Origin of the sequence: Streptomyces sp. CC224B (genome assembly GCF_030010595.1) — a bacterium.
Taxonomy (GTDB): Bacteria; Actinomycetota; Actinomycetes; order Streptomycetales; family Streptomycetaceae; genus Streptomyces; species Streptomyces longispororuber.
On record NZ_JASCXL010000073.1, the window covers coordinates 1 to 46,946 of the forward strand.

At 72.3% G+C, this 46,946-nt stretch carries 58 protein-coding genes; 42 read left to right on the forward strand and 16 right to left on the reverse strand.

All coding sequences use genetic code 11. The features are described from left to right. The 3 genes from QK440_RS26545 to QK440_RS26555 form a co-directional block, all read left to right on the forward strand. The coding region (locus QK440_RS26545; protein WP_282795740.1) for a DNA translocase FtsK at positions 1-474 on the forward strand (474 nt) is incomplete at its 5' end. 64 nt (positions 475-538) lie between these two features. After that, positions 539-1,021, forward strand: coding sequence for a hypothetical protein (locus QK440_RS26550; RefSeq protein WP_282795741.1), 483 nt, complete (start codon positions 539-541; stop codon positions 1,019-1,021). A 226-nt stretch (positions 1,022-1,247) separates the two neighbouring features. Then, the gene (locus tag QK440_RS26555) at positions 1,248-1,850 is read left to right on the forward strand and encodes a restriction endonuclease (protein WP_282795742.1); all 603 of its coding nucleotides are present in this window, start codon (positions 1,248-1,250) and stop codon (positions 1,848-1,850) included. Between the two features lie 226 nt (positions 1,851-2,076). On the opposite strand, the gene QK440_RS26560 is transcribed toward QK440_RS26555, so the two are convergent. Next, the gene (locus tag QK440_RS26560; protein WP_282795743.1) at positions 2,077-3,132 is read right to left on the reverse strand and encodes a PhlD; all 1,056 of its coding nucleotides are present in this window, start codon (positions 3,130-3,132) and stop codon (positions 2,077-2,079) included. A gap of 218 nt (positions 3,133-3,350) precedes the next feature. Beyond that, positions 3,351-4,025 carry a hypothetical protein gene (locus QK440_RS26565; RefSeq protein ID WP_282795744.1) on the reverse strand — a complete coding sequence of 225 codons (675 nt, stop codon included), beginning with the start codon at positions 4,023-4,025 and terminating at the stop codon, positions 3,351-3,353. Between the two features lie 437 nt (positions 4,026-4,462). On the opposite strand from QK440_RS26565, the gene QK440_RS26570 reads away from it, so the two are divergent. Together QK440_RS26570 and QK440_RS26575 are read left to right on the forward strand one after the other, a co-directional pair. Next, positions 4,463-5,152 carry a hypothetical protein gene (locus tag QK440_RS26570; RefSeq protein ID WP_282795745.1) on the forward strand — a complete coding sequence of 230 codons (690 nt, stop codon included), beginning with the start codon at positions 4,463-4,465 and terminating at the stop codon, positions 5,150-5,152. Beyond that, positions 5,153-6,343, forward strand: a complete 1,191-nt coding sequence (locus QK440_RS26575) for an MAB_1171c family putative transporter (protein ID WP_282795746.1) — start codon at positions 5,153-5,155, stop codon at positions 6,341-6,343. On the opposite strand, the gene QK440_RS26580 is transcribed toward QK440_RS26575, so the two are convergent. Both QK440_RS26580 and QK440_RS26585 read right to left on the reverse strand, forming a co-directional pair. Beyond that, positions 6,264-7,175 carry a helix-turn-helix transcriptional regulator gene (locus QK440_RS26580; protein ID WP_282795747.1) on the reverse strand — a complete coding sequence of 304 codons (912 nt, stop codon included), beginning with the start codon at positions 7,173-7,175 and terminating at the stop codon, positions 6,264-6,266. The genes QK440_RS26575 and QK440_RS26580 overlap by 80 nt on opposite strands. Positions 7,176-8,156: 981 nt before the next feature. After that, complete coding sequence (locus QK440_RS26585; protein WP_282795748.1) at positions 8,157-8,678, reverse strand: hypothetical protein; 522 nt, start codon at positions 8,676-8,678, stop codon at positions 8,157-8,159. Between the two features lie 263 nt (positions 8,679-8,941). Between QK440_RS26585 and QK440_RS26590 the strand changes: the two genes are divergently transcribed. From QK440_RS26590 to QK440_RS26625, 8 genes are all read left to right on the forward strand, one after another. Then, on the forward strand, positions 8,942-10,204 hold the full coding sequence (locus QK440_RS26590; protein WP_282795749.1) for a DNA methyltransferase: 1,263 nt from the start codon (positions 8,942-8,944) through the stop codon (positions 10,202-10,204). A gap of 32 nt (positions 10,205-10,236) precedes the next feature. Continuing rightward, positions 10,237-10,698, forward strand: coding sequence for a hypothetical protein (locus QK440_RS26595; RefSeq protein ID WP_282795750.1), 462 nt, complete (start codon positions 10,237-10,239; stop codon positions 10,696-10,698). Continuing rightward, positions 10,698-10,907, forward strand: coding sequence for a hypothetical protein (locus tag QK440_RS26600; protein WP_282795751.1), 210 nt, complete (start codon positions 10,698-10,700; stop codon positions 10,905-10,907). Before QK440_RS26595 ends, QK440_RS26600 begins: the two co-directional genes overlap by 1 nt. Beyond that, positions 10,904-11,437 (forward strand): ParB N-terminal domain-containing protein, encoded by a 534-nt coding sequence (locus QK440_RS26605; protein ID WP_282795752.1) that lies wholly within the window; start codon positions 10,904-10,906, stop codon positions 11,435-11,437. The genes QK440_RS26600 and QK440_RS26605 overlap by 4 nt, the downstream gene beginning before the upstream one ends. Then, positions 11,434-12,489, forward strand: coding sequence for a DNA cytosine methyltransferase (locus QK440_RS26610; protein ID WP_282795753.1), 1,056 nt, complete (start codon positions 11,434-11,436; stop codon positions 12,487-12,489). The genes QK440_RS26605 and QK440_RS26610 overlap by 4 nt, the downstream gene beginning before the upstream one ends. Before the next feature lie 83 nt (positions 12,490-12,572). Further along, positions 12,573-12,911: a hypothetical protein gene (locus QK440_RS26615; RefSeq protein ID WP_282795754.1), complete on the forward strand. Its 339-nt coding sequence runs from the start codon at positions 12,573-12,575 to the stop codon at positions 12,909-12,911. A gap of 35 nt (positions 12,912-12,946) precedes the next feature. Further along, complete coding sequence (locus QK440_RS26620; RefSeq protein WP_282795755.1) at positions 12,947-13,135, forward strand: hypothetical protein; 189 nt, start codon at positions 12,947-12,949, stop codon at positions 13,133-13,135. 74 nt (positions 13,136-13,209) lie between these two features. Further along, the gene (locus QK440_RS26625) at positions 13,210-13,626 is read left to right on the forward strand and encodes a hypothetical protein (RefSeq protein ID WP_282795756.1); all 417 of its coding nucleotides are present in this window, start codon (positions 13,210-13,212) and stop codon (positions 13,624-13,626) included. 72 nt (positions 13,627-13,698) lie between these two features. On the opposite strand, the gene QK440_RS26630 is transcribed toward QK440_RS26625, so the two are convergent. After that, positions 13,699-14,034, reverse strand: a complete 336-nt coding sequence (locus QK440_RS26630) for a hypothetical protein (protein WP_282795757.1) — start codon at positions 14,032-14,034, stop codon at positions 13,699-13,701. A 180-nt stretch (positions 14,035-14,214) separates the two neighbouring features. On the opposite strand from QK440_RS26630, the gene QK440_RS26635 reads away from it, so the two are divergent. Next, complete coding sequence (locus QK440_RS26635; RefSeq protein ID WP_282795758.1) at positions 14,215-15,777, forward strand: terminase family protein; 1,563 nt, start codon at positions 14,215-14,217, stop codon at positions 15,775-15,777. Between the two features lie 41 nt (positions 15,778-15,818). Here the strand turns inward: QK440_RS26635 and QK440_RS26640 are convergent, their stop codons facing one another. From QK440_RS26640 to QK440_RS26670, 7 genes are all read right to left on the reverse strand, one after another. Then, on the reverse strand, positions 15,819-16,043 hold the full coding sequence (locus tag QK440_RS26640) for a hypothetical protein (RefSeq protein ID WP_282795759.1): 225 nt from the start codon (positions 16,041-16,043) through the stop codon (positions 15,819-15,821). A 156-nt stretch (positions 16,044-16,199) separates the two neighbouring features. Beyond that, positions 16,200-16,538 carry a hypothetical protein gene (locus tag QK440_RS26645; protein ID WP_282795760.1) on the reverse strand — a complete coding sequence of 113 codons (339 nt, stop codon included), beginning with the start codon at positions 16,536-16,538 and terminating at the stop codon, positions 16,200-16,202. 199 nt (positions 16,539-16,737) lie between these two features. Further along, positions 16,738-17,343 (reverse strand): hypothetical protein, encoded by a 606-nt coding sequence (locus QK440_RS26650; protein WP_282795761.1) that lies wholly within the window; start codon positions 17,341-17,343, stop codon positions 16,738-16,740. A gap of 146 nt (positions 17,344-17,489) precedes the next feature. Then, positions 17,490-17,705, reverse strand: coding sequence for a DUF4314 domain-containing protein (locus tag QK440_RS26655; protein WP_282795762.1), 216 nt, complete (start codon positions 17,703-17,705; stop codon positions 17,490-17,492). 84 nt (positions 17,706-17,789) lie between these two features. After that, positions 17,790-17,996 (reverse strand): hypothetical protein, encoded by a 207-nt coding sequence (locus tag QK440_RS26660; protein WP_282795763.1) that lies wholly within the window; start codon positions 17,994-17,996, stop codon positions 17,790-17,792. A 188-nt stretch (positions 17,997-18,184) separates the two neighbouring features. Then, a complete protein-coding gene (locus QK440_RS26665) occupies positions 18,185-18,409 on the reverse strand; it encodes a MarR family transcriptional regulator (RefSeq protein ID WP_282795764.1) in 225 nt (74 codons plus the stop codon). Between the two features lie 83 nt (positions 18,410-18,492). Further along, positions 18,493-18,699, reverse strand: a complete 207-nt coding sequence (locus QK440_RS26670) for a hypothetical protein (RefSeq protein WP_282795765.1) — start codon at positions 18,697-18,699, stop codon at positions 18,493-18,495. A 189-nt stretch (positions 18,700-18,888) separates the two neighbouring features. Between QK440_RS26670 and QK440_RS26675 the strand changes: the two genes are divergently transcribed. Together QK440_RS26675 and QK440_RS26680 are read left to right on the forward strand one after the other, a co-directional pair. Next, a complete protein-coding gene (locus tag QK440_RS26675; RefSeq protein WP_282795766.1) occupies positions 18,889-19,278 on the forward strand; it encodes a hypothetical protein in 390 nt (129 codons plus the stop codon). Between the two features lie 268 nt (positions 19,279-19,546). Further along, entirely contained in the window at positions 19,547-20,212 is a 666-nt protein-coding gene (locus QK440_RS26680) for a hypothetical protein (RefSeq protein ID WP_282795767.1), read from the forward strand. A 58-nt stretch (positions 20,213-20,270) separates the two neighbouring features. On the opposite strand, the gene QK440_RS26685 is transcribed toward QK440_RS26680, so the two are convergent. Both QK440_RS26685 and QK440_RS26690 read right to left on the reverse strand, forming a co-directional pair. Then, the gene (locus tag QK440_RS26685; protein WP_282795768.1) at positions 20,271-20,516 is read right to left on the reverse strand and encodes a hypothetical protein; all 246 of its coding nucleotides are present in this window, start codon (positions 20,514-20,516) and stop codon (positions 20,271-20,273) included. A 240-nt stretch (positions 20,517-20,756) separates the two neighbouring features. Continuing rightward, complete coding sequence (locus QK440_RS26690; RefSeq protein WP_282795769.1) at positions 20,757-21,260, reverse strand: hypothetical protein; 504 nt, start codon at positions 21,258-21,260, stop codon at positions 20,757-20,759. Between the two features lie 268 nt (positions 21,261-21,528). Here QK440_RS26690 and QK440_RS26695 point away from each other — a divergent pair, with 268 nt between their 5' ends. The 26 genes from QK440_RS26695 (at position 21,529) to QK440_RS26820 (ending at position 45,651) form a co-directional block, all read left to right on the forward strand. Then, on the forward strand, positions 21,529-23,349 hold the full coding sequence (locus QK440_RS26695; protein ID WP_282795770.1) for a hypothetical protein: 1,821 nt from the start codon (positions 21,529-21,531) through the stop codon (positions 23,347-23,349). 98 nt (positions 23,350-23,447) lie between these two features. Beyond that, entirely contained in the window at positions 23,448-24,221 is a 774-nt protein-coding gene (locus QK440_RS26700) for a hypothetical protein (protein WP_282795771.1), read from the forward strand. A gap of 114 nt (positions 24,222-24,335) precedes the next feature. Beyond that, positions 24,336-24,743 (forward strand): head decoration protein, encoded by a 408-nt coding sequence (locus QK440_RS26705; RefSeq protein WP_282795772.1) that lies wholly within the window; start codon positions 24,336-24,338, stop codon positions 24,741-24,743. A 16-nt stretch (positions 24,744-24,759) separates the two neighbouring features. Then, entirely contained in the window at positions 24,760-25,821 is a 1,062-nt protein-coding gene (locus tag QK440_RS26710) for a major capsid protein (RefSeq protein ID WP_282795773.1), read from the forward strand. 2 nt (positions 25,822-25,823) lie between these two features. Beyond that, complete coding sequence (locus QK440_RS26715; protein WP_282795774.1) at positions 25,824-26,108, forward strand: hypothetical protein; 285 nt, start codon at positions 25,824-25,826, stop codon at positions 26,106-26,108. Between the two features lie 89 nt (positions 26,109-26,197). Beyond that, the gene (locus QK440_RS26720; RefSeq protein WP_282795775.1) at positions 26,198-26,521 is read left to right on the forward strand and encodes a hypothetical protein; all 324 of its coding nucleotides are present in this window, start codon (positions 26,198-26,200) and stop codon (positions 26,519-26,521) included. Next, positions 26,518-27,363 (forward strand): hypothetical protein, encoded by an 846-nt coding sequence (locus tag QK440_RS26725; protein ID WP_282795776.1) that lies wholly within the window; start codon positions 26,518-26,520, stop codon positions 27,361-27,363. The genes QK440_RS26720 and QK440_RS26725 overlap by 4 nt, the downstream gene beginning before the upstream one ends. Next, positions 27,360-27,614, forward strand: a complete 255-nt coding sequence (locus QK440_RS26730; protein WP_282795777.1) for a hypothetical protein — start codon at positions 27,360-27,362, stop codon at positions 27,612-27,614. The genes QK440_RS26725 and QK440_RS26730 overlap by 4 nt, the downstream gene beginning before the upstream one ends. Beyond that, positions 27,605-27,826 (forward strand): hypothetical protein, encoded by a 222-nt coding sequence (locus tag QK440_RS26735; RefSeq protein WP_282795778.1) that lies wholly within the window; start codon positions 27,605-27,607, stop codon positions 27,824-27,826. Before QK440_RS26730 ends, QK440_RS26735 begins: the two co-directional genes overlap by 10 nt. 43 nt (positions 27,827-27,869) lie before the next feature. Continuing rightward, the gene (locus QK440_RS26740; RefSeq protein ID WP_282795779.1) at positions 27,870-28,250 is read left to right on the forward strand and encodes a hypothetical protein; all 381 of its coding nucleotides are present in this window, start codon (positions 27,870-27,872) and stop codon (positions 28,248-28,250) included. After that, the gene (locus QK440_RS26745; RefSeq protein WP_282795780.1) at positions 28,247-28,672 is read left to right on the forward strand and encodes a DUF6093 family protein; all 426 of its coding nucleotides are present in this window, start codon (positions 28,247-28,249) and stop codon (positions 28,670-28,672) included. The genes QK440_RS26740 and QK440_RS26745 overlap by 4 nt, the downstream gene beginning before the upstream one ends. Continuing rightward, positions 28,669-29,073: a hypothetical protein gene (locus tag QK440_RS26750; RefSeq protein ID WP_282795781.1), complete on the forward strand. Its 405-nt coding sequence runs from the start codon at positions 28,669-28,671 to the stop codon at positions 29,071-29,073. The genes QK440_RS26745 and QK440_RS26750 overlap by 4 nt, the downstream gene beginning before the upstream one ends. After that, positions 29,070-29,618 carry a hypothetical protein gene (locus QK440_RS26755; protein ID WP_282795782.1) on the forward strand — a complete coding sequence of 183 codons (549 nt, stop codon included), beginning with the start codon at positions 29,070-29,072 and terminating at the stop codon, positions 29,616-29,618. The genes QK440_RS26750 and QK440_RS26755 overlap by 4 nt, the downstream gene beginning before the upstream one ends. A gap of 92 nt (positions 29,619-29,710) precedes the next feature. Further along, on the forward strand, positions 29,711-30,238 hold the full coding sequence (locus QK440_RS26760) for a hypothetical protein (protein ID WP_282795783.1): 528 nt from the start codon (positions 29,711-29,713) through the stop codon (positions 30,236-30,238). Next, positions 30,235-30,804: a hypothetical protein gene (locus QK440_RS26765; protein ID WP_282795784.1), complete on the forward strand. Its 570-nt coding sequence runs from the start codon at positions 30,235-30,237 to the stop codon at positions 30,802-30,804. The genes QK440_RS26760 and QK440_RS26765 overlap by 4 nt, the downstream gene beginning before the upstream one ends. A 372-nt stretch (positions 30,805-31,176) precedes the next feature. Beyond that, the gene (locus QK440_RS26770) at positions 31,177-35,649 is read left to right on the forward strand and encodes a hypothetical protein (protein ID WP_282795785.1); all 4,473 of its coding nucleotides are present in this window, start codon (positions 31,177-31,179) and stop codon (positions 35,647-35,649) included. Further along, positions 35,646-36,539, forward strand: a complete 894-nt coding sequence (locus tag QK440_RS26775; protein WP_282795786.1) for a hypothetical protein — start codon at positions 35,646-35,648, stop codon at positions 36,537-36,539. Before QK440_RS26770 ends, QK440_RS26775 begins: the two co-directional genes overlap by 4 nt. A gap of 15 nt (positions 36,540-36,554) precedes the next feature. Further along, on the forward strand, positions 36,555-37,484 hold the full coding sequence (locus QK440_RS26780) for a hypothetical protein (RefSeq protein WP_282795787.1): 930 nt from the start codon (positions 36,555-36,557) through the stop codon (positions 37,482-37,484). A 3-nt stretch (positions 37,485-37,487) separates the two neighbouring features. After that, the gene (locus QK440_RS26785; protein ID WP_282795788.1) at positions 37,488-38,576 is read left to right on the forward strand and encodes a hypothetical protein; all 1,089 of its coding nucleotides are present in this window, start codon (positions 37,488-37,490) and stop codon (positions 38,574-38,576) included. A gap of 2 nt (positions 38,577-38,578) precedes the next feature. After that, positions 38,579-40,855 carry a hypothetical protein gene (locus QK440_RS26790; protein ID WP_282795789.1) on the forward strand — a complete coding sequence of 759 codons (2,277 nt, stop codon included), beginning with the start codon at positions 38,579-38,581 and terminating at the stop codon, positions 40,853-40,855. Between the two features lie 21 nt (positions 40,856-40,876). Then, a complete protein-coding gene (locus QK440_RS26795; protein WP_282795790.1) occupies positions 40,877-42,175 on the forward strand; it encodes a glycoside hydrolase family 6 protein in 1,299 nt (432 codons plus the stop codon). A 232-nt stretch (positions 42,176-42,407) separates the two neighbouring features. Beyond that, complete coding sequence (locus tag QK440_RS26800) at positions 42,408-43,226, forward strand: hypothetical protein (protein ID WP_282795791.1); 819 nt, start codon at positions 42,408-42,410, stop codon at positions 43,224-43,226. An 11-nt stretch (positions 43,227-43,237) separates the two neighbouring features. Beyond that, positions 43,238-44,446: a peptidoglycan-binding domain-containing protein gene (locus QK440_RS26805; RefSeq protein WP_282795792.1), complete on the forward strand. Its 1,209-nt coding sequence runs from the start codon at positions 43,238-43,240 to the stop codon at positions 44,444-44,446. A 22-nt stretch (positions 44,447-44,468) separates the two neighbouring features. Then, the gene (locus tag QK440_RS26810) at positions 44,469-44,726 is read left to right on the forward strand and encodes a hypothetical protein (RefSeq protein ID WP_282795793.1); all 258 of its coding nucleotides are present in this window, start codon (positions 44,469-44,471) and stop codon (positions 44,724-44,726) included. Positions 44,727-44,749: 23 nt separating this feature from the next. Continuing rightward, complete coding sequence (locus QK440_RS26815) at positions 44,750-44,995, forward strand: hypothetical protein (RefSeq protein ID WP_282795794.1); 246 nt, start codon at positions 44,750-44,752, stop codon at positions 44,993-44,995. Between the two features lie 26 nt (positions 44,996-45,021). Next, positions 45,022-45,651 (forward strand): poly-gamma-glutamate hydrolase family protein, encoded by a 630-nt coding sequence (locus tag QK440_RS26820; RefSeq protein WP_282795795.1) that lies wholly within the window; start codon positions 45,022-45,024, stop codon positions 45,649-45,651. Positions 45,652-45,667: 16 nt separating this feature from the next. On the opposite strand, the gene QK440_RS26825 is transcribed toward QK440_RS26820, so the two are convergent. Both QK440_RS26825 and QK440_RS26830 read right to left on the reverse strand, forming a co-directional pair. Then, positions 45,668-45,880: a hypothetical protein gene (locus tag QK440_RS26825; protein ID WP_282795796.1), complete on the reverse strand. Its 213-nt coding sequence runs from the start codon at positions 45,878-45,880 to the stop codon at positions 45,668-45,670. A 50-nt stretch (positions 45,881-45,930) separates the two neighbouring features. Further along, positions 45,931-46,605, reverse strand: a complete 675-nt coding sequence (locus QK440_RS26830) for a GntR family transcriptional regulator (RefSeq protein WP_282795797.1) — start codon at positions 46,603-46,605, stop codon at positions 45,931-45,933. Positions 46,606-46,946 lie beyond the last annotated feature (341 nt).

Genomic DNA, 46,946 nt, shown 5'->3' on the forward strand with positions numbered 1-46,946 from the left:
GACAGCCGCGTCATCCTCGACCAGCCCGGCGCCGAGAAGCTCATCGGCAAGGGCGACGGGCTCTTCCTGCCGATGGGCGCCAACACCCCTGTCCGCCTGCAGGGTGCCTTCGTCACCGAGCACGAGATCGCGGCCGTCGTGCGCCACTGCAAGGACCAGATGACACCGGTCTTCCGCGACGACGTCACCGTGGGCAGCAAGCAGAAGAAGGAGATCGGCGCTGACATCGGCGACGACCTCGAGCTGCTGTGCCAGGCGGCCGAACTGGTCGTCTCCACCCAGTTCGGGTCCACGTCGATGCTCCAGCGCAAGCTCCGCGTCGGCTTCGCCAAGGCCTGCCAGCTCATGGACACGCTGCACAACAGGGGTCTGATCGGCCCCAGCGAGGGCTCCAAGGCCCGCGAGGTCCTGGTCAAGCCGGACGAACTCGACGACTTCCTGACCCGGCTCCGCGACGCCACGGCGGGGGAGTGACCGGCGCGATCCTCCCCTTCCGCACCCCGCCAGACCCACCACCGCCCCCAAGGGAGAGCTTCCGATGCACCCCCAGCACCACCACGACGTCACGGACCGGCTGATCGCCGAGCCCGCCTTCCCGCCCGGCCACCCCGACGCGCCGCCCGCGCCCGTGACGCAGGCCCCGGCCGGCATGGTCTGGGCACTGGCACCCAACGGCCAGCGGGTCCTGGCCTACCTGCCGCCCGCCGAGCACACCGCGCCCGACCCGGCCGGCCCCGCGCGCAAGGACCACTGGCCCGCGCGGTTGCTGGCCGGTGGAGGCGCGACCTCGGCCGTGCTCGGCGTGATCGGCCACTACGGGCCGGGCCTGAACGAGGCGGGGCAGGCCGCCCAGAACGCCGGCATCGGCGTCGCGGCGACCGCGGCCGGAGTGGGCCTGCTGTTCCTGATGGTCAAGGGCGGGCTCTCCCGGCAGTCCGGCACCAACGTCAACGTCAGCGTGAACGTCTCCAGCTCCTCCTCCAGCAGTTCCTCCTCACGCTCGCGCGGCGGACGCCGGTGACCCGGCCCCCGGCCGCAGCGGGCCGCCGACCACGGCCCCCACGGCCCCACCGCGGCCGGCACAGACCGGTCCTGTTCCGAGTCCGATCCGCCCACCACCCCGAAGGAGCCTGATGGCCACGACCTCGCGCGGCCCCCGCTTACCCGGGCGCCGCCCTCGCCGCCGCGGAGCGGTCCGCAAGACCCGCCGCCCCGCCCCTGCCCGCCGCGGCTCATGGTTCGCCCCCGTGCGGCACCCCCGCCCGCGGCGCCGCACGAGCCGGGGCGACCGGCTCGCCTGGTGCGCCGGGATCCTGGCCGCGGTCAGCCTGTACGTGCAGGCGAACCCCTGGGTCGGCTGGGCGCTGCTCGCCGTACTGATCACCGCTGTCGCGGCCGTGGTGCTCGCGGTCCGCGTGCGCGGGCGGCGGCACCGGCGCCTGATCCACGGGGTGCGCACCCTGCGGGAGTTCCAGGAGATGTCGCCGGCGGACTTCGAGCAGGCGATAGCCGAGCTGTGCCGGCGCGACGGCTGCAGCAACGTCCGGGTGGTCGGCGGGTCCGGCGACCTCGGCGCCGATGTCCTGGCCACCACGCCGCTGGGCAAGGCACTGGTCATCCAGTGCAAGCGCTACGCCCAGGGCAACTTGGTCGGCAGTCCGGAGACGCAGAAGGTCGGGGGCACCGCCCGGCCCGTGCACGACGCCGACGAGGTCGCCATCGTCACCACCAGCGGCTTCACGGCCGAGGCACAGCGCTACGCGGCGATGCCGTCGGTGCGCATCCACCTGCTGGGCGGCGAGCAGCTCATCCGCTGGCAGGCCGACGGATGGCAGCCGCCCTGGCTGTGAAAGCAAGCCCGGCACGCGGTGCAGCTGCCACCGCCTGACCGGCCCCGCCACCGAGGGCCCGTGACCATCAGGTCGCGGGCCCTCAGCCGTGCCCACGAGCCGACCAGCTCCGGCAGGACATCAGGGACCGCCCCGCTAGATGGCGTGCCACCCACACCGCGGGGTGCCCGGGTGGCTCTCCGCTAGGGCCGGGATGGGCCGTGCCTGCCCCAACGGCCGGAGCACCTCATGCTGTCGGACGATGCCAGAGTCCTCGCACGGCCGCTCCGGTGAGGCCGGGGCCGACGCTCATCAGCAGCGTGCGGCTTCCGTGGCGCGGGTCGCTGGCAGCGGTGCGGTCGAGGATGTCGAGAACGGCGAGTCCGCCGAGGTTGCCGCGGGTGCGCATGCTTTCCCAGGAGTGTGACAGCAGTTCGGGTGCACACCCAAGGACCGTCTCGGCGTTCTCCAGGACCCGCGGGCCGCCGGAATGCACGACGGCGACTTCAGGGGCCCAGGTGGAGTCGTCCTTTCTGAGCCATTCCCACAAGGGCTCCTTGAGGTGGTTGATTCCGTCCGGGGCCCGGGAGGTGGAGTCAAAGTGCATTCCCTCCGCCTCGATCTCCAGGCTGTAGTAGTCCATCGTGCCGGGTACGACGTACTGCCAGCCGTCCTGGATTTCGAGGCAGGCGCCGTGCGGATCGCTCGACACGATGCAGGCGCCAGAGCCGTCGCCGAAGAGCAGGCGGTAGAGGATGCCGGTCGTGGTGTTCTTGTCGCTGCGGTACACCGTGCTGAGCGCTTCGCTGATGAGGACCAGCACACGGAGCCCGGGCATGGCCTCCACAAGGCGGGCCGCCCAGGCCAGGGTATGAGCGCCGGCCACGCACCCGAGCTGGGTGGCCGGCATGCGCAGGACGTCCTCGCGCAGTCCGACGGTGTTGACGACGTGGACGTCCAGCCCGGGCGTCGCGGGCGTGGTGCTGTGGCTGGTGATAACGCAGTCGATGTCGCGGGGATTGAGGCCGGCGCGTTCGATGGCCGTCCGTGCCGCCTTTTCCCCGAGCCGGTACATGGACACGCGTGCCTCTTTGTTGCGCTCGGCGACCGTTCCTGCTTTTGAGACCTCGCCCAGCGGTGCCACGAAGCGCCGCTGGTCGACCCTTAGGCTCCTGGCCAGGCGTTCAACGGCGGGACGCAGCCGGTGTCCCTCCGGCATCGCCTTGAGGATGTCGTGGACAGTTTCCAGAGTCGATATCTCGTATTCGGGAAAGGCGAGTGCCGGGAGGGTGACGTAGGGCACGTGGCTCTCCGTTCTCCACACGTGATGTGGTCTGAGACTTGGCTGACACCTGGACCCTCCTCGCGGTGGTCGCGCTGGCCGGAGTTTCAAGTCCCCATGGGGACGGGGCCGTTGCGGGAGTTGCCGGATGGTCATGCATGAGTAAAGGCGTAGCCTAGTGGCGCAGATCGCACCCGGGAGCGGATTGTGGTCTGGAGCACAGGAGCGCGCGCACCCGTTCAGTCCAGAGGCGTCCACTTCAGGAAGACGACTCGTGCTTGCGGACTCCCCATGGGGGTGCCGGCGGCGGCGTTCATCACGCCGAGCTGGCGCAGTGTGCCGTGCCGCATCAGGCGCCGTGTCCCGTCAGGGTGGATGTAGGAGTCGAGGGTCCGTCGGTAGAGGTCCCCGAGCTCGGCGTCGGCGAGGACCTCGCGCTCGATCTCGCGCAGCCCCGGGTGATCGGGTTCTTCGCTGAGTGCCGACGTCAGCTGGGAGAGCGCGACCGGCCCCCAGCTCTCCGCCCAGTCGGGCATCGCCGCGCGGCTGCGTTCCTCGGGCGCGAGAGAGAGCATCCACCTCATGACGTTCTTGGGCATGGGGCCGAAGAGCTCGTCCGCCGCCTGATTGCACTCCAAAACATTCCAGCCAAAATCCGAGATGTACGCGGCTTGTTCTTGGCCGTGGATCACCCAGCTCCAGTTCTTGTGGATGGCCAGTCCGGAGCGGGGATCCAAGGGTTTGGGCGCCTTGCGGCCGTTGATGGCGAGGTACAGATCCTGCCACTGGTGCTCCTGCAGCTCCAGAATCTCGCCCACCGCGCGCAGCAGCTCGTCAGGAGGGTTCGCGATGAGACCGCGCTCGAGGCGGGCGTAGATGTCCTGGCCTGCGCCGTAGCCCAGCAGGAGGGACATCTCCGCCTGTGAGAGGTGGCGCACTCGGCGCCCCCGTCGGGCCATTCCCGCGGCGTGCCGCAGCGCAGCCACCTGAGGGTAGTCGGCGGCATCCGTGCGCTGGCGCGCTCTGGTCAGTATCTGGCCGGCACGACTTGTATCCATGAGCCCCTCCCATTGACCACTCATAGCGACAATCCAAGCGCACGAAAGTCAAACTTTCAATCATGCGAGATTGTTTTCCCTTTCGCATATGCCAGCACCCGGTCACAATCGCTGGACCGTACGGCCACCGCGCGCCTGGCCAGAGGGGTGCCAGCGGCACCGACTCGGCGGGAGGGATGCTCTCACGCTCAACCGCGTGCCGCATACACCGACATGCCGGTGTAACTGCACGTCACCGCGAGGGGGCGTCTGGCGCCGCGCGGAACGGCAACGGCCAGACAGGTGCAGGAGGCATGAGGGAGATCACTGCCAGCGGCCCGCCGAAGGGTCTACGCGTGCAGCACCCACGACGCGACGAGAGGGCAACGATGCGGAGCATCCATCTCCGGGGGCAGGACCAGCCAGTCCAGCCCGCCAGGAGGACCAGTTCGCTGCGGCAGGCCGCCCGCACCCTCCTGGATGCCCGCAGCGAGCGACGCGCGGAGCGGGCCCTTGAGCGCCGCCTTCGACGGCAGCTCCGCGAACTGGATGTCCAGCCGCCGCTGACCATCGCCGGCCTGTGCAGGGCCGTGGAGCGCAAGCGCGAGCGCCCCATCCTGCTGCGGCCCTGCCCGATGCCTGTCTCCGGCCCGCAGGGACTGTGGGTCGAAACTCCTCATGCCGACCTGATCCTGTATCAGGAGCACACGAGCTTCCTGCACCAGCGGCACATCATCCTGCACGAAGTGATGGGGCACATCTGCGGAGAGCACAAGGGAAAGCTGAGTCCCGTTTCGTTGGGGATGTTCCCGCCTGGCACGGTGCAGCGGGTGATGGCGCGCTGCACCTACGACACCGCCGAGGAGTGCGAAGCCGAACGGGCGGCGACGATCGTCACCGCGTGGGCGTGCGTTCTGGACGAGGTCGCCCCGAAGGGTGCCCCCGACCCGAAGCTGCGCCGCGTCCACTCAGCACTCGGTGATCACCACGGATGGTGGGCATAGATGTACCTCACGGTGTTCTTCATCGTCCTCGCGGCGGCCGGCTGGAAGATCTACCAACTGGCGCGCGCCCCGCGGAACCAGGGCTTGCGCTGGCTCACCCTGACCCTGGTGTGTGCCACGGGTGTCTACCCCCTGGTCATGCCGACGTGGCGCATCAGCGTCGACACCTTGGTCGGCATCGGCACGGCGAAGGTCCTCGCGGACATCCTGTTCATGGCCATGACGTTCAGCTTGATGATCTTCTGCCTCTTCTCCGCCGACGGGGGCGTGGCGGCCCGCCGCCGGGCCCGTACGGAGGGCATGGCCTTCGTGGTCGTCGTCGCCGCCATCGTGGGCACCACCGTCCCCTTGCGGGATCACGCGTCGCTCTACGGTGGCGGGGAAGCCCGCATGCCGGTCCTCCTGGTCGCGGCCTACATCGCCGCGGGGATATACCTGATCTACACGCTGTCCGTGTCGTGCCGCAGGACGTGGCACTACGCGCGCATGTCCCACGGCGCCGAGGCGGCGGGGCTCTGGGTAGCCACCGCCGGCATCGCCGGCATGGTGGCCTTCGCTACCCTCAGCACAGGGCTGGACTGCAACCTCTTCACCCAGCGCCCCGTCGGCGCCGAACTCGGCCGCGCCTCGGCCGTGGTGCTGATGACGTCCATCCCCCTCTTCGTCATCGGTGTCACCTGGCCCGGCGCGCGCAGCCGGTACGCGGCCTGTCGCCTGTGGCTGTTCCACCGGCGCGCCTACCGCGAGCTGGAGCCCCTGTGGCGGCTGTTGTCCAGCGCCTTCCCCGAGACCGTGCTGCCGGACACTGGCTGGGGTCGCCGGAACGTACACCGGAACTACGCCCGGCGGGTCATCGAATGCCGCGACGGCCTGGTCCGGGTCAGCCCGCACCTGCTCGGGCCCGGGCAGGCACTGCCCACGCTGACGTCGTGTCCGCAAAGCCTCGCTGTGCGCTTGATCGACGTGGTGAAGGCTGTTCGCCGTGGGGAGTGCAGCCCGCACCACGACACCCCCGTCACGCTCCTGCCGGACAGCGACTACGCCACGGAGGTAGGACAGCTCCTCGCTGTGTCCAACGCCCTGTCGGGCACAGCCGCCATGCCCTCGTGGTTCACCCGGGCCCGCAGGGGCGGCCTGCTTCCGCTGCCGACTGCCTGGCAGCAGGGCCTCGGTCCTGGTCCCAGTCTGTGAGCTCAGCGTGCTGTAGCTGCTCGACGAAATCGTTCACCAGGTGCAAGAGCTTGGGCGGCAGACCGTCGGGCCCCATGCCGCGGGCGGCGATACCCGTGATCTGGCCCCCGCGCATGAGGTTGAGCGTCCGGGCGGCCTCGACGAGGGTCTTCACGGTTGACTGCGCGGCCGCGGGCTGGAAGTAGTCGCCGGCAACGCCGAGGGTCTCGGCGAGGCCGCTGAGGACGACGGGGGGCACGTCCGCTTCCGTCATCGACCCCTCGCGCAGCTTCGTCACCTCGCCGGGAGTGATCACTGCACGGCCGACGGCTTCGTTGACGCCGTGGGCGATGTCCGCATCCTGCGGTCGCTGCTGGTCGTCCGGGTACAGGCGCGCGAGGGTTCCTTCGATCTTCTCGGCGAGGGTGGCCGGCAGAACACCGAAGGAACGCTCCTCCGCGGCCCGTAGTTCGTCCTCACCGACGCCGTAGGCCGCTGCCAGCGCGGTGATCAAGGCCGGTGACAGCCTGCGCACTCCGCGCTCGGCCTCGCCCACGGCGCCCTTGGCGCCGAGCTGCTTGTCGATCTCGTACTGAGCGAACCCGGCGTCGCACCTGAGGTCGGCCAGGTCGGGGTCGCCGTGCCGGGGGAAGAGGGTGTCGATATCGACCTGCACGGCCCTGGCGAGGGCCGGTAGGCGTTCGGGGTCGGGACCGCCGCCGCGGGCGCCCTCCCACGTGTTGACTGCGGTGCGGGAGGCCCCCACCGCTTTGCCGAAGTCGCCCTGGCTTCGGTAGCCAGCCCTCAAGCGTGCTTCTCGCAGGCGCAGGCCATCGAAGTGGCGTTGAGGCATCACAGACTCCAGTACGGCTGACTGTCACGGCCCCCGCATCGTAGCCAGTGAGTACCCGCTGTGGGGACAGCTGGTGTCAATTTCGCATGGGCCCGATGGTGTCCCGTGGCCCTGTGCGCCTCATTGTGGGGGTGCTCCTGAGTGCGGCGTGTCACGCTCTGATCAGGCCATTAACGGAACTTGCGGCGTAGTCACTTGAACGCAGTGTGACGTTGCCTTAGTGTCAATTTCGCCCGGTGCGGCGGATGCCGATGCCGTCGCCGTGCCCAATCGCGGAGCATTCCTGATGCGCTGGGCCCGGTCATTTGCGGCCTCGACAACCTCAGACCGGAGCCAGCGCCACCCGACTGTTGGAGACGAGGATGAGTGTCGCACCATCAGATGCAACAGCGCGAGGTCTGCGCCGACCTCGGTATCCGATCGTGCCTCGCACGTCGGTGGCGCGGGACCCGGCGGGCCCGGCCGTCGACGGAGCCCGGCGTGCCCGTTCCTCCCGTGCCGTGTCCTCTTCGCCCTCTGAACGGCTCATCTCCGTCGTGCCCCTGTCCAGCCCCACCCTCGCCAGCGCGGAGGCTGCGGGCATCCTGGACTCCCCGCCCGACATCGGCGCGCTCATCGCGCGTCTGCGGGCCTGATGCCCCTGCCCTCCTCGAAGCGGCCCTGTGCGTCCTCGAGCAGGCCGTCGGCGTTGATGCCGCAGGCGCCGTGGTGCTCGGGACGGAACTGGCCTTCCCTGTCTCCCGGCCCGAGGCGTATGCGATTCATGGCACCCGCCCGAGCGGGCGCGCGTTGACGCACACCAGACTCTGTCTGACCATCGAGCGCTGAGGGGCCCGGCGGGAACACCTGTTCCCTTCTCTCATCCCCCCGTGCCGAGAAGACCGCCGGGCCCTCGCCACACGTCCGCCCCAGGTGGCCCCCGAGCGGGTACGGACCGGCCCCGGTGGCGCCTTACGGGGGCGCCGCCGGGGCCGACGGCGGTTACGGAACCCAGCGCTGCGCGGCCAGAGCGAACCGCTCCTCTTCCGCCTCCTGGCGGAACATCTCCGCGGCCGACTCGAGCATCCCGTCCGCGTCCAGGTCATGGACCGTCACCAAGGCCTGGCGCAGCGCCGTGAGGAACTCGCCGAAGGGCCGTCCGGGGCCAAGGCGTCGCCAGGCCTCCGCCCGTGTCGACTCCTCGCGGTGCTCGGGACCGGTGACCGCGTCCAGCAGCAACTCGGGAGTCACCACACCGTCGGCCGCGTGGAACACGTTGGCCAGCAGGTCCCCGATCACCTCCTCGGCGATCTCCCGGTCCTCGGCCAGCACTCCGCAGCACCCGCTGACGAGGTGACTGTCGTCGAACCGCCCGCCCACCTCACAGGCGCTCAGCGCCATCGCGATGTCCTCGAGCGCCGTCGGCTCCTTGCCCAGTGCGGCCCGGTTGCGGCTGTAGTACCCCAGCGCGGCCTCGCCCCACACGGCCCGCTCGCGGTTGCTGGTCTCGCCCTCGCCCACCATGGTTCTCCTCCGAGATCCGTCGCGTCATCGATGCCGCCCCGGCCCGCGGCTACCGGGGCGGCACGCCATTCATCACTCCGCTCCCCGCCTGGACGCAACCCCCCGATAACCCGCCCTTGCTGGGCAGATGCCGGCGCCCGCCCTGCCGTGCGTGCCGGCACCACGAGCGGGCCCGCGCGCACGGTGGCACCGGCGACGCCCGCCCGGCGCGCTGCCGGCGTGCGAGAAAATGGATCACGGCACTGGGGGTGTACGGAGCCGACATGGGCACTGAAACGCCCACCAGTGTGACCTTCATCGCCACCCGCGACATCCCCTTCGAGCAGCTCGACCGCTTTCCCGGCAACGCACGCCGCGGCGACGTCGACGCGATCCGGGCCTCCATCCGCCGCCACGGCCAGTACCGCTCCCTGGTCGTACGGGCCACCGGCGGGGACCGGTACGTGATCCTGGCCGGCAACCACACCCACGACGCCCTGAAGGCCGAAGGCCACGCCGCCGCCCGCTGCGAGATCATCGAGTGCGACGACGACCAGGCCCGCCGCATCAACCTCGCCGACAACAAGCTCGCGGAGCTCGGCACGTACGACACCGAGGCGCTCGCCGAGCTCATCACCTACCTCGACGGCGACCTCGAAGGCACCGGCTACAGCGACGCCGACGTCAGCGAACTGCTCGGCACCGACACCGAGGACGAGCCGCTCACCGACGTCGACGACATCCCGGACGTGCCGGCCGAGCCCCGCTCCAAGCCCGGCGACGTGTGGATCCTGGGCCGCCACCGGCTGCTGGTCGGCGACTCCACCGACGTCGCCGCCGTCGAGGCGATGCTCGACGGCGACCGCTGCGATGCGATGTGGACCGACCCGCCCTACGGCGTCGACTACGTCGGCAAGACGAAGAACGCCCTGACCATCCAGAACGACGGCGCGACCGATCTGCCGGAACTCCTCGCCGGAGCCTTCGCGGTGGCGACCGCGGCCCTCAAGCCCGGCGCCCCGGTCTACGTCGCGCACGCCGACACCGCCCGCATCGTGTTCGAGACCGCGATGGTCGAGGCCGGCTGGCACGTACGACAGAACCTGATCTGGGCCAAGGACACGATGGTGCTCGGCCGCTCGGACTACCACTACCGGCACGAGCCGATCCTGTACGGGTTCACCGACGCCCCCGCCGGGTCCGGCCGCCTCGGCCGCGGAGGCGACCGCTGGTGGGGCGACAACGCGCAGACCACGGTCTTCGAGGTGCCCAAGCCCGCCCGCAATACCGAGCACCCCACCTCCAAGCCCGTCGACCTCATCGTCCCGGCGCTGCACAACTCCTGCCCCGCCGAGGGCCTGGTCTACGAGCCGTTCGGCGGCTCCGGCTCCACGCTCATCGCCGCCCAGGCCACCGGGCGTGCCGCGCGGGTGGTGGAGCTGGATCCCCGCTACGCCGACGTCATCGTCCGGCGCTGGGTGGAGTTCACGGGGAAGGACGCAGTCCTGCGGGAGAGCGGGCAGTCGTGGACGGAGCTGGCCTCTTGAAGTTCCTGAAGTTGGGTCGGAGGTGCTGAGCTGTGCCCGCGTCCAAGGCGCAACGCGCCTCCACGTCCAAGCGGCGCGCGCAGGCGATCGCGCTGCGCCTGGCTGGCATGGACTACCAGACCATCGCCGACCGGCTCGACTATTCCTCGCGCGGCGCCGCTTCCAAGGACGTCCACCGCGCCTTGGAGGAGAACCTGGAGGCCGAGTCGGCGGCCGCGCAGACCCTGCGCGAACTGGAAGTGCAGCGCCTGGACCGCATGCAGGCCGCGGCCTGGGCCAAGGCGGCCAAGGGCGACCTGAAGGCCATCGAGACCGTCTTGCGGGTCATCGACCGGCGCTGCCGACTGCTGGGCCTGGACAAGCCCGCCCGCGCCGAGATCACTGGTGCCGACGGCGGCCCGCTGCAGGTGGAGACCGTCGACCTCGCCGAACTCGAAGCGCTGATCACCCTGGTCGGCGAGCCGCCCGCCGAGCCGGGCCCGGGGACGTCCTGATGCCGGCGCACCCCGCGGCGTACGGGCGCCTTGCCGCACAGCTGCGCCTGACCCCCGACCCCGACCTCCGCGACCAGCTCCTGGACACCTGGCTCGACTACCGCGACCTCGCCACTGAGTGGGACGCGCGCCAGTGGGGTCTGCAGCCCGACGACTGGGCCGCGCGCATCATCGCCGCAGCCTGCAGCGAAGGAGTCGCATCCTCATGACCCAACCCGCCCTGCCCGGCGTTACCTACACCGCGACTCGCGACGTCCCCCTCGACGAGCTGACCCGCTACCCGGGCAACCCGCGCCGCGGGGACGTCGAGGCGCTGCGCGCCTCCGTACGTCGCCACGGGCAATACCGGTCCCTGGTCGTCCGGGACACCGGCACGCAGCTCGTGGTCCTGGCCGGCAACCACACCCGCGACGCTCTGAAGGCCGAGGGCGCGGCCACGGCCCGCTGCGAGATCATCGAGTGCGACGACGACCAGGCCCGCCGCATCAACCTCGCGGACAACAAACTGGCTGAACTCGGACACTACGACGAGGAAGACCTCGCGGCCATGCTTGTGGGACTCGACGGCGACCTCGAGGGCACCGGCTGGAGCGCCAGCGAGGTCGCCCGGCTGGTCTCGGCCGAGCTGCCTGCGGGATTCCCCGCCTACGACGAGAGCATCGCCGAGGGCCTGCTCAACCCGGCCATCCACACCTGCCCGAACTGCGGGCACACCTTCACCGGCGGCGAGGCCGCGTGAGCGCGCCCATCGTCAACACCCGCCTGGCGTACGGGCAGCTGCTGGCCGAGATGTGGTCCGCGCACCTGGCCCCGGCCGCCGCCGACGCGCCGACCGTGGTGTCTGCCTTCGCCGGGGCCGGCGGCTCCAGCCTGGGCTACTCCATGGCCGGATTCCGGGAGCTGCTGGCCGTGGAGTGGGACGACCACGCCGCGGCGACCTTCGCGCGCAACTTCAGCCATGTCCCCGTCCACCACGGCGACATCAGCAGCTACGATCCGGCCCGCCTCGGGCTGGCGCCAGGCGAACTGGACGTGTTCGACGGCTCGCCGCCGTGCCAGGGGTTCTCCGTGGTCGGCCAGCGGCAGGTGGACGATCCGCGCAATCAGTTGTTCCGCGAGTACGTGCGGCTCCTGGAGCACTGGCAGCCCAAGGCGTTCGTCATGGAGAACGTCGCGGGCATGGTGCGGGGCAAGATGCGGACGCTGTTCGCAGAGATCCTGCAGACCCTCAAGCGGGCCCGCCCCGGCTACCGGGTCGTCGCCCGCCTGATGGACGCTTCCTACTTTCAGGTCCCGCAACACCGACAGCGCATGATCTTCATCGGGGTCCGGGCCGACCTCGGCACGCGCCCGGTGCACCCGGCGCCGATCGCCCGGCCCATCACCGTGCGCGAGGCGCTCGCCGACCTCACCGACCCCGGCCCCTTCCAGCGCCCCTCGGGCAAGGCCGCACTGGTGGCCCCGCTGATCGGCCCCGGCCAGAACGGCGGCGAGACCCTGCTCGCACGGGGCGGGAAGAAGGCGTACTTCAGCCTGGAGCGCCTGGCCTGGGACCGGCCCTCCTACACGCTGATCAAGGAGATCAGCGCGTCCCGCAACGGCCTGCTGCACCCCGAGGAGGACCGGCTGCTGGGCATCCGGGAGCTGGCCCGTCTGCAGTCCTTTCCCGACGCCTTCGACTGGGGTGACAGCCCCGTCGACCTGGTGTGGGCGCGGCTGGGCAATTCGGTCCCGCCGCTGCTGATGCGGGCCATCGCGCAGACCCTGCGAGAGCGGGTCCTGGAGCCGTGAACTGCGCCAACCCGCTTCCATCTTTACAGCGTCGCGTTGTTTAGTAGTGCTGTGCACGGAGACCGAACGGAAAGGGGAACGGCGTGAGTTACAACCGCGACAACGTCACCTGGCAGAGCGCGAACGGCACCTGGAACATCGGGTTCTGGAGGTTCGAGTACACCGGCGACGGCACGGACGAGGACTTCGATGCCGAGTGGGATGTCGAGTACAGCCACGACGGCTTCTGGTTCCTCTCCACCGGCCACGCTACGCCGGAAGCCGCGATGGACGCCTACTGCCAGGAGGAGCCCAACCCGGGCATGACGCTGCTCATCCCCCAGGACGACCCCCAGGCGGCCGACGACATCGCGCGCTACGAAGCGCTGGCGGCCGACTTCAAGGCCAAGCACGGCAGCAGCGCCTACTGCCTCAACGCCTGACCGACCTCACGCGCCCACCAGAGAGGAAGCGGACCATGCAGACGTACGACGTGCTCTGGAGATTCAAGGACGACCGGCAGCCGTACAGCACACGGGTCAGCGCCGACGGCCCTGCCGCGGCGGCGGACCAGGTCCAGGAGCGGAATTGGACCCCCCGCCACAACGGCGACGCGTGCGACATCCTGCGGGTCACCCCGCTGCCTCAGCAGCCGCAGAACCCGTAGGGGCGCCGAGCGAACGCCCCTGAGACGGGGCACCACACCGCCTCCGGGCGGTGTGTCTCATGGAGGACACCCGCATGGCCGACACCCCGTACTGGAGCGATGCCGACCGCCGGGCGGAGACCGTCCGCCTGCGCCTGTCCGGCAAGGACTTCCAGGAGATCGCCGACGAACTCGACCTGCCCGGCCGCGCCGCGGCGGCCGCCCTGTTCGCCGACGCACTGAACGACGCCGACCACCTCGAGCCGGACGTGCGCCACCAGGCCGAGCGCCACAGCCTCGACGAGCTGCAGGACGCGATCTGGCAGACCGCCGTCGACGGCAGCCTCGACGCGATTGAGACGGTGCTGCGCCTGAGCGAGCGCCGCAGCCGGCTCCTTGGGCTCAACGCCCCGGCTCGGCTCGAGGCCGTCCTGGCCCCACTTGATCCGGCCGCCGTGACCAGCTCCGAACTCGAGGAACTCCTCGCCCTCGGCGACGAGCCTTTGCTGTGAGGCCTCGTCCGGCCCGGAACCGGGTGGGGCCTACGCCTCGGCCCGGCCGGGCCGAGGCGGGCGGGGCGCGCGCTAGACGGCCCTGGCGTGGAGGAGGGCTACTCCCGCCGGGGTGACCTTCCAGGTCCAGGCCGCGCTCTTCGCGCAGGCGCTGACGGCGGCGTTGAGGTCCCCGTCGTATCGGTCCAGGCTGATCCGCCCCTCGTCCTCGGCGTCCCGGAGGGCCTCGGTGTGGGTGGCCCCGACCCCGGCTATCCACTCGTCGCGGTAGCTGCGGAAGGTTCCGGCCAGGGTCTCGCGACGCCAGGCGCGCGTCTCCGTGTCGAGCCGGGCTGCCGGACCGAAGTCCCCGGCGATGTCCGCGGTGGCGAGCTGGGCGCTGATCCGGGCGCGGCGGGTGCTGGGCATGGTGGTGGCTCCTCTGTCGGGTTCCTGCGGCCTCCGTGCACCCCAACTATACAACGTGACGTTGTAAGGATGGAAGCCGTGCGCGGCCGAGACCGGGGGAGAGGAGCCCGGCGCCCACGGCGGCGACCCTCCGATGTGAGAGATCATGTACAGGGTGCGCGGGGGTGCACGGAGCCCCTGATGACGCAGGCGCAGGACCGGGAGCAGCGCCTCCTGACCCGCTACCGCACCCTTCCGCGCGAGCGGCGCCTCGCCATCGCGCGAAACGCCTCTGCCGACCTGCGCATCCGCCTGGCTCACCTCGAGCGCGAGATGGCCATGGACCGCTCGCCCGGAGCGCTGGCGGCCCTGCTCACCGGCGGCCGCGAGATGCAGGCCCGCCACCTGGACCTCATCGACAACGCGTTCATCCGCATCGCCCGCGGCGAGCGCGTGCGGCTGCTGCTCAACATGCCCCCGCGGCACGGCAAGTCGCAGCGCGCCGCCCGGTGGGCGCCCCTGTGGTACCTGCGCCGCAACCCAACCCACCGGCTGATGATCGCCTCCTACTCCGCGGTGCTCGCCGAGGGCCACGGCCGGTGGCTGCGCGACTCGATCAACGAGCACGGCGACCAGCTCGGCATCGCCCTGCGCTACGGCTCCAAGGCGGCCGGCCGCTTCGACCTCAGCGGAGGGCCCGGCGGCCTGGTGACCGCCGGTGTCGGCGGCTCGCTGACCGGCATGGGCGCGCACCTCGCCGTGGTCGACGACCCGCTGAAGGACGCGAAGGCCGCCGCGTCGCCGACGGTGCTCGGCGACCTGTGGGACTGGTGGCAGCAGGTCCTCAACACCCGTATGGAGCCGACCGGCAGCATCGTGGTCATCCAGACCCGCTGGTCGGAGAACGACCTGGCGGGCCGGATCCTCACCCAGGACGCCGCCCGTGACAAGGCCCGCTGGACCGTCATCAACCTCCCGGCGATCGCCGACAGCGCGGACGACGCCCTGGGCCGACCCATCGGTGCGCCGCTGTGGCCCGAGCGGTTCAACCTCGGCCACCTCGCCGACTTCCGCGACGAGGTCGGCGAGCGCGGCTGGTGGGCGCTCTACCAGCAGCAGCCCCGCCCGCTCGAGGGCGGCATCTGGCAGTGGGCCTGGATCCGCGGCCAGCGCATCACCGAGGAGCGGCTGCGCGGCATCAAGCTCACCCGGGTCGTCGTCGCGGTCGACCCGGCGGGCGGCAGCGAGGACGGCGACGAGGTCGGCATCGTGGCCGCCGGCCGCGACGCGGCGGGCGAGCTGTACATCCTGGCCGACCGCTCCGCGAAGATGGGCGCGGCCGAATGGGGCCGCGCCGCCTGCGAACTCGCCCTGGAATTCGACGCCGACGCCCTCACCGTGGAGTCCAACTTCGGCGGCGACATGACCAAGCAGGTGCTCATCCAGGGCTGGGAGGAACTGGTCCGCGACGGCACCGCCGCCGGGGCGCTGCGCCCGCGGATCGTGCCCGTCACGGCCAAGCAGGGCAAAAGGCTGCGGGCCGAGCCCATCGCCCAGCTGTACGAGCAGGGGCACGTGCACCACGTCGGGGAGTGGCCGGCGCTCGAGGTGCAGATGGTCACCTGGATGCCCGGCATGGACAGCCCGGACCGGATGGACGCCGCAGTGCACGCGCTGACCGAGCTGGCCGACCCGACGGTCGCGGGCAGCGGGACGGGCAACTACCGCGGCGGGCCCGACGGACGCCTCAACGGGCGCCGCTGACCGGAGAGCTGGTTGGCCCCCTGGTACGGGGGCCAACCAGCTCACGCGTCGGCGTCGGGCGCAGGCGGGCGCATGCTTGGATCCCACGGCTGACCTGCGGGGTCCAGGACCTGCACGCGGGCCTTTCGGGCGTTGTTCAGCAGGTTGAAGAGGACGTGGGCGGTGTCCTGGCTGTCGGTGGTCACCTTGTGCGGGAAGACGCGGCCCCAGATGTTGTTGCCGGTCCAGGTGACCGTCCAGGTCGAGTTGCTGGCGGGAGTGGCCATCGGGATCTCCTCCGTCCTCGGGGGCCGGGCCGTCCCCGCCCCCTTCGAGATCAGCTATACAACGCGGCGTTGTAAGAATGGAAGGGGTTTCGTGATCCTCGTCGGGACGGAAGCGCGTACCGGCCGCCCCTCGGTGGGGCGGCCGGTGGATGTTCGCTACGCCGCGCAGGTGTCGAGTATCGCGACGCCCTCGGGCGTCTGTACGAACTGCCAGATCGCGCCGTGCAGGAGGTTGTCGTACGCGACCTCCAGGTCGCCGTCGTGCTCGGCGAGGTCGATCCGGCCGGTGGCGGCCGCGTCCTGGAGGGCCTCGCGCCAGGTCCCCCCGACCCCCATCAGGCGGTCGTCGCGGTAGCTGGTGAAGGCGGCGGCGAGGGCCTCGCGGCGCCAGGCTCGCTCGTCGGCGGTGAGGTCGGCGACCGGGTCGAAGTCCTCGGCGATGTCCCGGTGGGCGAAGCGGCTGCTGATCCGGGTGCGGCGCCAGGTGGTGGTCATGCGGTGCTCCTCGGTCTCATTCGGGCGGCTTCCCCGCCCTTCCGAGACCAACTATACAACGTAACATTGTAAGGTTAGAAGTCGTGTGGGCACTCTTCATGAAGAAAGCCGCTGGTGAGAGGCGTGGCCACGCGGCCGGTGGGCGCACGCGGGCCGTGTGGCACGGCGGTCGGCCCCGGGGCAAGCGGGGCCGACCGGGTCAGTGCCAGGCCACGTCGCGGCCGTGTGCGGCGCACCAGTCGGCCAAGGCGTGCAGCTCGCGCAGGCGGCGCTGCAGGTATCCGGCGGGGCGTCCGAAGAGCAGGGTGCGGCCGAGCTGGACGTCCGGCCTGCCCGGGTCGTCGGGGGCCAGGCCGAGGGCGGTGAGCACCCGGCCCCGGAAGTCGTCGGCGGCCAGCTCGCCGTAGGAGTCGACCACCGCGATCGGGATCACCGTGCCCGCGCCGTCCGCCTCGAGCGGCAGCCCGTCCTCGAGCGCGTCGCACGCCCCGTCCTCCGAACCCGTCCGGAAGGGGAGGGCCAGGGCCTCGAGCACACCGATCGCGTTGGCGTTCGAGAACTCCACCCAGGGAACCGTGCCGTCGGGGTCGACCTCCTCGGCGCGCAGCGGGTAGTCCGGGCAGATGTCCGGCAGGTCGCAGCCGGGCAGCGGTGCCCGCGCGGGGGCCGCCGTGGCGCGCTCGGCAGCGGCCTGGGCGTCCCGGTAGTCGCCGTAGCGCGGTGCGCGCTCGGTGGCTACCGGGCAGCCGCAGGAGACGGCGTAGCCGACGGCCGGCCGATGGGCGGCGGTGAAGGTGATCGTCACGGGGTCCTCCTCGTCGGGGGTGGGCGGTGGAGGGGGCTTGCCGTGCTTGCCCCAGGGCAAGCCCCCGGGGGCCCGGCCTCTCCTTCCAACCTTACAGCGTGACGTTGTAAGGTTGGAAGGGCTTTAGCGATCTTGTTTCGTCCGGTTCAGGGCCGGGCGGTCGGCGGCGCCGGGCGCACCTCGTCGCCCTCGTCGAGGAGCAGCGTCAGGCGTGATCCGGAGTCCCAGTTCACGTCGAGGCGGCGTCCGCCCAGGGTGTCCGCCGGGTGCAGCGCCCGTACCGTTCCCAGGTCGCCGGGCGCCAGCGCGGTGTGCGGGTCGGTGGTGGCCACCAGCTCCACGCGGTCTCCGCGGTCGTACATCTTCGTGCCTCCTGCGTATCGGTGGTCCGGGGGGTGGGCGGCCCGCCCCGCTTGCCTCGGGGCGGGCCGCCGGGCTCGCGCCGGTCAGTTCCAGCCGAGCGCCTCCTGGGCGTCATCGGGCAGGTAGCCGACCTGGTCCTCCACCGCGATCCAGATGGTCCCGTCGGTCTCGGCGATCTGGCCGATGCGGTACTCGAAGGGGTAGCGGGGCTGGGTCGCCGCCCGCACCTTCGCCTCCGGGTCGAGCCGCTCGAGCAGCTCGATCAGTTCGGCGACGGTCATCTCGTCCATGCTGCGCTCCCTCTGTGTCTTCGGTCCGGGCCTCGTGCCCGCCCCTTCGAGAACAACTATACAGCGCGACGTTGTAAAGATGGAAGGGTGTTCGCGATCTTCTTCGGACCGGTTCGGCCGGCCCCGGAAACGCCGCGCGCCCCCGGCTGCTTGAGCGGGGGGCGCGGTGTCGGCGGGCGGGGGGGGGGTTACTGGTCGCCCTTCAGGTCGGTGCGGGCGCCGCGACCGGGGCGGGCCGCCATCCATGCCGTGATGGTCTCCGAGTACCAGCGGGGTCGGTCCGGGGCTGGCAGCTCGTCCGGTTCTGGCATGTGGCCGGTCTTCTTGTACCGCCGCAGCGTGCCCACCTTCAGGCCGGTCTCCTCGGCGATCCTCTTGTAGTCCCACAGCTCTCGAGGCTTCGACTTGCTCATGACTGATTCCTTCCGTGTCTGGGACGATGGCGTGCGGCCCGCCTCGCTTGCCTCGAGGCGGGCCGCACCGTAGGGCGGACAGGTCAGCTCACGTCCACGGTGCGCATGGCGAGCTGGATCACCTCGTCGTACGACCCGGCGCTGCGCGCGGCCGCGACGAACTCCGTGGCTGCCTCGCCGCGCCCGGCCTGGCGCAGCGCCCGCTGGATGCGGCCGATCACGCTGTAGACGTTGCCGTCCTCGCCGCTGAGCTGCACCTTGACGTCGGGGTGCTGGGGCGTTTCGAGCACGCTTCCTCCTCTTGCCGTTCCGGGGAGTGAGCCGCCTCTCCGGCGCTGACTATACAACGTTGTGTTACCTTTCGGCTCCCCTTCGCTATACAACAGTGCGTTGCATAGTGGGAGGGCGGGTTGCCGCTTGAGTCATTACAACGTGGTGTTGTATAGTTGGTCCCACGCCAACACCCCTGGGAGGACAGCGTGGGATACGAGTACTCAGTGAGCGGCACCCTTTCTCTGGACCCGCCGATGCACGTCGACCCGGCCACTCCGTTCACCGTTGCCCCTGCCGGAATGACCCGTGAAGCCCTCGAAGGGCGTGTCAACGAGTACGAGTTCGTGCTGGTCGCGATGGCAGCCTCCGGGAAGGCCGGTACCTCTGGCGGGCGGCCGACACAGGTCGACCAGCTGATCGTCGACACCGGCGGGCAGTCCACTGAGTTCGTAAGCGTCCTCGACATCCTGGTGCGCTGGGCGCAGGGGCGACGGATCGAGGGAGCACTGGAGTACGTCGGCGAAGACGGCGCGCGCGGCACGCTGTCGCTGCAGGACGGCCAGTGGGTGTTCAGCGCACCGAGGTTTTGCCCGTGAGTGGACCGCTCGCGTGACCGGCCGCTACGGCTACCACACCGCCCCCGGGGCGGTGTGTCTCTCACGAGGGGCGCTTCGGCCAGCGGCGTGCCGAACTGCTCCCCTGCCTCACCAGTGACGACTTCAGAACCTGACGTAGAAGGGGGACGTCGGGCCGTCGATGCCGCTGCTCTGCTGTGCCAACTCCTCGGAAGCCGGATCCGCCGATGACTCCGCGCGGAGCCGCGGGCAGGCCATGATGGTGGGATCCGTACAGGAGGAGGAGCCCGTGAGGGGACGTGAAGCTGCGCGAGCCGCCGGCCACAAGCTCGCCCAGGCCCAGGAAGAGTTAGCGGACCTGCGCCGCCAGCTCGCCGAGGAGAAGCAGCGTCACGCCGAGGAGGTTGCGGCGCTGCGGGGAGAGATCCGCGGCCTCAAGCAGGACGCGACCTCACAGGCGGAACAGATCGCCGCCCGCGCGCTGGAAGAAGCCCGCGCCGAGGCCGCGCGCGCCTCCTCGGCGCGCAGTGCCGCCGAGGAGGCGCTGCGCGCGCATCAGCGGGGCAAGGACGACCTCGTCTACAACACCTGCCGCTACCTGTCCATGACCCGGGGGGTGCCGCCCATCAAGAGCCTGGAGATCGTCATCCCGTGGATGACCGGACGGGACTACGCGGGCATCGAGAATCTCAAGCAGATGCTCGCCGACTGCGGCCTGCCCGCCGACGGCTGGACGGCTCGCCTGGCCCGCCCGCACGAGCGCGCCCTGCGCAAAGTCGCGAAGGCGGGCGACCACAAGACCAATACGGTGGTCAGTCTCGACCACGGCCTGGACCAGCCCGACGAGATCACCGTCCACCCCCGCTATAACAAATCCTGGTACAAACCGGCAGATGCCCCGACTGGCTCCCAGCAGCGCGCCCGCGCCGCCAACGTCACCCTCCGCTCCCAATGACCCTGCTCGACGTCGCTGCGACACGACCCTGCTGCGGTGCGGCGCTGGCCCGAGCGAGTCAGCTCACCCATTTCCCGGCGACCGTCCACTCCTTGATCAACTCGCTCGCTCGGTGCTTGCGGGTTTCGGCCTTCATCTCCTCAACCGTGGCTTCCCTGCCGGTGAAGGGACACCCGCCCCGCGCATGGCTCATCGGAAGCACACACTCGGTCGGCGAGCACACGCGAAGTTCGGGTCGACGACTTGACATGCCCGTACTCTCCCACGCCGCGCCGAAGCCCGAGGTCCACACGTCGGTCGCCATGTCTTCTCTAGCGATTGGCCCTCACGGCTTCGCTCCGCCGGTTTGAAGATGGGTTCTCAGCATCCCTGGACGCGTCGGCGCACCCGGCCGCCGTGGCCGACGCCGAGCCGAGCAGCCCGCGCTGGTCGAGGCTCCACCGGCCTGAGGGATTCCACGACCAATGTCTCCTCCTGGCCTGCAACGCCGACACCGGGCGGGCGCCCCCGCGCCCCGCCCGGTGTCGGCCGTGCGGGCCGGGGGTCAGGCTATCGGGGCCCAGGCGGCGTCGCCGACCCAGCTCTCGCGGGTGGTCAGGTGCCAGCGCCGGGCGTCCTGGGGGCAGCGGTACGCGCGCCGTTCGGTCTTCTTGCTGCCCTCGGCGCGGCGGTTCTCCTGGGCGTGCCCGAGGGCACGCAGCGCCCGTGCTTCGGTCGGCGCGTGCCACTTCGGGGCCCCCTGGCTGTTCCGGCAGGTGCATCCGGAGTGGTTGAAGGTCATCGCCTTGGTGGTGGGGGCGATGCGGCCGTGCTGCAGGAACTCCATCAGGCCGTCTATGCGTACGCGGGACCAGGCGCTGGCCGAGCTGGGGATGATGTAGTACTGCAGGTCCGTGCGGCCGCTCTTGCGCTGGCGGGTGGAGATCATCACCGCCGCGCCGTTGCGGGTGGCCTCGAGGCGCTCCTTGCCGTCGACCTTCTGTACGGTCGCGGTCCAGCCGATCTGGGTCATCAGCGCGGCGATCTCGTTCATCTGGCGGTGCGTCATCGTGGGCCCCTTTCTCCGGCCTGCCTTCCTTCTGACCCCAACTATACAACGGGGCGTTGCAAGGTTGGAAGGGGGATGCCGATCTTCTTCCTCCCAATCTGGGGCCACCTGAGGGGGCTGAACACGGCGGCTGCCGCCGGGAGCACGGCACCTCACACAACAGCCGTCAGCCGGAGTCGCTGCGCGGCGGGGCTGACGCCCTCCGCCCCGCCCGGCCGCGCGCCGATACCCTTGATCACGGTGCGGGGCCGACTGACCGGAGGACGACGTGGGCCTGCGCCAATTTCTCGTCGACGCCTGGGGCTGGCTGAACTTCAAGCCCGTGTACGCCGACCCGCACCTGGGCACCCCGCACCGCCGCGCCTTCCCCGCCGCGCACGCCACCTGGGTGCCGGACGAGGACGCCCGCCGCCTGGCCGCGTACACCGTCCTGGCCGCCTACGACAACAACCAGGCCGGTGAACTGGCGGAGATCCGCGACGGCCCCGAGGCCCGCGAGCGCAGGGAGTTCGGCGACCCGGCGACCTTCATCGACGCCATCACCGCCGACGTCCTCGGCGACGAGCAGCGCATCGTGGTTGACGGCGCCGAACACGACGAGGACGACACCAGCCCCGACGCGGCCGAGGCCAGCGCGGTCCAGGAGGCCCTGATCCAGTGGGCCGAGGACGAACAGCTCGCGATGCGGATGCAGCAGGCCGAGCGCAAGGCGGTCAGTCTGGGCGACGCGGTCTACCGGCTGGCCTGGGAGCCCGGCAAGGGCCGTCCGACCCTCCGGGCCATGGACCCCGGCCTCTACTTCCCCGTCCTCGACGATGACGCCGGGGAGTTCCCCCGGCGGGTCCACTTCTGCTGGGAGCTGCCGGAAGATCCCAAGCGCGGGCTCAAGGATCGGTTGCGCCGCATCACCTACGAGCTCGCGCCGATCGCCCCGGCCACGGTCTCCGGAACCGACCGGCTCGGCCGACCGCTGCGCACCTACCTCGGCGAGGCCGACGCTCCGCTGCTCACCCCCGGTGACACCGTCGACGAGACCGGCACCATCCTGCGGCAGTACCCCTGGAACGACGCTCCCTCGCCCTACACCTGCTATCTCACCGACGCGGTGTGGCTGCTGGAGGACCTCGAGCGGACCAGCGACGTCGACAACCTGCCGATGGACAAGGCGATGTACGCCCGGCGGGACGACGGCGAGGTCCTCAACGGCCTCGACCTCATGATCGATTTCATTCCGGTGGTCCACCTGCCCAACACCGTCCCGGCCGCCGAGGAGCACTGGGGCCGCCCGTCCCTGGCCCGGGTCCTTCAGGTCATGGACGAACTGGCCGCCTCCGACACCGACTCCGCGCGGGCCTCGGCCACCACGGGCTCGCCGATCCTGTCGGTGTCCGGCCTGCAGGACAGCCGCACCGATCTCGCGGCCGGCCCCGGCATGGTCTTCAAGCTCGCCGACGGCGGCCGGATGGACGTACTGAACACCGCGCCGCAGCTCGCCCAGCTCCTGGCCACCGTGGAGTCCCTGCGCGACCGGGCAGCGGTGAACCTGCGGCTGCCCGCAGTGGCGCTGGGAACCCAGGACCCGGCGCAGATGCCCTCCGGGTACGCCCTGCGGCTGAGCCTGGGACCGCTCGACAAGCTCATCGCGGGCATGCGCCTGGCCCGCCGTCACAAGTACATGCTCATCCTGAAGTTCGTTCAGCGGCTGTTCATCGCGGGCCAGCACCCGGACTGGGTCGGCCGGACGGTCCAGCCCGCCACCGTGGTCATGGGCGCCTACACGCCCACCGACCGGGCCGGCGTCCTGGAGGAAGTCGTCACCGCGTACACGGCAGGCCTCGTCTCGCTGGAGACCGCGCTGCGCATGCTCGCCGAGGGCGGCTGGCCCATCGAGGACATCCCCGCCGAGATCGAACGGATCCAGGCCCGGGCCTTCGCCCAGGCCGGGGCCCTGGCCGACGCCACCGGCGACGCCAAGGCCGTACGCGACTACCTCGGCCTCAAGGGCGAGCCGCCCGAACAGGTCCCGGTGCCCGTGCTGCCCGGCGGCCAGGACCTGGACGGCGAACGCGACGCCGGACAGGAGCAGTGAAGATCGGCCCTAGACTCGTAGGTGGCGCGGGGGCGCCCATCGGTGGAGGACTCGACCGCATGTACCGCAGCACCCCGCGACCCCGTCCGGTTCCCGGAATGATCGTCGGCTACGTCAACGGCCGTCCCGTGCACGTCATCGCCGGCGGCTCCGGCGACGACGACCCGACCCCCGACCCGGCCGCCCCGGCGCCCGCCCCCACGCCCACCCCCAAGGACGTCCTGGACCGCAAGGCGGACCCGGGCAAGGCGGGGGAGGACGAGGAGACCGTCACGGTCACCCAGCGCCGCATGAACCTCCTGCTCACCCGGGAGAAGGACCAGGGCCGCCAGGCAGCACTGCGGTCCCTGGCCGCCGAGGCCGGTCTCGACCCGGACGGCGTCGATGCCGCAGCCCTCAAGAAGGTCCTGGCCGAGGCCAAGAAGATCAAGGACGCTCACCTCTCCGAGGAGCAGCGCCGCGACGCCGAACTCACCCAGCGGGAGCAGGACCTGGCCGCGCGGGAAGCCGCGGCCGAGAAGGCCGCGGCCGCCGCCGAGAATCAGCTGCGGGAAGCCACGCGCAGTGCCCAGCTCGTCTCTCTCGGCGCGACCGGCCAGGACCTCGAGGACGCGCTGCTCCTGCTGAACAAGGCACTGGAGGACGATCCGGACGCCGACGAGGCCACCGTCGCCAAGGCCGCCGCGGCGCTCAAGAAGCGCCGCCCGCAGCTGTTCGGCGCCCCAGCCGCGCCAGACAAGCCGCTCAGTCCGCCCGCGCCGTCCGGCTCCCCGGCCGGCGGCCCGCCGCAGCGCCAGGCCCCGGCGGGCAAGCCCGGCGACGCCGGACGCGCCATGGCGGCCCGGATGTTCCCCCCCAACGACGCGCCCTGACCGCTCCACCGCACCACCTCTGGGACCACGCCCGCCCCCCTTCCTCCCCGTGGACGGCACCCCCTCTTGGCGCCCGGCATCCCACCGCGCCCACCTTCCCGGGAGGACCTCGGCATGGACATCCAGCCGATCACCACCAGCCAGCGCCTGCAGGTCGGCCGCCCCTGGCTGCTGTCGACGCACGGCACCGAGACCAACCAGACCGTCACCCTCGACGTCAACAAGTTCACCGAGAACGTGCACTGGGTGCGCGGCATCAAGACCGTCGAGGCCCGCCTGAAGTCCGGCATCCCGCTGGCCCGCAACACCACCAGCGGCCTGTATGAGCCCTACGACGCGGCCGCCACCGACGGCCGTGAGGTCCTGGCCGGGGTCCTGGACACCGAGACGCCCTTCGGGGTGGGCGCCACCCGCATCGGCGCCGCGCTGCGCATCCACGGACACATCGCTCCGGCCAAGCTGCCCGTCCCCTTCGATGCGGCCGCGGTGAAGAAGACCACCGCCGCGCTCACCTACGCCTGAAACGGAGCCTTGCCCCATGCCCAACGACATGCTCGAGCTCCTGCTCAGGGACCTCACCCCGGCCGACATCAACGCCTTCGCGCGTGCCGTGCCCGGCCCGCAGGACTACGAGCTCACCCGCAGCGTTCTGCCGGAGCGCGAGCTCAACAGCGTCAAGTGGCGCGTGAAGCGGACCAACCGCCGGGTGCCGGCGGCCAAGTACCGTGCATGGGACGCCACCACGCCCGTCGCCTCCCGCGAGATCACGATGATCGAGACGGAAGGCAAGCTGCCGCCGCTCGGGCAGAAGTACATCGTCGGTGAGATGGAGCAGATCCTGCTGGACGCCGACCGCGGCGCCCAGAGCGACGAGCTGGTGCAGGCCGTCTACGACGACGTCGCCGCACACGTGCTGTCAGTCCGCTCCCGCATGGAGATGGCCGCCGGAGACCTCCTGGCGGACGGCAAGTTCACCCTGCAGGGCGAGAACAACTTGCACATCGAGTACGACGCGCAGATCCCGGCCGCCCACATGCCCGTCGCCCCGGTGCCGTGGAACAACCCCGACGCCGACGCCCTGGCCGACGAGATGCGCTGGATCCAGGCCCTGCGCGATGCCCGCGCCCCGCTCCCGGACCGCATCATCACGTCCTTCAAGGCCAAGTCCCTGCTCGCGGGCAACAAGAGCTACCGCGCGGCGTACTACGGCTCCCTGCTGGGCAGCCAGATCCCCACCGCCGTCCTGGCCCCCAACGAGGTCGACGCCGTCCGCGCCCGCTACGGCCTGCCGCCCATCACCGTCTACGACGTGCAGATCCCCCTCGACGACGGCACCAACCCCCGCGTGCTGCCGGAGAACCTGTGGCTGATGGTCCCGCCCAACGTGCGCCAGTGGGGCGAGACCCAGTACGGCATCACCGCCGAATCGCTGGTCCTCTCCCGCGGTACCAACCCCGCCATCGCCCGCGAGGACGCCCCCGGCATCGTCGTCACCCACGGCTACACCGACGACCCCGTCAACGTGTGGACCAAGGTCGCCGCGGCCGCCATGCCGGTGCTGTACGTGCCCGACATCCACATCGCCGCGCGGGTGTGGTGACCATGGCCCGACTCGCCGCCACCGTCTACGTCCGCGACCCCGGCACCCACCAGTGGGTCACCTGCGATGCCGGGAGCGAGCCTGCACCGCACCTGGCCGCGCTCATCCTCACCGCGAGCGCCTGGCAGGACGGGACGCCCCCGCCGCCCGCAGCGCCCACCCATCCGGCATCTGCGGCCGAAGCCGCAGATGCCGCCGAGCCCGAGGACGACGACGGGGCCGACGCCGCCGACCCGCCGGAGAAGAAGCCCCGCACCCGCCGGAGCGCCGCCAAGACCGACGGCTAGGCCCCCCACCGTCCGGTACGGGCCGGGCCCGTCCTCACCCGGCCCGTACCGGGCTTCACTCACCCGCGACCCGCCGCAGGGGGCACCCCGTGGACGACGCTTCGCGCCGCTGGCTGCTGGCCGCGCTCGGCCCCGCCACCGACACCACCGACCTCGACCAGCGCTACGCCCGTCTCCACTCGCTGCGGGCCGTGGCGCTCGAGGTGCTGCGTGAACGCCGTGCCGCCCTGCTCGCCCAGCCGCTGAAGGTGGCGCTGTCCGGCGTCGTCTCCGTCGACACCAGCGGCAACGTCACCGCGCTGGAACGCCAGATCGCCGAGTTGGAGGACCCCGCCACCCTGGTGCCCGGCGAGGACGCCCCTGCGGGACCGGGCGGCGGCATCCTGCGCCTGCACGAGCGGCCCCGGAGATGACCGCGCCGCGCCCCGGGCCGGCCAACGACCCGCTGGAGACGCTGCTGGCCGCCGCCGTGCAGCAGCTGGACGCTCACTGGCAGCACCTGGCCGCCGCGCAACAGGCGGTGCTGAGTGCCCTGCAGTCCGCGCAGCGCCGCGGCGCCCGCCGCCGCTCCCTGCCCCCGGCCCTGCGGCAGGAGCTGGCCGCCTTCACCGCCGCGACCGCCCGCTTCCACACCGACGCCGGAGCGCTGATCGAACGCTGGACCGCCGTCGACCTGCCGCGCGCCTACCGCCTCGGCGCCGAGGACGCCCTGCACACCGCCGTGCCAGCCCCCGGCACACCGCCTGCCGACTTCCACTGGACCCCCGCACACCAGAGGGCCCTGGCGTCCGTGACCGGCGCCAGCTACCCCGCTCTGACCGGGCGCCTCAACGACACCGTGCGCCGCGCCCAGGCCTTCGCGCGCGCGGTCACCGCCGCGGCCCGCGCCTCCGAACCGCCCACGGCTGCCGACCTGGCCGCCCGGCACCGCCTGGACACCGTCACCTACCGCCACGGCGCCCGGCTCCCGGCGCAGGCCTGGGCCCGCTCGGCACTGGCCGCACAGGCCGTCACCGCCACCAACACCGGCGCGCTGACCGCCGCCGGCGCGGACCTCACTGCCTTCTGGGTGCAGGTCACCGACGGCCCCGACTGCGGCTGGAGCAGTCACACCGACCCCGACCGCGCCCACGGCACCCTGCGCTCCGCCGCTCTGGCCGCCCGCCACCTCATCGCCCACCCCGGCTGTCGGCGCCGCTTCACCCCTCGCCCCGACCTCACCCACGACGCCGTCACGGAAGGACAACCCGCATGAGCCCGCCCGCCCAGCCCCTGGCCATCGGCCGGATCGTCCACTACGTCGATCGCGGCAGCGCGGAGGGCCGCTGCCCCCGCATCTGCCGTGCCGCCCTGGTTACCGCCGTCGACGCCGACCATCAGCCCGCGCTCGTCGTGTTCAGCCCCGAGGGGCAGTTCTTCCCCGGCCCGGTGCCGTACACGGACGCCGCGCCACTGACCGCCGGCACCTGGCACTGGCCCGGCCCGGACGGCAGCGCATGCGCCTGACCGTCCGAGCCCCCGGCCGCGAGATCGACATCAGGCTGGGCCAGAACAGCACCGCCGCGCTCCGAGCCGCCGAAGCCACCGCGCTGCGCCTGCTGGCGGCCCTGCCCGGCGAACAGCCGGAGCCCGAGGCGCCCTTCGGGTTCACGCTCGACACCGACACCGAACGCGCCGCGCCGGACACCGCCGACGACAGCACCGACACCGACCAGTAGCCGCCCGCGGGCGACGTGCCCGCCAGGAAGGACGAGAAGGCCCATGAACAATGCCGGCCTGGCCGACCGCCCGCACTCCGTACGCATCACCACCGACGGCACCCGCGCCGACGTCGAACTTGACGGGCACAACGTGTCCCGCTCACTGGCCGGATACACCCTCGAGCACCACGCTGCCCAGCCTCCGCTGCTGGTGCTGTACCTGCGGCCCGCAGCCGACCCGGCCGCCTTCGAGGGACTGGCCCACGTCGCCGTCGCCAGCCCGTCGCCGCCCGCCGAGGCCATCGCCGCGTTCCTCGCCGGCATCGACCCCGCACGCCTGCAGCAGGCCGCACTGAACCGCAGCGACCTGGACGGCACCCCCACGGAGCTCACCTCCGCCATGCTGCGCCAGCTCGTGGACTGGTCCGGGGGCCGCCCATGACGCTCGACCTGCGCTACCTGGGCCCCCTCGTCGAGGACCTCGTGATGGGCGACACCATCCAGATCCGCCGCCGCAGCGGGCCATCCGTCCTCAACCCGGACACCGGTCAGCTCGAGGACCCCCCGCCGCGCGTGGTGTACGAAGGTCCCGGCGCCGTCCTGGACAACGCCGCGGTCCCCGGCCTCAGCCTCCCGGCCGCCGGCCAGCCCTACCCGGACGACCCCAAGACCACCTACCGGCTCCTGACGCCGCCGTCGGCCCCGGTCGCCGCCCGGGACGACACCGTCCGCGTCCTGCGCGCCGCCCAGGACCCGGCCCTGCTCGGGCGCACCTGGCGCTGTGTCCTGCCCGGGCTGGCCGCCAGCATCATCGCGGTCCGCGTGACCTGGCTGGACGAAAACACCCCCCGGAGCCCGGCATGAGCCCCACCCGCACGTTCACCACGCCCGAACAGCTCGCCCGGGCCCTGGAAGCCGCCGCCGCCCGCGTCGGCCCGGCCACCGGTGCCGCAGTGCGGCACGAAGCAACGGCGCTGCACGCCCTCATCCAGGCCGCAGCCAGCGGCCGACCCGGACCCAACCGCATCACCGGCCGCTACCTGGCCAGCTGGCGCCAGCAGATCCAGCCCCGAGCGCACGGCGCCAGCGCCACCGTGGGCACCTTCGCCGCGCAGGCCCGCCGCCTGGAACTGGGCTTCTACGGCACCGACGCCCTGGGCCGCGACTACGCCCAGCGTCCCTTCCCGCACGTCGCGCCCGCCCTGGCCGCGCTGCAGCACGGCCTCGCCGAGCGCATCGCCGCCGCCGCCAAGGACGCCCTGTGATCCTCGAACGCAGGCTGGCCACGGACGCCGTCGCGGCCCTGCTGCGCACGGCCACCGGTACGCCGTGCGGCCTGGGCACCGTGCCGCTGACCGACGGCAGACCGGCGGACCCGCCCTACACCGTGCTCCACGCCCTGCCCCTGACGCTGAGCGGGGCGCCCTTCAGCGACCTCAACGAGGACGCCAGCAGCATCTACCAGGTCGACTGCGTGGCCCGCCAGCACCAGCAGGCCGAATGGCTCGCCGACAAGGTCCGCAGCGGCGTACTGAGCCGCCGCCCCGACGGAGCCTGGCGCCACCCCCTGCCTCTGGCGGGCTGGAACTGCTACGCGCGCGCCCTGGACCTGGACGCGGGCCCCGACAACGACGCCGCGGCCGGCATCGTGTCCTACCCCCTGCGCTTCCGCCTCGGATGGACCCCCGCCGCACCGGCTGCGCCCGCGGCCCCGGCGACGCTGGAACAGGCGGTGATGCAGGCCCGGTTATCGTATCTATGTGATCAAAACCCGCCCCGGCCGGAGCCCCGGCCCGGCCCGGCGGGATGACGCCTTCTTCCGCACCGCGGCGGCCCCTCGCGGACGCGCCACCCCCCGGGTGGCCGACCACTGACGTTCGCGCAGACCCAAGGGGCCCGCCCATGGCACCACTGCCTTCGCCCAAGCCGGTCGAGAAGTTCTCCCGGCGCGGCATCAGCATCTTCCTGTGGCTGGACAAGCTCAACGACCAGCAGGGGCTGATACCCACGCGCGCCGAGCTCGACGCCGGACTCAACCTCACCGCGGCCATCGCCAGCATCTCCGGCTTCACCCTGGAGAACCAGAGCATCGAGACGCCGGACATGTCCGACGACTTCGACTCCTCCATCCCCGGCTCCGACAAGGCCGAGGACAGCTCCCTGACCTTCTACGAGGACAAGGCCACCAACCTCATCGAGGAGGCCCTGGCCAAGGGCAAGCAGGGCCACGTCGTCATCCTCCGCAAGGGCGACATCCCGGGGAACAAGAGCATGGACGTCTTCCCCGTGCGCGTCGGATCGCTGTCCCCGGCCTACACGACGGACAACGAAGCCGCCCGCTTCGAGGTGAAGTTCACCATCACCCGCCGGCCCGCCCAGTCGCAGCCCGTCCCGGCGGTCGGCGCGACCGCGAAGAAGGTGCCGGCGTGAGCCAGACGAAACAGCCCGCGCCGCCCGCGGCCGCCGTCGCCGCAGACGCCCACTGGCAGCAGAAGATGGCCCGGCTGCGGGCCCGCGCCGCCGCCGAGGTGCCGCTGTATCTGTGGCAGGACCAGCGGCTGCGCGAGGCCTACGAGGAAGCCCAGCACGCCGCCCGCCGGGCCCGGCAGCTCGCCGACGACGAGCCCGACAGCGCCGTCCTGGCCACGCAGGCCCAGGCCGCCGAGAAGGCCTGCGAGGCAGCCCGCGCCGCGCACGAGGCCGACTGCGAGGTCCTCGTCTTCCGCGCCTTGCCGGGCGACGCCTTCACCAAGCTCATGCAGGCGCACCCGCCCACCGAAGAGCAGGCCGAGGCGGGCAACGACTGGAACGAGGACACCTTCCCCGCCGCCCTCATCGCCGCGGCCAGCGTCGACCCGATGACCGAGCAGGAGGCCGCCGTCCTGCTCGCCGAGTGGGGCATGGCCGACCGGGCCGCGCTGTTCCAGGCCGCCCTGAGCGCGCAGAACACCCGCCGGAGCGACTGGGGAAAAGACTCCGGGCCGATGCGCACCTGAGAGCCGAGCTCGAGCTGTGCGACCGGTGGGGTATCCCGCACAGCCAGTTCCACGGCGGGGACGGCACCTGGAGCGCCACCGACCGCGCCAAGGCCCTCGCCTACCGCGAGCTGCAACGCGCCACCTGCCCGGACTGCGGCACCCGCGGCGACGAATGGGACGAGCACGGCGACGGTGACCGCTTCGCCTACGTCAGCTCCACCAGCCGCTGCCCGGGCTGCGAACTCCTGGCGCACGAACGCGACCAGGTGCCCGAGGGCCCCCGCGGCTACGGCGTGAAGATCGGGCTGATGCCCCGCTTCCTGTACGAACTGCGCACCCGGGCGACACGCCGGGACCAGCCCACATAGCGGCCGGAAAGGAGCACGGCGGGTGGTCGCGTGGCAGTTGTCGGTGTCGCTGACCGGCACCAGCGACGGGCTGGTGCGCGCGCTGCGCCGTCCCGCCCGCGAGGCCCGCGACCTGACCCGGGACCTGTCCGGGCTGCGCCGCACCCTGGCCGGACTGGGCGGCGCTGACCTGCGCGGCCTCTCGGGGCAGCTGCACTCCGCACGCCGCGACGTCAACGCCCTCAGCCGGGATGTGGCCGAGCTGCGCCGACAGGCCGCGCGCGGCGTCCACCTCGATGTCCGGGTGGGCTCCTCCCGCCTGCACGGTGACGTGCGCAGCGCACTGAGCAGCGCCGGTTCCGGCCAGGGCCTGGAGGTCGCGCTGCGGCTGGCCGACCCGGGACAGCTGCGCCGCGATGTCCAAGACGCCGTGCGCTGGGCGGCCTGGGGCCACCGCATCGACATCCCGATCGGGCTCGCGGACCCGCTGCGGCTGCGCCGAGACGTCCAAGCCGCCGTGCGCGCGGTCTCGGGCCAGACCGTCACCGTGCGGGTGCGCACCGACACCAACCTCGGAGACCTGACGTCCCTGGGAGGCGGGGCAGGCGCCAGCGGCATGGCCGGCGCCCTCAAGGGGCTGTTGCTGCTGGCCCCGTCCGTCATCCCGCTGACCACCGCGCTGGCACCGCTGCCCGGGCTGCTCGCGGCCTCCGCAGGCGCCGCCGGCGCCTTCGGTATCGCGGTGGCCGGGCAGATCGGCCCGCTCACCGAGGTTGCCAGCGCCGAGCAGAAGTACCAGGAAGCGGTCCGCCAGCACGGCGCCCACTCCCGCCAGGCCGCCACGGCCCAGACCGAGTACCAGTCGCAGCTGGCCCAGCTCCCCGCGGAGACGCAGCGCGCCGCGGTCGCGCTGAGCCTGCTGAAGGACTCCTACAAGCAGTGGTCCAACAGCCTCAGCGGCACCACCATGCGGCCGCTGGTGCACTCCATGGCCCTGATGGACCAACTGCTGCCGCGCCTGACCCCCCAGGTCCGCTCGGCGTCGCGGGAGCTGGACCGGCTCATCACCCTGCTCGGCGGCGCCGTCACCACCCCCGGGTTCGACGCCGCCTCGGACCGGCTCGCGGCCTTCACCGACCAGACCCTGACACGCATGGGCGACCGCCTGGTGCACGTCCTGCGGATGCTGTCGGAAGGGCGGGCCGAGGGGCCGTTCGCGGACCTGGTGAACTACATCCGCGCCCACGGCGACGAAGCCCGCGAGACCCTGTCCAACCTCGGCGACGCTGTGGGCAACCTGTTCGAGGGCGCCGCCGACGCCGGACCGATGATGCTGACCCTGGTCAACGCCGTGGCCCGGCTGGTGGCCGCGCTGCCGCCGGAACTGGTCGGCACCATCATCCAGATCGCGGCCGCGCTGAAGCTGGTGCAACTGGCCGGGCTCGGGGCTGCGGCCGTGGCGGGCGGGCTCGCCACGCTGCAGACGCGCCTGACCGCCCTGAGCGCCACCGCCGCCGCGGCGGGCGGCGGCCTGGCCGGTCTGCGGGCCGCGTTCTTGTCGCTGGGCACCGCCGCCCGCGCCTCGGTCGTGGTCGCCGGCATCGGCGTGGCCGCCGTGGCCATCTCCAAGCTGATGAACCTCGGCCGGGCCGCGCCGCCCAACATCGACCGGCTGACCACGGCCCTCGGCAAGCTCGGCCAGTCCGGCAAGGTGAGCGGCGAGCTGTCGCGCGCCTACGGCAAGGACCTGGACGGGCTGTACGACAAGATCCGCAACATCACCGACCCCTCAACGGTGGACCAGGTACAAAACGGCCTGGTCAAAGTGTTCTCCCTCGGCCTGGCGGACTCCACCCCGGCCAAGGAGGCGCGGGCCCACCTCGACGCGCTGGACGAGAGCCTGGCCAAGCTCGTGCGCGGCGGCAAGGCCGATCTGGCTGCCGCGGCATACGAGCGACTGAAGAAGGCCTACGCCTCCGGCGGTGGGGACGTCGGCCAGCTCACCGGGCAGATGGACGAGTACAAAAGCGCCCTGGCCGATGCCCGGTTCGAGCAGGAGCTCGCCGCCGCCGCCCAGGGCGTGTTCGGCCGGGCGGCCATGGACACCCAGGCCAAATTGGAGGCGCAGAAGGCCAGCGCGGACGGGCTGCGGCAGGCCATCAGCGCCCTGAACGACGTCAACCGGGCCGCGGGCAGCGCCATGAGTGCCTTCGAGCAGTCCCTGGACGACACCACGAACGCCATCAGGAACCATGCCGGGGCGCTGCGGATGCGCGACGGCGAGCTGGACCTGGGCAGCAAGAGGGCACGCGACGCGGAGAAGGTGCTCTCCGACCTCGCGGCGAACACCGATGCCGCGGCGGCCGCCGCGCGTGAGCAGGGCCGGTCCTGGGAGCACGTCAACGGCATCCTCGAGAAGGGCCGCGCGGCCTTCGTCGACGCGGGCGACCGGATGGGCCTGACCCGGGCGCAGGCCGAGGCGCTCGCCGACGCCTACCTGAAGATCCCGGACAAGAAGTCCCTGACCCTGGAGATGCGCACCGAGGACGCCGTCGCCGGCCTGGACGCGGTCATCGCGCGAATCAGGAAGACCCCGGACGCGAAGTCCGTCACCGTCAAGGCCCTGACCAGGGACGCCGTGGCGCTCCTGGAGTCGCTGGGGTTCAAGGTCACCCGCCTGAAGGACGGCTCTTTCAAGGTCACGGCCGAGACCGGCCGCGCGCGCGACCACCTGGACGCCCTGCAGCGCAAGCGCGACGGGCTGAAGAACAAGACGATCACGCTCAACGCGAAGACGGTCACCGCCATCGCCGGCCTCGACGCGGTCATCGCGAAGATCCGCAAGACCCCCGGGGCGAAGTCCGTGACCGTGCGGGCTCTGTCGCAGACGGCGATCGACGCGCTGCACCGCGTCGGCTTCACCACCCGCAAGCTCCCCGACGGGCGCGTCGTCGTCACCGCGCGCACCGGCAGCGCGCTCGCCAACATCGGTGCGGTGCAGGGCGCCCGCGACCGCCTGTCGAACAAGTCGATCACCATCACCACGGTGCGGCGGACCATCTTCGAGGAGAGCTTCCGCAAAAGCAGCAAGACCACCGCCGACCTGGTCCGCCAGCAGGTGGAGAACCTCCGCAAAGCCGACGGCGGCATCGTCGACTTCTACGCCCAGGGCGGCACCCGCGGGGCCGCCACGGGCTCCGCGGGGCGGCGCGAGAACCACATCGCGCAGATCGCCCCGGCAGGCGCGTGGCGCGTGTGGGCGGAGGACGAGACCCACGGGGAGGGGTACGTGCCGTTCGCCCGCTCCAAGCGGCCCCGGTCGCGCCGCATCACCGAGGAGATCGTCCGGCGTCTGGGCGGCGACCCGTCCGGCATCCTGTGGCACGCCGACGGCGGCCTGTCCGACTGGAACTACCAGCCCTCCGACCCCCCGAGCCTGGGCAGCGCCTCGGACATCCGCTCCCGCTCCATGCGGAAGATCAAGAAAGGGAAGCGGAAGGGCCAGGAGTACTTCGACTTCGCCCTCTTCGAGAAGAACCTGCGCAGGTCCGCCGCCGCGGCCGCGCGCTGGCGCCGTGACCTGGCCCGCGTCGCCTCCCGCGCCGGCCAGGACGTCGCCGACGCCCTGGAGAACATGGGGGAGGACGGCGTCGAGCTCACCCGCAAGATGGCCCACGGCAGCGGCAAGTACGTCCGGAAGATGGCCAGCGAGCTGCGCAAGCTCGCCGGGTCCGCGCGCGCCTCCCTGTCCGACTTCACCAAGCAGCTCGCGGGCGCGGTCAAGGACCAGACCGCCTTCCAGCGCAACCTCGCCAAACTGGCCGCCTCCGGGCACGGCGACCTGGCAGCGCGCCTGGCCGAGCAGGGCGACCAGAGCGCGGCCGACCTCGCCGCCCAGGCGGTCAAGGACAAGAAGAAGGCCAAGGCCGCCAACAGCGCCGCCCGCAAGGCCGATGCGACCCTGAGCGACGAGCAGCTCGCCACCCTCGTCAAGATCATCGGTGCGACGGTGTCGAAGAACACCGGCATCCACGCCATCGCCGACAAGACCGGCCTGGAGGAAGAGGACATCATCACGGTGGCCTCCAAGGCCACCGGGCAGCTCAAGTCCGCGCTCGGGCCGCGCGCCGCCCGGCTGCTCGCCGACCTCGCCAAGGCCAAGAAGGGCCTGGCGTACGCCGACGGCGGCATCCGCGAGGGCATCTACGCCACCCGCGGCGGCCTGGTGCGCTTCGCCGAGCCGAGCACCGGGGGAGAGGCCTACATCCCCCTGGCCCCGCAGCGGCGCCAGCGTGCCACCGCCGTCCTGGGCGACGTCGCCGGACGCTTCGGGTACACCCTCACCGGCGCCCGGGACGCCCAGGCCCAGGCCGTCCGCGTCATCGTCATCCGCCAGCCCGCCGCCCTGGTCGGCCACATGCCGGTCACCGTCAGCTCCCCGGCCGCCAGCCCCCAGGAGTTCGGCGCCGAGGTCATGCGCCGGCTGCGCAACGCCCAGCGAGGGGGACACGCGTGATACCGGAGCTGGCCGAGTGGCAGTTCGCCCTCGGTGACGTCGTCCTCGGCGCGGGCACCGACATCCCCGTCGGCAATGTGGAGGGGCTGGGCACCGCCGAGGCGCGCACCCAGGACGCCGACAACCCCGCCGGCGACGGCGTCTTCCCCGGTGTCGACCTCTACGGCGCGCGCACCGTGCGCCTGGAGGCAGGCATCCGCACCCCGGCCGCGCCCGACCGCGCCCTGGACCTGCTCGCCCGCCTCCAGCAGACCGCGACCGACCCCGCTGTGCGCCTGACACCGGGCGCCATGAACGTGCTGCGCATGCGCTGGCCCGGCCGCCCCGCCCGGCGCCTGTACGGGCGGCTGCGCCGGGTGGAGGCCACCAGCACCGCCACCGCCGTCAGCGGCTGGATCCCCCTGGACCTCGAGTTCGTCGCCGCCGACCCGCTCTTCTACGCCGACGACACCTCCACCCTCACCCTGCCGCTGTCCGCGGGCGGCCTGGGCGGCCTGCGGGCCCCGCTGGTGGCGCCGCTGACCACCGGCGTGGCCATCCCGCACGAGCGGCGCGGCTGGGTCACCAACGGCGGCGACCGCCCGGCCTGGCCCAGCCTGCGCATCACCGGGCCGTGCACCCACCCCCGCATCCGGCACGCCGAGACCGGACAGGTCATCGAACTCGCGGTGGCGCTGCAGACCGGGGAGCACATCGACATCGAGACCCGGCCCGGCACCCGCTGGGTCCTCAAGGACGGTGCCCACAACCTCGCGCCCGCCCTGTCCGCGGCCTCCCGCCTGGACTTCGCCCTGCCGCCCGGCACCAGCGAGCTGTGGTGGACCGCCCGCAACTACACCAACAGCACCCGGCTGCGCGTGACCTGGCACGCCGCGCACGCCGCCCTGTGACGCACGGAGAAGACGATGACGCTGATCAACCCGCCGCTGCTCACCCACGGCGGCACCCACCAGGCCCGCGCCTTCCGCATGATGATCCGGGACCTCGCCCGCAACTCCCAGGGCGTCACCGAAGGCGACGACCTGAAGGTACGCCCGCTGGAGACCCCCGGCGCCGCGGTGCGTGTCGCCGACGGCTCCGCCGTCGTCCGCGGCGCCACCTGGGGGCAGGGCTCCTACACCCAGTACAACGTCGGGACCGCCACCGTGGCGATCGCCCCCACCGGCGCCACCGCCCGCTCGGACCTGGTGTGCCTGCGCGTGGAGGACCCCGAGTACGAGGGCACCCGCGACCCGGAGAGTGACGACATCGGCTACTTCCACGTCGTCAGCAACGTCTCCGCCACCACCACCCAGGTGCCGGCCGGGATGACCGCGGTCGCACTCGCCCGCCTCGACCTCCCCCCGAACACCGCCGTCATCACCGACGCGATGATCAAGGACGTGCGGCAGATCGCCAACCCGCGCCGCGAGCGGCGCCTGTACACGGCCTTCCCCGACGGGCTGAGCACCCTGAAGTACTCCGACAACAAGTGGCACACCTGGCCGAGCGCGGCCCGCTGGTCCGTCCCCGTCCCCTCCTGGGCCACCCACGCCCGCCTGGTGACCACGATCGCCGGGCTGCGGCTGACCCGCGCCGACGTCTACGCCCGGATGCAGAGCGTCTTCGGCACCGAAAAGGGCCAGGACACCGCCGTCGACGACGACCAGGGCAGCCAGACCCGGCGCAACACCGTCGTGCTGGCCGACAGCCTCTCCGTCCCCGCCGCGATGCGCGGCACCACCCAGACCCTGTACCTGCAGGCCTACATGTCGAAGATGGAGACGGGGGACCTGTCCGTCGACGGGGCCACCTCGTTGATCGCCGACATCGAGTTCACCGAGAGCGTGAGGTGAGCGGTGCCCGCCTACCGGTACCGCAGTTGGCACGCCCTGACCGGGGACCTCCTCGCCGCCGACCTGCCGCTGTCCCAGGTCGACTTCGGCCTGGCCCTGAACGCCGCCGGGAGCTTCTCGGGCCGCCTGGAGCCGCGCTTCGCCCACCTGCTGCCCACCCAGCTCGACCCGGGCAACACCGTCATCACCGTCGAGCGCGACGGGACCGCGCTGTGGGGCGGCCTGCTGTGGTCCGCCGAGCCCGAGGGCTCCGTCTACGCGCTCGAGGCCTCCGGCTGGGGCAGCTACCTGCACTCCCGCCACGACCTCCACGGCAACCTCGGCGGCCGCGGCCCCTACGTGCATGCCGACCCCTGCACCGTCGTCCGCGACGTGTGGGCCTATGCCCAGTCCCAGCCCGACGGCGACCTCGGCGTCCGCGTGGACGCCACGACCAGCAAGGCCAAGGCCGGCACCATCACCGAGCCGTACCGCACCGACTGGTGGGACGCCCCGCTGCTCGGCGACGTCATCGAGGACATGACGAAGCTGGAGGGCGGCCCCGAGTGGACCGAGACCACCGACTGGTCCAACGGCCGCCCCACCGGCCGGATCCGCCTGGGCTGGCCCCGGATGGGCACCCGGCGCACCGACCTGTCCTTCACCTCCGGCATCAACATCGCCACCACCACGCCCGTCACCCTCGACGGGGACGCCTACGCGCAGGTCGTCATCGCCCTGGGCGCGGGGGAGGGCCGCGGCCGCCGCCGCGCCATCGACGCCGTCCGCAACGGCCGCCTGCGCCTGGAGCACGTGCTGGAGGTTCCCGGCGAGAAGGGCAACGACCGCCTCGCCGCCCGGGCCCGCACCGAGCGCCAGGCCCGCCAGGTCCTCGGCGACGTCGCCGAGGTCGAGGTCATCGACCACCCGGCCGCGCGCATCGGCTCCTGGCAGGTCGGCGACGACGTCCGGGTCTCCCTGCACGACCAGTGGAGCGACTTCGACGGCTGGTGCCGCATCACCGGCTGGAGCCTGCGCCCGCCCCAGGGCAAGGACCGCGAACGCATCACCCTGAGCCTGGCCCGCGCCGACCGCTACCACTACGGGAGCTGACCGTGGCCAACGACCTGGCGAAACTGGCGGCCCGGATCGCCGCCCTCGAGCACCGCCTGAGCCAGCAGACCCGCACCTCCCGCCTGGCCTACTCCTCCCTCGAGGACGGCGCCGTCGAGGTCTACGACGCGGGCGGCTCCCTGCGCGCGGTCATCGGCCAGCAGCCGGACGGCACCAGCGGCGTCATCGCCGTCAACGGCCCGCGCCCACCGGCCCCCTCACCCGCCGCGGCCGCCCCCGTGCTCGGCGGGCTGCGCATCACCTGGGACGGCACGTTCGCCGACGCCAACGCGGCCCCGCTGGACCTCTCCCGCGTCCAGGTGCACCTGCTGACCCGCCCCGACGGCGAACCCGACGTGATGGCGCCCGCGGCGACGATCGAGGCCGCCTCCGGCGCGTCGGTGACCATCGCCACCGGCTACTACCAGGACGTCTGGGTCCGCCTGGTCGCCGTCAACACCTCCGGCACCCCCAGCCTGCCCTCGGCGCCCGTGCGCACCGCCGCCCGCCGCGCCAGCGCCGGCGACGTCGGCACCGGCGCCATCCAGCAGGGCCACGTCGCCGTCGGCGCCATCACCACTTCCCACCTGGCGGTCGGCTCCGTGACCCCCGACCAGATCGCCGTCGGGCAGGGCACCAACCTCATCCCCGACCCGGGCTTCGAAGGCGCGGTCATCGCCGCCGCCGTCGCCGCGGCGGGCGCCCCCTGGGCGCTGGCCCCCGGCAACCGCACCGGCGTCGCCGTCCGCGTCGACTGCCTCGCCCCGACGCCCACCACCTACACCCTGCCCCTGGTGACCGTGCCCGTGCTCGCCGGCACCCAACTGCATCTCGCGGTGGACGTCCTGACCTCCGAGGACCTCAACGCCAGCGCAGTGAAGATCATGGCCCGGTGGGAGGACTCCGCCGGAACCGTACTGGGCTACGGCGCGGTGGAGACCGCCCCCACCCACCCGGGCATGTGGCAGCGCCTGACCGGGCAGGTCGCCGCACCCCCCGGCACCACCCGGGCCCAGCTCGCCCTGCAGGCCACGGCCGCCACCCGCGGCTGGTGCCACTTCGACAACAGCGAGGCCCACACCATCTTCGGCCGCATCGTCGGCGGCGCCCGGGCCGAACTCGGCCCCGACGGCCTGCGCCTGTTCGACGAGTACGGCGAACCCGCCGTCGCCCTGGTCACCGGCGCCGCCCAGTACCTGACCCTGCGCAGCAACGGCCAGGCCGTGGCGACCATCGACACCGACGGCGGCGCCCACTTCGGCGACGTCGATGTCGCCGGGGACCTCACCGTCGGCGGCGACCCCGTCTCCGCGCTGCTGAGCCAGCACGCCCGCGGCCTGGTCGCCGTCGACTACCAGAGCTCCTCGGTGCGCACCGCCGGCGGCGAGCTGGGCTGCGTCGAGCTCGCCTTCGAGGCCGACCCGGCCCGCATGTACCGCATCGCCTTCGACGCCATCGTCAACCCCAGCACCCCGGGCGGAGAAGTGCAGCTGCGGCTGCGTGACGGCGGCGCCGAGGCGCCCACCGTCACCTCGCCGCAACTGCAGCTGGCCACCCACCACCTGGCCATCGGCAACTCCAAACGGGTCCGTCTGGAACTGGTGCGCTCCGGGCGGGTGCTCGGCGCCGGACTGCACCGCCTGCTGATCACGTTCCGCAACCAGTACGGGCCCGAGGGGCAGACCGTGGACCTGTACGGCGCCGCCAGCAGCCACGGCCTGTTCTACGTCGAAGACATCGGCGCCTACCTGCGCGAAACCGGCCGCCGCAACACCGGAGGGGGCAGCAGCGAACCCCCCGTGCGCACCTACACCAAGACCTACACCGCCACCTGGTCGGGCACCTACTCCCACCGCTCGGGGTACAACGCCTACTGGGGCAACGCCTGCGTGCAGGGCTTCTACCCCAACAACGGCATGCACGCCGCGCTCGTGGGCTTCTCTCCCCAGATGGCCACCGACCTGGCCGGAGCCACCATCGAGCGCGCCGAGGTCTTCTTGTACTTCGAACACTGGTACAGCGCCAGCGGCGGCACCGCCGTCATCCGCGCCCACTCCCACGCCTCCCGGCCCGCGAAGTTCTCCTGCGACCCGGAGGGCAAGAGCGTGCGCTGGCGCCGCAACCAGGGCCAGTGGGTCGACATCAGCAGCGTCTTCGACTCCACCCGCTGGCGCGGCATCGCCCTGGACCCCAACACCACCACCCGCACCCACTACGGCCGCGCCCGCGGCGTGGGCCAGCAGTACGCACCCAAACTCCGCATCACCTACACGAAGTGACCCCGCAACCAGGAGGCCCCGGTGCCCGCACGCTACGGCGACCTGCTCACCAACGGCACCTTCCGCGACGGCTTCACCGGCTGGTGGCGCGGCGACAGCGCCTACGTCAGCGTCACCACCCCCGGCACCGGCCTGGAGGCCACCGCCACCACCGACGCCGTCAACCTCTCCGACGCCCTGATCGGCCAGGACAACCTGCCGCTGCGCACCGGCTGCCGCTACACCCTGGCCTTCACCGCGCGCGCCAGCCAGCCCGGCACCCGGCTGCGCGCCGCCCTCGGCCTGGCAACCACGCCGTGGACTGCCGTGCTGGACAAGACCGTGACCCTGGGCACGGCCGACACGTACTTCACGTTCACCTTCACCGCGGGCCTGGACATCGGTGCCGGACAGCTCAGCCTCCAGTTCGGGCAGGCGACGTCGGTCACCGTCTACCTCGCCGAGATCCGCCTGACCACCTCCACACCCGCCGAGGGCTTCTTCACCGACCCCGCCTCCCACGCCGCGAGGTGGCTGGCCGCCCACCCCGACGACCCGCGCGCACAGAAGATCGAACGATCCATCGCCCGCCGTCCCGGCGCCCGCTGGATCACCGGCCCCGGCAGCGACGTGGACAGCTACCTCACCGCCGCAGCCGCCGCAGGCCAGCTCCCCATCGTCGCGTTGCACCACCTCGTCGGGCGCGTGGGCGGCGCACCATCCGCCGAGGCCTACCGGGGCTGGATCGACGCCGCCGCGGCAGCCATCGGCGACCGGCCGGCCATCGTCATCCTCGAGCCGGGCTCGCTTGCCCGGCTCGAGGACCTGCCGGAGACCGCGCGCGCCGAGACCACGGCGCTGGTCGCCTACGCCGCCCGGGCCCTGGGGGCGCTGCCCGCCGTCACGCTCTACCTCGACGGCGGCACCGCCCAGGGGATCCCGCCCGCGCAGATGGCCGCCCGCCTGAAGGACGCCGGTGTCGAGCACGGGCGCGGCTTCGCGGTCAACGTCGGCCACTTCGACGCCATCGACGTCTGCTGCACCTACGCCCGGCAGGTCACCGCCGAGCTCAGCCGCCTCGGCGTCGGCGGTGCGGGATTCGTGGTGGACACCGCCCGCAACGGCAGCGGCGCCATGGACGCGACCGGCCAGCACGTCGGCTGGTGCAATCCGGCCGGACGCCGACTGGGCGTGCCCAGCTCGATCGGCGTGGCCGGAGCCGACTACCTGCTGTGGGTGAAGTACCCCGGCGAATCGGACGGGGCTTGCGGCATCGGCCCCGACATCCCTGCGGGCACCTTCTCTCCCTATCTGGCCGAACGCCTCATCGACGGCACCTGAGCCACTGCCGGCGCCTTGAGGCTCGCCCCCGGGGCAGGCCCCGGCCCGCGCACGCGGGTCCGCCACCGCGCGGGGCGCACCTAGAATGGATCACGGCACCTGAGGCGACCCTCCGCCGAGCGCCGCCGCGACTTCGCGGACTGCACCGCACCCCCGAGGGAGTTACCGGGCCCGCCGCTGCGCGGCCCCGGGGCGACCGGAATCCGGGGCGCGGGGGAGAGCGGACCACACGGTGCCCACCACACACGGCGTACTGGTACGCCACTACACCCCTCATCCGGCGCTCGGCCGCCACCAGGTCCTCGACGCGCGCTCGCTGGCCCACCGCCGACGCCACCACGGCGCTGCGCTGCGCGCGGTCCGCTGGCAGCCCGCCATCCCCGTCCTGAACCAGCAGGACCTGGTCGCCCAGGGCATCGAGACCTCCGCGCTCGTGGCCGGTGCCCCGGACGTCGACGCGGTCGGCTCGTGCACCGCGAATGCCGCCGCGGCCGCGCTGTCTGTCCTGCTGGACCCTGACGGCCTCGCGCGCGCCGGACTGGCGACCAACGACGCGGCCGCCGCCGAACGCTGGGCCATCGCCCTGTACGCCGAGGCCACCGCCCTGGACGAGTTCATCCCCTACCAGTGGCCGCCCGCCGACAGCGGCAGTTCCGGCCTCGGCGTCGCCCGCGCGCTGAAAGCCCGCGGCCTGATCGGCTCCTACACCCACGCCCTAGACGCCGACGCGCTCGCCGCCGCCCTGCAGGACGGCCCGGTGCTGCTCGGACTGCCCTGGTTCACCGCCTGGTTCACCCCGGGCCGCGACGCCTTCGTCGACACCGTCCCGTACTGGCGCACCTCCGGGCTGGCCGGCGGCCACGAAGTGTGCGCGATCGGTCTCGAGGAGGTCGCCCAGCACCGCGACGGCCGAATCATCCCGGAGCGCACCGTGCTGCGGCTGCGCAACTCCTGGGGCCCCGCGTGGGGCCAGGGCGGCGACTTCTTCCTGCGGCTGTCCACCTACGTCGCCCTGCGCGAGCAGATCGACGCGATCCAACTCCACCTCTGAGGAGGAGCGCCATGCCCACCTTCCACGCTGCCGTCGTCCATCCCGACCAGTCCGTCACCTACTGCGGCACCGTCGACCAGGACCACGTCGACCAGGCCGCCGCGATCGCGCACCTCGACACCACCCCCCGCGTCCTGCGCGAACACCCCCGCCACCCCGGCTCGCTGTTCGTGCTGCGCGAGGACGGGGACCTGGACTGGTACCAGCCCCTGGACGCCGCCCCCGCCCCCGTCCGCGCGCCGGACCCCGCACCGCGCCCCGGCCCCACCGACGCCGAGCTGCCCGGCCCTGAGGACCTGCCCCGCGGCGCCACCGGCACCGTGTGGATCCCCGGCGCCATCCGGCTCGGCAGCGGCTCCATCGGCGGGCCCATGGACACCCCGCACAACCCGCCGCGCGTCGTGCACCACTCCACCGAGTCTCCGGCCGGAGGCCGCTACCTGGAGTCGGTCGGCTCCTACCTCATCCGGGTCGGCGCCGAGCCGCAGCTCATCTACTGCCCGGTCACCGACCGCGTCGGGCAGTTCGGGCCGCTGCACCTCAGCGGCCGCGCCCTGCGCAACGACGGCCGCCGCCGCACCAACCGCGAGGGCCGCGTCTGCATCCAGATCGAGGTCCTCGGCCGCGCGAAGACCCCGTGGACCAACGGATGGGACCCGGCGAAGAAGCCGGGCTGGCAGAGGATCCTCAAAGCCGCGCGCTCCTGGGGCGTACCGGACGTCTTCCCCGCCGGGCCGCCGGCGAAGTACCCCGGCCCGGGCAAGCCCCGCTCCCGCAGCATCTGGCAGTCCAAGGGCGGCCACTTCTCCCACGGCGACGTCCCCGGCAACGACCATGGCGACCCGGGGGCCATCAGCACCGCCAAGGTGCTGCTCAAGACCGACACCACCCCGCCCTCCGAGCCGTCTCCGGGCAGGCCCAAGCCCAAGGTCAGCGTCGCCCGGCTGGTCGCCGCGGCGAAGAAGGACCTCCCCGCGGCCGACGGCCACACCACCCACCCCGCCGACGTCCGCATCGTCGAACGCGCCCTGGCCGCCGAGGGCCTCCTGGAGGAGCGGTACGTCGACGGCAGCTTCGGCACCAAGACCAAGACCGCCTACGCCGCCTGGCAGCGCAGCAAGGCCGGCGGCTCCTACACCGGCGCCGCCGCTGACGGCATCCCCGGCCTGGCCTCCCTGCGCCGCCTGGCCGCGCGCCACCACTTCACCGCCACCGCCTGACCCCACGAGGAGTACCCCCGCCATGACCCAGCCCACCACCGCCCGCTTCCTGGCCGACCTGGCCGAGCGCACCGGCCTGACCTACCTCGAGACGCTCCTGGGCCTGCTGCTGGCCGGCCAGGTCACCGACATCGTCGACCTGTCCTTCTGGCAGTCCGCCGCCGTCGCCGCCCTGCCCGCGGGCCTCACCGTGATCAAGGGCGCCATCGGCAGCCGCCTCGGGCAGATCGGCACAGCCTCCTGGCTGCCCGCGCCCTCCGACCCCACCCACCGCTTCTGACCCCCTGACCCAAGGACCGGATCGTGCCCGACGGAGAGGTAGCCCTCGAACTGGCCGAACTGCGGCGCTCCCTCGAAGTCGGGCTCGCCCGGATCGACGGCCAGCTCGCGCTGATCGCCCAACGCTCCGACCAGACCGAGAAGGATCTCGCGGACCTCGAACAGCGGGTCACCGTGCTGGAGCGCGCCCGCTGGCCGCTGCCCACCCTCAGCGTCCTGATCGCCCTGGGCGCCCTGGTCATCGGGGCGTGGACCGCCCTGTCACGCTGACCCACCCGCGAAAGGAGGCACCGCTGATGGACGCGTACGGCTCCTACGCCGAGCTCGCCCGCAAGCAGATCGAAGGCATCGACTACCAGCGCCTGTGGCGCGCCTCCCAGTGCTCTTCCCTGCTGCACCTGGCCATCCACGGCGGCGGCATCGAACAGGGCACCAGCGAGCTCGCCGAAGCGGCCGCCGACAGCATCCACGACCTGTACGTGTTCGACGGCCTCAAGCCCGCCAACAACAGCGAGCTGCACATCACCAGCGTCCGCTTCGACGAGCCGACGGCCCTGCAACTGGTGCAGGCGGCCAGCCATGTCGTGGCCTGGCACGGCGCGGCCGGGACCGCCCCGGCCACCCTGGTGGGCGGCCGCGACTACGTCCTGCGGGACCGCATCGCCCTGGAACTGACCCGCGCGAACTTCACCGTGCAGATCGCGCCCGGCAACCTCGACGGCAGCGAGGAGGCGAACATCTGCAACCGCGGCGCGCGCCGCATGGGCGTCCAGCTCGAACTGACCACCGCGCAGCGCCAGGCCTTCTTCGAGGGCGGAGACCTCTCCCGCCCCAACCGCGACAAGGTCACGCCCGCCTTCACCACCTACGTCAGCGCCGTGCGCCGCGCGATCGCCCAGGCCCTGGTGACGCAGGTGCGGGGATGAGCCCGGCGAGGCCCGGTCAGGCGCTGACGGGCGCGCCCGGGCCGCGGCGGTGACGGCCGCGCGTGTCGATGACGAGCACCGGCGGGCAGGCGGGGCAGGAGATGAGATCGGGGCCGATCCAGCGCCACCCCGCGTCCCACAGCGCCGAGTGGTCCCTGTCGGACGGCAGGTCGGCGGTTTCACCGCAGGCGGTGCACTGGATGGACATGCGGCGGGTCAGGGTCGACATGGCTGCACCGTAACGCCCGCCGGGCCCGGTGGGGGAATCCGGGCGCCCGGTCAGGCCGTGGGGGGCCGGTAGACCAGGGTGTACCGCTCGGCGAGCACCACCGTCTCCAGGACGCGGGCGGCGCCGGCCGCAGGGCGTTCCACGCGCGTGGCCACGGTGACGATCTGGCCGACCACGCCTTCCAGCGCCCGGGCCTCGGTGTCCAGCGCGGGCCGTGCGGTGATCTCCACCTCCGGGGCGGCGGGCGTGGCCTTCCCGCTCGCCAGCTGGTAGGCCGTCAGCACCTGCACGGCGGCGCCGTCCTGCCGGAACAGCCGAACACGGCGCTTGACCTTGCGGCCCGCGGTGATGCCCAGCCGCCGGGCCGCGCCCGCGGGCGCGGGGACGCTCGCCACCGGCTCGAGCTCGATCACATCGGGGAACAGGCCTGATTCGCCGTTCTCCAGGCGGAACACCGGCTGTTCGGCGTCGGGGGAGTCGTGCAGGACGAGGCGCTGCGGCTCGGGCCGCTCCCGCACGTAGGTTCCATCGCCGGTACGGGCCACCAGCAGGCCCTCGGCCACCAGGACCTTGCGGGCCTCGAGGATCACGGTGTCGGAGACCCCGAACCGCTCCTGCAGTTCCGTCAGCGACGCGATCCGGTCGCCGGGACGCAGCCGCCCCTCAGCGATCTCGTCGCGCAGTTCCTGGGCGACGCGCCGGTAGGCCGTCGTGCGCCTGGCCACACAGTCCCCTCGTCGTCTCTCGTACGCACAAAGCGCCCGCCAGGACCGGGACGGCGCTCGCCAACCGCGCGTGCGCCCCTTCCAGGACCTGACCGGTCTCCGCCTTGGCGTGGGCCGGGTGCCCGACTGACGGTGTGTCCGGCCGTCATGTCGTCTTAATCATGGCACGGCATCCGGCCTGGCCACAGTGATCCACTCGTACCGCGGCAGCACCGGTTCATGCTCCCGGGAACTCAACGGTCTCGGACCGCGCCGAGGCCCCGGGGGGGGGGGGCGGGCCCGCCCCCGCGGGGGGGGGGGGGGGGGGGGCGCGGCGGCGGGCGGGGGGGGGGGGGGGGCCC

Bases quoted from the DNA above. Each gene is read 5' to 3' on its own strand.
- QK440_RS26750 (WP_282795781.1), top strand. From the start codon at position 28,669: ATGAGCCCCACCCGCACGTTCACCACGCCCGAACAGCTCGCCCGGGCC.
- QK440_RS26780 (WP_282795787.1), top strand. From the start codon at position 36,555: ATGACGCTGATCAACCCGCCGCTGCTCACCCACGGCGGCACCCACCAG.
- QK440_RS26725 (WP_282795776.1), top strand. From the start codon at position 26,518: ATGACCGCGCCGCGCCCCGGGCCGGCCAACGACCCGCTGGAGACGCTG.
- QK440_RS26550 (WP_282795741.1), top strand. From the start codon at position 539: ATGCACCCCCAGCACCACCACGACGTCACGGACCGGCTGATCGCCGAG.
- QK440_RS26760 (WP_282795783.1), top strand. From the start codon at position 29,711: ATGGCACCACTGCCTTCGCCCAAGCCGGTCGAGAAGTTCTCCCGGCGC.
- QK440_RS26710 (WP_282795773.1), top strand. From the start codon at position 24,760: ATGCCCAACGACATGCTCGAGCTCCTGCTCAGGGACCTCACCCCGGCC.
- QK440_RS26810 (WP_282795793.1), top strand. From the start codon at position 44,469: ATGACCCAGCCCACCACCGCCCGCTTCCTGGCCGACCTGGCCGAGCGC.
- QK440_RS26665 (WP_282795764.1), bottom strand. From the start codon at position 18,409: ATGAGCAAGTCGAAGCCTCGAGAGCTGTGGGACTACAAGAGGATCGCC.
- QK440_RS26740 (WP_282795779.1), top strand. From the start codon at position 27,870: ATGAACAATGCCGGCCTGGCCGACCGCCCGCACTCCGTACGCATCACC.
- QK440_RS26690 (WP_282795769.1), bottom strand. From the start codon at position 21,260: ATGACGCACCGCCAGATGAACGAGATCGCCGCGCTGATGACCCAGATC.
- QK440_RS26575 (WP_282795746.1), top strand. From the start codon at position 5,153: ATGTACCTCACGGTGTTCTTCATCGTCCTCGCGGCGGCCGGCTGGAAG.
- QK440_RS26715 (WP_282795774.1), top strand. From the start codon at position 25,824: ATGGCCCGACTCGCCGCCACCGTCTACGTCCGCGACCCCGGCACCCAC.
- QK440_RS26635 (WP_282795758.1), top strand. From the start codon at position 14,215: ATGACGCAGGCGCAGGACCGGGAGCAGCGCCTCCTGACCCGCTACCGC.
- QK440_RS26585 (WP_282795748.1), bottom strand. From the start codon at position 8,678: ATGGTGGGCGAGGGCGAGACCAGCAACCGCGAGCGGGCCGTGTGGGGC.
- QK440_RS26685 (WP_282795768.1), bottom strand. From the start codon at position 20,516: ATGGCGACCGACGTGTGGACCTCGGGCTTCGGCGCGGCGTGGGAGAGT.
- QK440_RS26705 (WP_282795772.1), top strand. From the start codon at position 24,336: ATGGACATCCAGCCGATCACCACCAGCCAGCGCCTGCAGGTCGGCCGC.
- QK440_RS26745 (WP_282795780.1), top strand. From the start codon at position 28,247: ATGACGCTCGACCTGCGCTACCTGGGCCCCCTCGTCGAGGACCTCGTG.
- QK440_RS26730 (WP_282795777.1), top strand. From the start codon at position 27,360: ATGAGCCCGCCCGCCCAGCCCCTGGCCATCGGCCGGATCGTCCACTAC.
- QK440_RS26805 (WP_282795792.1), top strand. From the start codon at position 43,238: ATGCCCACCTTCCACGCTGCCGTCGTCCATCCCGACCAGTCCGTCACC.
- QK440_RS26645 (WP_282795760.1), bottom strand. From the start codon at position 16,538: ATGACCACCACCTGGCGCCGCACCCGGATCAGCAGCCGCTTCGCCCAC.
- QK440_RS26625 (WP_282795756.1), top strand. From the start codon at position 13,210: ATGGCCGACACCCCGTACTGGAGCGATGCCGACCGCCGGGCGGAGACC.
- QK440_RS26660 (WP_282795763.1), bottom strand. From the start codon at position 17,996: ATGGACGAGATGACCGTCGCCGAACTGATCGAGCTGCTCGAGCGGCTC.
- QK440_RS26565 (WP_282795744.1), bottom strand. From the start codon at position 4,025: ATGTCCCTCCTGCTGGGCTACGGCGCAGGCCAGGACATCTACGCCCGC.
- QK440_RS26825 (WP_282795796.1), bottom strand. From the start codon at position 45,880: ATGTCGACCCTGACCCGCCGCATGTCCATCCAGTGCACCGCCTGCGGT.
- QK440_RS26605 (WP_282795752.1), top strand. From the start codon at position 10,904: ATGACCCAACCCGCCCTGCCCGGCGTTACCTACACCGCGACTCGCGAC.
- QK440_RS26655 (WP_282795762.1), bottom strand. From the start codon at position 17,705: ATGTACGACCGCGGAGACCGCGTGGAGCTGGTGGCCACCACCGACCCG.
- QK440_RS26620 (WP_282795755.1), top strand. From the start codon at position 12,947: ATGCAGACGTACGACGTGCTCTGGAGATTCAAGGACGACCGGCAGCCG.
- QK440_RS26580 (WP_282795747.1), bottom strand. From the start codon at position 7,175: ATGCCTCAACGCCACTTCGATGGCCTGCGCCTGCGAGAAGCACGCTTG.
- QK440_RS26630 (WP_282795757.1), bottom strand. From the start codon at position 14,034: ATGCCCAGCACCCGCCGCGCCCGGATCAGCGCCCAGCTCGCCACCGCG.
- QK440_RS26570 (WP_282795745.1), top strand. From the start codon at position 4,463: ATGAGGGAGATCACTGCCAGCGGCCCGCCGAAGGGTCTACGCGTGCAG.
- QK440_RS26600 (WP_282795751.1), top strand. From the start codon at position 10,698: ATGCCGGCGCACCCCGCGGCGTACGGGCGCCTTGCCGCACAGCTGCGC.
- QK440_RS26590 (WP_282795749.1), top strand. From the start codon at position 8,942: ATGGGCACTGAAACGCCCACCAGTGTGACCTTCATCGCCACCCGCGAC.
- QK440_RS26820 (WP_282795795.1), top strand. From the start codon at position 45,022: ATGGACGCGTACGGCTCCTACGCCGAGCTCGCCCGCAAGCAGATCGAA.
- QK440_RS26735 (WP_282795778.1), top strand. From the start codon at position 27,605: ATGCGCCTGACCGTCCGAGCCCCCGGCCGCGAGATCGACATCAGGCTG.
- QK440_RS26640 (WP_282795759.1), bottom strand. From the start codon at position 16,043: ATGGCCACTCCCGCCAGCAACTCGACCTGGACGGTCACCTGGACCGGC.
- QK440_RS26700 (WP_282795771.1), top strand. From the start codon at position 23,448: ATGATCGTCGGCTACGTCAACGGCCGTCCCGTGCACGTCATCGCCGGC.